This window comes from Psychrobacillus soli (genome assembly GCF_006861775.1).
Lineage (GTDB): Bacteria > Bacillota > Bacilli > Bacillales_A > Planococcaceae > Psychrobacillus > Psychrobacillus soli.
Genome location: NZ_VDGG01000014.1, coordinates 57,672 through 115,342 on the forward strand (window position 1 = coordinate 57,672; position 57,671 = coordinate 115,342).

Sequence of the window (57,671 nt, forward strand, 5' to 3'; positions counted from 1 at the left end):
TTTTATTAGCTTTCACCACATTTTTTGGAACGGTTGGGTTTATACTTGGATTTTTAGGAATACTCATGTTTTTGATCAATAAAGAAAGTTTTGGAGAACCTTATTTAAAAATGTATTGGAAAAGTAGAAGGAGTGAAAAAGGGGTGAAAAGCGAATGAGTCGCTTTCTTTATTATTTTATTTTTCTTACAATGGTTTCCAATATCATTGCCTCCGTCCCTAAAATTCTTTTGTTTGAAAGCAAAACTGGGGCAATTCCTTCTATGATTGCTGCTGTTATTATTGGAACTATATTCATATATATACTCGTTAAACTATTCAATTCTTTCCCTGGTAAAAATTTACCGGAAATGTTGAAAGCACATACTCCCAAATGGTTTGCTTACCCGGTGCTTTTTTATCTTTTTTTATGTTGGTTTTGTGCCGGGCTTATTACCCTTATTACGTATGTATTTTTATTTATTACTTTTTTCTCGCCAGAAACATCCATTGTAATTACGACGTTTGCGTTCGTCCTTGTTATATCTTTTGGAATTTTGATGAAATCTAGAAGTATGTTATACATGGCAGAAATTGTAATCGTTTTATTTGTTCCAATAATTTTCTTTCTATTGATAAAATTTTATGCGAATCCGAAACTAGACTGGGATTTTATAAAAATTTCTATGATGCATATAAACCACGTTCCTTCCTATTGGGCCTTTGGTGCTTCTCTTTATTTATTTGTAGGGATTGCCGATTTGGTCATTTTTAATAAACTTTTTACTAAAAAGCATAAAATGGGATGGAAACAAGTCTTAATTATTGGGTTAACGGGCACCGCCGTTTTGTTTACGACATTTTTTGTGCCGATTGGTTATAACGGGGTGGAACAGATTGCGGATCTAACTTTCCCATGGGTGTCCACCAGTGATTCAATACGTATGAAATATGGTTTAATCGAACGGGTTATTTTTATTTTTATCCTAGCATTTTTAGGGATCGCATTTGTTAGTTTATTATTACATTGGCATGTTGCTTTAAAAATTTTGGAGAGCATTTTCGAATTTAAGCGCTTGAAATGGAAGGGAAAGTTGTTGGCTCCTTATATTTTCGTTATTTTATTCGGGATAATCTCTTTAGTTTTAACAAGAAAATTGACACAGTACCAACTATTTTCCTTATCTAACTATTTCTATGGATCTTTGCCTATTTTTTTTACTGTATTAATTATTTCCTTAGTAGTAGTGAAAAGGAGAGCTAAATTATGAAGCATCGATTCAAAAATTATAAAGTAATCGTGGTTGCGGCAATGTATTTTTCATGTGTTTTTGTATTGGCGGGTTGTGGATTTAAAGATATTGATAAGCGGGTTTTCGTAACGGGTATTGGAATAGACCCGGCGGAAAAAGAAGAGGGAGGGTATAAGGTGACATTAAAATTATCATTACCTGTTGCTTCTATTAAATCTTCCACTGGACCTAATTATGAATATCTAGTTTATGAAGGGGAAACGCTTGCTGAAGCAATTCGTATTTTAGAAACACATACCGATAAAATACTAGAATTTGGACATACCAAAATTATCGTTATTAACGAAGAACTCTTACAAGAAAATATGAAGGACTTTATGGATTACTTTGTCAGACGTAGTGATATTCAGTTAATAGCCTGGGTAGCAGCTGCTAAAACTTCTGCTGAATCTATTTTACGAGTAGAACCGTCTGCAGAGTCTGCAGTATCATCTACGCTTGTAAACTTTTTTGGTAGTAATGGTACGGAAAGTCCTTTTATCACCTCTACTTTCCTTTATGAATTTAGAAGAGATATGTTATCGGATGGGGTTGATGCAGTATTGCCACTTGTTGAGGCAACAGAAGATAAGAAGGAGTTAATCGTCAATAAATCATTAGTTGTGAAAGAAAAATCAAAACCATTCGAATTAACCGCAGAGCAATCCAAATATTATAATACCCTTCTAAATGGAATGAGCGGGTTCAGCTATAAAGCAGAGAAAGAGGATTTAACCTTTGTCATCAACATGGAAAAAACTACTGTCCATTATAAAGTTATAATGGATGATGGAAAGCCTACTTCCATAAAGATGAATGTAAAAATGATTGGCGTAATTGGTCAATCGAATAAAAACCTAGCATTAAATAATCTAAAGGAGTATGACAAAATAGCCGCAGAGGCAGTGAAAAAAAAGATTACAGATTTTCTCACTACAGTTCAAGAAAAAAATCTTGATCCCATAGGTTTTGGATTAAGATATAGAACGATGATGCTCTACGATAAAAACACGATTTCCGAATGGCAAAAAGCATATCCTGATTTACCGTTTGACGTGAGCGTCGATGTAGCTCTTAAAGGTACGGGAGCAATTGAATAAAGAATGAAAAATCCTCTTTCGATTAGGAAAGGGGCTTTTTCGTTTCATCACACTTTCAAAGGAAGTTTCCCTTTCTAATGTATTCATTGTCCGTTAATATATAATTAAGATAATTTTATTTGCAAAGGGGGAAGCGAGAGCGTTCATATGACAATAGATAAAATGAAACAAACGACGTTTAATAAAGCAACACTCGGTGAATGGGAACAAGTAGCACTTAAATCACTAAAAGGGAAAACACTAGACTCTCTTTCTACAAAAACACTAGAGGATATCATTTTGAAACCGCTTTATTCATTAGCCGACGTGGCATATATACCAACTTCACAAACGGATATTGTACGAAAAGCAAAAAGTTCTTCGGAATGGGCCATCGCACAACTAGCAGAAGGTGCTACAAGCGAAGAAGTTTTAGTGGATATTAAAGAATCGCTTGGAAAAGGGAATAATGTCATTCATTACAAAGTAGAAAAAGATCATCTATGGAATGCAGCACAAATAGAAGAATGGAAAGTACTTTTAGCAGAACATCCTACTATTTTGGATGTAATGAATAATCGGTCTTTTTTAAATCATTTTACTGATCTTAAGGGATTGGTGAAAGGAGCAACGGATGCAGATCTTCCGAATGCTCGAACGTATTTCTTAGATGGATCTAACATCCATCAAGCAGGAGGAGACGCTGTTAGTGAACTAGCAAGCGTTCTTGTACAAGCTGATGCACTTGCTCGTCAAACAAGCATAGGGGAGCTTGTTTCAAAAGCATTTGTTCAGTTTTCAGTAGATACACATTTCTTTATGGAAATAGCGAAAATCCGCGCTTTCCGTATACTTTGGCAAGCTTTCGGCGAAGGATTTGGACATCAGAATATAGAAGCTATTCCTGTACACGCGGAAACTTCCTTACGATCTTTTTCTGTATTAGATGCTCATGTTAATATTCTTCGTGCAGGAAATAGTGCGCTTGCTGCAGTACTTGGTGGAGCGGATAGCGTGACGACTTATCCACATGATTATTTAACAGGAGTTACACCAACTTCGAATCGAATTGCGCGTAATATGCAGCTCGTATTAAAAGAAGAAACACATATTCAGCGTGTGATTGATGCGGCCGGTGGTTCTTATTATGTGGAGAGTTTAACGAAAGAACTGGTCGAAAAAGCATGGACGTATTTTTTAGAGCTTATGCAGGAAGAAACGATAGAAGATAGAGAAGCAAAACTTTTAGCTCGAGCAAATGAAAAATGGGAGCAACAACTTAAATTACTAGCTACCCGTAAAAAATCGCTAATCGGTACAAATACTTACGCAAATCCAGCTGATGTATTACCAAATGCCATTAAACAGACGGATTATAAGCGTCTTGCGGAGCCATTCGAGAAGCTGCGAAAGGCATTTCACAAAAGTCCTTTGAATACTGCTATTATTCCTTATGGTCTATTAAAAGAATACAAGGGACGTATGGATTTTGTTAGTAGTTATTTAATCGCGTTAGGAATTTCTCCAGTAGTAGCACCGGAAAACTTAAAACCGTTCGATTTACAAAAGTGGATAGATGAACAGCGTATTCACTATGTAGTATTTGTCGGAAATGATGAGCAAACAGCAGGGTTAGTTCCTGCATTATTGAATGAGCAACTGTCTGTTCCAATGGATGTAGCAGGGAAATTCGAGGAGTATGAAGACTGGTTAGACGCTGGACTTTCTGGACGTATTTATGCTGGACAATCACTACTTGAAAAAGGACAACAATTGCTAGCTCTTGCCAAAAAGGAGGATTCCAATGTCAACGCCTAATTATTCAGCCGTTTCTATTGAAAATCTAGTAGAAAAATCAATGAATAGTCAACTACAAGCCGGTTTCTTTTTAACAAATGAAGGGATCGAGCTCAAAAAAGTATATGAAGAATCTGACCGAAGCAAGGTACAACATTTAAACGATTTACCAGGAATCGCACCAAATACACGCGGACCATATCCAACGATGTATGTGGCAAAACCATGGACAGTACGTCAATATGCAGGATTTTCAACAGCAGAAGAAAGTAATGCTTTCTATAGAAGAAACTTAGCAATGGGACAAAAAGGTTTATCGGTAGCATTCGACTTACCTACTCACCGTGGTTACGATTCTGATCATGAACGAGTAACAGGGGACGTTGGAAAAGCGGGAGTTGCCATCGATTCTGTAGAAGATATGAAAATTCTATTTAGTGGTATTCCACTCGATCAAATGTCTGTTTCGATGACGATGAATGGTGCCGTTTTACCGATTTTAGCCTTTTATATTGTCACTGCAGAAGAGCAAGGGGTAACTCCAGAGCAGCTTGCCGGGACAATTCAAAATGATATTTTAAAAGAATATATGGTTCGAAACACGTATATTTATACGCCAGATATGTCGATGAAAATAATTGCGGATATTTTTGCATACACTGCAAAGTATATGCCGAAGTTCAATTCGATTTCGATTTCTGGGTATCATATGCAAGAAGCGGGAGCTACGGCGGATATTGAGCTTGCGTATACATTAGCGGACGGCCTGGAGTATGTACGAACAGGGTTGAAAGCAGGTATAGAAATTGATTCATTCGCACCGAGACTATCATTCTTCTGGGCAATCGGTATGAACTATTTTATGGAAGTAGCGAAAATGCGTGCTGCACGTAGAATATGGGCACAAATGATGGCTAGCTTTGACCCAAAAAATCCAAAAACATTAGCGCTACGTACACATTCTCAAACATCTGGTTGGAGTTTAACGGAACAAGATCCATTTAATAACGTAACAAGAACTTTAGTAGAAGCAAATGCCGCTGCAATGGGTCATACACAATCACTTCATACGAATGCACTGGATGAAGCAATCGCACTTCCGACGGACTTTTCTGCTCGAATTGCACGTAATACGCAGTTGTTCTTGCAAGAAGAAACGAATATGACAAAAGTAATTGATCCATGGGGCGGTTCGTATTACGTGGAAACACTGACGAACGAATTGATGGAAAAAGCTTGGGGGCTAATCGAGGAAATTGAAGAACTTGGTGGCATGGCAAAAGCAATCGAAACAGGACTTCCGAAGATGAAAATCGAAGAAGCAGCTGCGAAAAAACAAGCCCAAATTGACTCTTCGAAAGAAATTATTATCGGTGTCAATAAATACCGTTTAGAACAAGAAGATGCAATTGATATTTTGAATATCGATAATACAGTAGTGCGTCAAAAACAAATGGAACGCTTAGCAGAAGTAAAAGCTAATCGCGACGAAGAAGCAGTACAAATAGCACTTAGGGCATTAACAGAAGCAGCTAAAACAGGAGAAGTAAATCTACTAGCTGCGGCTGTGGATGCAGCTAGAAAACGTGCGACGATCGGAGAAATTTCCGATGCAATTGAATACGTTGCAGGAAGGCATAAGGCGGTGATTCGTTCGGTGAGCGGGGTATATAGCGCAAACTTTAGTGACGCTGAAGAAATAGAAGCAGTCAAAAAAATGGCAGAAGATTTCCGTGACAACGAAGGAAGACGCCCACGTATTCTCATTGCCAAAATGGGACAAGATGGGCATGACCGAGGTGCCAAAGTCATTGCGACAGCATTTGCAGACTTAGGATTCGACGTCGATATTAGTCCATTATTTCAAACACCAGCTGAAACGGCGCAACAAGCAGTGGAAAATGATGTCCATGTAGTCGGGGTAAGTTCATTAGCGGCCGGTCATATGACGCTCGTTCCGGCGTTAAGAGAAGAGCTAGCAAAACTAGGGCGTGAAGACATTTTAATCGTTGTTGGTGGAGTAATCCCTGCACAAGATTACGCGTTTTTACGTGAAAACGGAGCTTCTGCTATTTTCGGACCAGGTACAGTTATTCCAGTTGCTGCCCAAAAAGTCATTGAAGAAGTATATAAACGATTGGGTTATGAGGAAGTAGAAGGCTAATGGCTGAATCGAGAAAAAATAACGAAACTTCGATGCATGTCATGAGTGGTATTAAATCGCAGCATGATGGTATGGGGAAAGCTATTGTAAAAAAATTCACGAAAAAGAAAAAGCTTCTTATTGACGAGGAGGAGTATATTCGTGAAATACGTAGTGGCTCGAGGCTACATTTAGCAAAAGCGATTACGTTTATCGAAAGTACAGTAAGCGATCAGCAAGTAATTGGTCAGCGGTTATTAAAACAACTTCTCCCTTACACTGGAAACAGTATCCGAATTGGAATTACTGGTGTCCCGGGAGCTGGTAAAAGTACATTTATCGAAGCTTTTGGAAAAATGCTTTGTGACCAAGGCTATAAAGTTGCGGTGCTTGCGATTGACCCTAGTTCGTCTTTGACTGGTGGCAGTATTCTTGGAGATAAAACGCGGATGGAAGAGCTAGCAAAGAATCCTCGTGCTTTTATTAGGCCATCGCCTTCTGCCGGAACATTAGGTGGCGTGCATAAAAAATCTCGCGAAACGATGCTTTTATGCGAAGCAGCTGGATATGATGTCATTTTAGTGGAGACGGTCGGTGTAGGACAAAGTGAAACGATTGTTCGGGGAATGGTTGATTTCTTCTTACTTCTAGCACTAACTGGCGCTGGGGACGAACTACAAGGAATGAAAAAAGGGATAATGGAGCTCGCGGATGCTATTGTGGTGAATAAAGCAGATGGGGCGAATGAAAAGCTTGCGAAAAAAACAGTAGCAGAATATAAACAAATACTTCACTTTTTAGCACCATCTACACCAAATTGGACAACACCAGCACTCGCTGTTTCATCCCTATATAAAAAGGGACTAGATGTCGTGTGGAACACAATCTTGTCTTTCCAAAAAAGCATGCTGGAAAATAGCGTTTGGGAAAATAGAAGAAAAGAACAAACGGTTGACTGGTATAAAACGATGATCATCGACCGGTTGTATGATGACTTTTTCTCTTCTATTGAAAAGAAACAATCGATGAAGGAATTAGAGCAACTAGTAAGAGGGGAACAGATGACTGTTTCGCAGGCAGTAGATGAGTTATTTTCCTCGAACTCTAAACAATAATCTGATAAGATAAAAATAGTTTAACTTTATTCAGCAAGGTCAAAAACCTAGCAGAATAAAGTTAAGCCTCCGGCGGATGTCATAGATTTTGAATTGAGCTAGCTCATTTCAAAATCTAGACGCAAATACGCAGAGGCGCATTTGATAGGAGGAGTGTTGAACAATGAATATGGATTTTAATTTATTGATGAATGATATGGTTATGCAGGCTCGTGGAGAAATGGAAACTAGTGGTTATGAGCAATTAACAACACCAGAAGAAGTAGACGCTGCTTTTGCTCGTACAGGCACAACGCTTGTAATGATAAACTCTGTTTGTGGGTGTGCAGGTGGTATCGCTCGTCCAGCAGCAGCTAACGCAGTGCATTACGATAAACGCCCAGACCATCTTGTAACAGTATTTGCCGGACAAGATAAATATGCAACGCAACAAGCGCGTAATCTTTTTGGAGACGACCACTTACCATCATCTCCATCATTTGTATTATTGAAAGACGGTCAACCTGTTGCAGAAATCGGTCGTCACGAAATCGAAGGACACGCTCCAACATCGGTTATCACTCATCTTCAAGGATTATTTGAAGAACATTGTGAAGAAGTTTAATACTATTACAAAACAGTGAAGGCATGTAAATGCTTTCGCTGTTTTTTTGAGCATTCTAATTTAGAAGGTGAGGAGAGCAAAAATGAGAAAGAAAACCTTAGCATACTTGCTGTCAACAAAGGTGAATTTGATTTTGCCGTTCAAAAATTTATAAAACGATATTAGGCTTAACTTTTCCAGTTTTAATTGATAATAATAAAAGTGTAATAGAGATAAGCGAAAACGACTGAAAATCGAGTAAATAAGAAGGAATAGATGAAGTAAAAATTGTTTTTAACGAGTTGAGCTTATTATACTAATGGAGCAAAATTGTTCTGTATGTAGGGTCATACTATGAATTGATTTTTGTAGGACCTATAAAAAGGTTATTCAGAAACCATTCGTAATAAAAGTTTGTGAAACATTACACTTAAATCAACGCAGAAGTTTAGTTGAAGAAGGAACTTAACAATAATCGAAAAACTAAATATCTAATGACAGATAGGCGTTAGATAAGAAGATAAAAGGTTACGAAGGAATATTTTGGAGAACTAAGAATCTTGATGGGACTGTGATTAAACCTCAATTAGGAAATGAGACTATCTTTTCTTTCTTTTCCGAGAATGTCAGCTATTTTCAAAGAGAACAAGAAGTGAACTTAAATTTCCAAGTACAAAATATAAACGAGACTATTTAGCATCTTGAATCTATTGGTGTACCTCTTGTAAAGAAAAAAGAGGTTAGTTAATTTGGAAAGTTTATTTGAATTAAAGATTCTGAAGGCTTTTGGAGAAATAGCGAGTTGCATTTGCTTGCTGAATGGTTAATTCTTTAAAACAGTAAATACACAACAATTGCATTCTGAAAAGTAAAAGTGCGAAGTCATTCCAATCAATATATAGTTCACTTTCATTAGTATTATTAAGTTGTCTATTATTCATCATTACATAGACACCTTTACAATTTAATTAAAAAAAGATTGACTGGTCAATAAATGTGGAATACAATTATAATTGAATATTCTAATTATTTATTTTAATGTTTTTTGAGTGGATATTCAGAATTTTATTTGTTGATATTAGAAAAGGGGAAATTGAGCTTATACAAAAAAGGATTAGCAAAGCGAATACACACAAAATGGCTTATAAGAAGGATTTGTAGTAAATGAAAAAAGTATTTTACAGAAGGCAGTGGGGATACTATGAAAAATAATCGAATTTGTCAGATGCTAGATATTAAATACCCGATTATTGAAGGGGGAATGGCATATGTAGGAAACGGATCTTTAGCAGCAGCTGTTTCGAATGGTGGTGGGTTTGGTCAAATTGGATCAGCAGGTAGAACACCTGGAAATTTTGAAGAAGAGATTTTGATAGCAGTTAATCAAACAGAATTCCCCTTTGGTGTTAACCTACCGATAAGTGAACATAGCGACAATACACCCTATATAAATATTATTGAAAAGCATAAAGAAAAAATAAAAGCGATAAGTATTAGTTCAGGTAACCCTCTTCCATTTATACCGATTTTCCGAGAAATGGGCATTATTACAATGATTCTAACTTCGACAGTAAAGCATGCTGAAAAAGCCGAAAAGGCTGGTGGGGATATTATCATATGCGAAGGATATGAAGCGGGCGGATATAACGGTGGGGCAGAATTAACAACTTTTGCTTTGGTTCCACAAATCACGCAAAAAGTTAACATCCCCGTTATAGCTGCAGGCGGTATTTCGAATGGAGAAGGAATGATTGCTGCTATGAGTTTGGGTGCGGACGGTGTTCAAATGGGAACACGATTTGTTGCTACAACAGAGTGCGTGGCTCATGAAAATTATAAGCAACTTCTTATCCAATCCAGGGACGATGATACGACGATTTTAACTAGAAGTATGGGTGGAGTTATGCGTGTGATTAAATCTGATTACGTTACAAAAATTCAGGAGACACTCCAAAATGATTCCACACCTGAAACAGTGTTGCCTTATATAAGTGGGGCTATTAATAAAAAGGCAGCAATTGAAGGAGACCTCTTAAATGGTTGGGTGAATGCTGGTCAGGGAGTAGGATTAATTAAGACGATTGAAAGTGCGGAACAAATAGTAGGAAATATTATTAATGAAGCTAACAATGCAATTGAAAAATTAAATTTAATTAAATTTGCATAGCCATTTATTATTTAAGAGATTAATTGGTAAATCTATAAATTTTATTAACAACACAATTTATATTGACTGGTCAAAATACTAGGTGTATTATAAAGTTGTATATTAATAGAATAATCTAATAATAATTAATTTTTAAAAATTTGTATACTCATGACCAAAAATAAAAAATTGAGGTGTAAAAATGAGAGAGCAGAATCTTCAAATGTTAGTGAAACCGGTTCAAACCATTGCTATTGTCGGCGCAAATTATCGCTTTGCGACGAGTGTTATGTTGGATAATTTAAACAAAATGGGATTTAAAGGACGCATATATCTGGTAAACCCAAGATATGAAACTATTGATGGCATCCAATGTTATCAATCCCTTTTGGAAATTGAAGATCAGATTGATGTCGTTGTCGGACTTGTCAATCCTCATCTAATGGTGGAGGTTGCTAGAGATGCAAGTAAAATCAATGCGAAACTTCTTGTAATTCCTGGCGGGGGATACGGAGAAAGTGGACTGGATGGTGAAGAAATACAAAAAAACATTCTTGAAAGCGCTTCAAAGTCAGGAATGAGAATAATAGGACCGAATTGTATGGGGTATTTTGATATGCATCATAATTTTACTCCGTACATTGGCACTTTGCATAGACCATTACGACCTATTAAAAAAGGGTCTGTTTCTATTATCTCACAAAGTGGTTCAGTCAATGATGCTTTTGTTGCATCTAGGCTTGGTATAAACAAAATTTATTCGACAGGTAATGAAGCGGATATTAAAATGGCTGATTATATCAATTTATTAGCGAACGACTCTGAAACATCCGTTATTATTTTATACATTGAAGCTGTACGGAATCATGATAGTTTTTTGAAAGCGCTTGATTTGTGTAGTGCTAATAAGAAACCAGTCATTGCAATGAAAGTCGGCAGAACAAAAAAATCAGCAGCTGTTGCCAATGCGCATTCAGGAGCACTTGCTGGAGATTACAAGATTGAAAAACTGGTTCTTGAAGAGCATGGACTAATTTTTGTAGATGATATTGATGAGGCAGTTGCGGTAGCTCAATTATTATCACAACCATTCCTCCCATCTAAAAATACAGTTTCCGCTTTGACAGTGTCAGGAGGACAAGCGGGTATACTTCTTGATCTAGCCGAAGATTATGGTGTGGAGTTCCCTGATTTTTCTGAGGAAACTAAACGGAAGTTAGGTAACGAAATCCCTGAATTAGGAACATTGTCAAACCCTCTTGATGTATGGGGAAAAAGCAGTAAAGAATTCTCCGAGGTATCAAATACTTGTTTAAGCGCTTTAGCGAATGATTCTAATATAGGAATTGTATCTGTTGCAATTGATGCACCAATTGGGCAAGGAAATCATGAATTTGATTTTACTGGCACACCTGCAAAAGATCTAGCAGAGTTACGAAAAAATTCAGATAAACCATTTTTGTATTTTAGTCATATTCAAACGGAGTTTGATCCTCGTGTTTTGTCTATTTTAGATGATGCTGGTATTCCTGTAATACAAGGTAGTCGCAATGCTTTAATTGCATGCCGGGCACTATTCCAGTACAAAGAATTCTTGGACAGAACTGATCAAACACCAATTTATTCGGTAAATAATACTGTGTTACAGGAAGAACCAACCTTGCTTCATGACGACGAAGGACGAGAACTCTTGGAGGAGAATGGTTTTCCTTCACCAAGGGAAAAAGTAGTGACCTCATTGCAAGAGGCGATTAATTACTCGGACGCTATTGGGTATCCGGTTGTATTAAAAGCACAGGGATTAGCACATAAGACGGACGTCGGTGGTGTTGCACTTAATCTAAAAAATGCGGATGAGCTGAAAACAGCATGGAAAGGAATGGAACATCTCCATTCACCATTTTATTTAATTCAGGAAATGGTTACAGATGGCTTTGAAACAATTCTTGCATATAAAACGGATATCCATTACGGACCGATTGTTGTATTTGGAATTGGCGGAATCTTCACCGAGCTCTTTAAGGAAGTCGTTCTGGCCGTTCCCCCGATTTCAAATGAAAAAGCGGAACAGATGATTAGAAGCATACCGATGCTCTGGAAAAATGTCCAAGGATATCGTGGAAACCCACCACTGGATTTAGACGCACTTATACGTTCGATTGTGCAAATGGGCAAGACCGCTACAGAGAAATATGAAGAAATCGTTGAATTTGAAATTAATCCATTAGCGGTTCGTGAAAAAGGTGTGGTTGCTTTAGATGTGCTCGCATCGGTGAAAAATCAAGCATTGAAAAGTGTGGTGAGTTAATAAAGTAGTAGATTATCACATGAAATAAATTAATCTATTTAAGGGATTGTATCAGAGATGTAAGGAAAGTAATTCACATTTAACCCAAGGGGGTCATTTTGTTGGGAAAAAATAAAATTGATTGGTTCATCTTCATCTCTACGTTTGTTTTAATAGTTGCTATTTGCCTACCATTAGTTTTATTTCCGGAAAAGGGAAGTGAATTAGTTAATGTGGCGAATGGATTTGTGACAAAGAATTTTGGAATGGTCTTTTTGTGGGCAGGAACCGGAGGATTTTGTTTTCTAATCTACTTATTTTTTAGTAAGTATGGAAAAATTAAATTTGGAAAAAAAGAAGAAAAACCAGAGTTTTCAAATTTTAGTTGGGGAGCTATGGTATTCTGTGCAGGTGTTGCGTCTGGATTAGTCTACTGGGGTACCATTGAATGGGCATACTATTATATGGCACCCCCATACGGAATTGAAGCCCGATCGGTTGATGCGGCTGAGATAGCAGCTGCTTATGGTATTTTCCATTGGGGACCATCGGCTTGGGCATTTTTTGTCTTACCCGCTATACCAATTGCATATTCATACCACATTTTAAAAGTGCCTATTTTAAGATTAAGTGAAATTTGTCGAATTGTAATAGGAAAACATGCAGATGGACTACTGGGTAAGATAATCGACATTATTTTCATGTTCGGAATTCTAGGGGCTGCGGGTACTTCTCTAGGATTAGGCACGCCATTAGTGGCTGCGGGAATAAGTAAGTTGACAGGTATAGAAGCTTCACTACCAATGAATGTGTTTGTACTCATATTATGTACAGCTTTATTCACATGGAGCGCTTATTCAGGTTTAAAACGAGGATTAAAAGTATTGAGTGATATAGCAATCGTTTCTTCCATCTTACTTTTGGGTTTCATCCTAGTAGTGGGACCAACCGAATTCATCTTAAAAATGGGAACAAATAGTATAGGATTATTGTTCAATAATTTTGTTCGTTGGAATACGTTTACAGATCCAGTAGGTAATACAGGGTTTGTAGAAGGTTGGACTGTTTTTTATTGGGCTTGGTGGATTGTATATACACCATTTATGGGCTTATTCATCGCCAAGATTTCTAGGGGAAGAACAATTAGTCAAGTGATTTTAGGAGGTTTAGCATGGGGTTCGTTAGGATGCACCGCCTATTTTACTGTATTAGGTAATTATGCAATGCATTTAGAATTGAAAAACTTATTACCAGTCACGGGTTTATTAGAACAGATAGGTGCACCTGCTACTATCATTCAAGTAATTAGCACACTTCCTTTCGGTACATTGATAGTGTTAGTATTCACTTTTGTTGCATTAATCTTTTTAGCAACTACTTTTGACTCAGCAGCCTATATGATGGCTTCAGCAACTACACCAAGACTTAAGATTAATGAAGAACCAGCAAAATGGAATCGCTTGTTTTGGGCACTTACACTGTTTATATTACCAGGGACACTGATGATACTTGGAGGAAATCTACAAACGCTACAAACGGCTTCAATTTTGACGGCGCTTCCATTTATATTCGTGATTCTACTATTGGTTTATTCCTTTATGAAAATGTTAAAAACAGGAGCTCACCTGAATCAGAATGCACAATCAGAAATTGAAATCCAAGATGTAGTCGTTGTGAGTTTGCATAAGGAAAACCAAGAGTTAGGTACTTCTGAAATTAATGAAAAAATCCCTATTGGATAATTTTCAATATTAATGGTGCAAGCAATTGAACTTGCAAATGACAGTGATTACGGTTTAGCTGGAGCTGTTTGGACAAAGGATGTAGGGAAAGCTCATCGGGTAGTAAAACAACTACGAATGGGTACTGTGTGGATAAACGATTATCATCCAACGCTAACGCAAGCTCCTTGGGGTGGTTATAAACAGTCGGGGATTGGAAGGGAGCTTGATCATGAAGGAATAGCGGAATTTACAGAGGTAAAACATATCTATACGAATACTAATCCTAAACCGTATAACTGGTTTTAAAAAATATTTTAGTATATTATGCTAAAGATTCACAAAGCCTTATCGGTTTTGAAACATGATAGCCACATTTAATAATAAATTCTAACGTTATCAAAACAGTAAAATAAAACCCTGAAAGGAAGATAAATATGAAAGAATATCAAACAGTTTTGTATGAGGTTGCAAAAAATGTTGCAACACTTACGTTGAATCGCCCTACTAAATTAAATGCTGTAACAGAGCAAATGACGAAAGATGTGTGGGAAGCACTAGATCAAGCTGAAAGGGACTCAAATGTTAAAGTGGTTATCTTGACGGGAGCGGGAGGGAATTTCTCCGCTGGTGCAGATTTGAAGGAATCCATGGACTTACCTTCTCCTATTGGCGATGAACCATCTGAAGTGTATCGAGCGCAACTAGAAACCTTTTTGCGTGTTGGGTTGAAATTATGGGATCTTAAAAAGCCCGTTATTGCGGCGGTAGATGGATATGCCTATGGTGTATCTGCTGATTGGGTGTTCTCGGCGGACCTTGCGATTGCATCAGATAAGGCAGTTATTGGGGAACCTGAAATCCGTTTTGGTGCAGCTCCGGCCACATTGATGATGCCATGGATTGTGGGTATGAGAAAGGCAAAAGAACTGCTTTACACGGGTGATTCCGTGGATGCAGAAGAAGGCCATCGTCTAGGTATTTTCAATCGTGTAGTTCCCCAAGAACAGTTAATGGAAGAAGCCATGAAGATGGCAGAAAAAATGGTGGCAATACCGCCGTCTGCGCTAAAAATAACGAAAATGACGATTAATAAGACCTATGAAATGATGAATTTGAAGCAAGCACTTGACTATAACCTAGAAACCGCCATTTCCATGTTCTTTTTAAGTCAGGAACAGGAATTTGCGGAAGCAAGTCGAATTATTCGTGAGGAAGGTTTGGGTGCTTTCTTAAAGGGGACACAGAAAGTCTAGTAACCAAACGTTAATAAACAACGAACAAGTAGTGTCGGGTTATAAAACAACGACACAGCTAAATGATAGGAATGAAACCTGCTATGAGAATTGACTTCGTAGCGGGTTCTTGTTAATGCTAAAACGTCATGTCATAGGTTTTTGCAAAACTATTTGAATGAGCATTTATAAAACATAAAAACCTCGTAAATGGAGGATTGAAAGAAATGCAGTCTCCATTTATGAGGTGGCAATTGAAAAACAGTCATTAATTTCTTGAAGAGCATTGTACGTTATAATTTCAGTACAGTTCTTCCCTTCACATTCCCCTCTAAAATTAGTGGCAATGTAATAGCTAACTCATCTAACGTTACTTCAGTTGTAATTTTTTCTAATTTATCAGGTTTCATATCATTCGCCATTCTTTCCCATAACGCACTACGGGTTGACATTGGACAATAAACTGAATCGATCCCAAGTAAATTCACACCCCTTAAAATAAAGGGGAAGACGGTTGTAGAAACATTGGATCCACCTGTTAATCCACTTACAGCAACAGAACCACCGTATTTCATTGTGCTTAATATATAAGCAAGAGTATTCCCGCCAACAGGGTCAATTGCTGCAGCCCAGCGTTGTTTATCGATAGGTCGTACTTTTTCAGGTTGTAATTCTTGACGAGAAATAATCTCTTTGGCTCCTATATCATATAAAAAGTCATGTTCGGATTCTTTCCCAGTACTCGCAACTACATGATATCCTAATTTTGCGAGCATAGATACTGCGGAACTACCAACACCGCCAGTGGCTCCGGATACAAGAACAGGACCATTATCAGGTGTTACACCATTTTCTTCTAATCGCTGAATTGATAGTGCAGCAGTAAAGCCAGCCGTTCCATATATCATTGCTTGTTTCATGGACAAACCTTTTGGTAAAGGCACAATCCAGTCAGCTGGAATTCTAGCATACTCGCTAAATCCTCCGAAACGTGAAACACCGATTTCATAACTTGTTGCTATTACTTCATCACCAACATTATAACGGACGTCTTGAGAGGAAACTACAGTGCCTACCATATCAATACCAGGTACATGCGGGTATACGTTCACAATTTTCCCATTTGGTGTTGCAGCAAGGCCATCTTTAAAATTAATGCTGGAATATGCAACTTTAATGATTACATTACCTTCTGGTAAGTCACTTACTTTCAGGTTAGTGACTTTTATAGTAAATGCTTGTTCATCTTTGTTTACTAATAAAGCGCGGAAACTTATGTCTTTCATCGGTATACCCCTCCATTTTTAGATACTAACTGAAATAATATTGACCAGGCAGACTTTTATTAGAGAAAAAATTTTGGCTCCCTTGGTTTAAACGGAAGCATTTTTAACTTAAATAGGGAGCAATGTTGCCGAATAATAATCGGCAAAATTGATTGAATTTCCCATATATTCAGTCTTTTGTTTTGAGTATTCTAACTATTATACAACGGATAAGTGACTGGTCAATCTTTTTTTAGGACAACGAAACATTCATTTCAGGAATCCTTATAGTTTAAATAGGTGATAATCGCATCATAACAATTGTCACGGTAATAACTGTGCAACATTTCGTCGTCCCTCATTAACCATTGAAGAAGACAACCATCGATTAATGCACGAATCATATGACTACCACTTTCTACCTCTATATTTGTAAAAATACCTTCTGATTTACCTTTTTGAATAATTTCACTTCCAATAAACCAACAATTCTTGTAAAAGTTGCTATTTACTTCGCGAAATCGTTCGTTTTGATTCACTTGGGCCAAGAACTCAAGGTATACACTGTAAAATATCCGGTTATCTTCAGGACTCTTAAAAGCTGCATTTACGTATGCACGCATTTTATCGATTGCCTTACTTTCTTTTTGTATAGCTGCATACTCATTTTGAAAGATGCGATCTGTCATCCACTCAAGTAAGTGGTAAAAAACATCTTCTTTATTTTCAAAATAATAACTGATAACGCCTTTACTAACGTCGGCATAGTCAGCAATATCTTGAAGAGTAACTACGCTAAAACCTTTTTCACTAATTGCTTTAAGTGTTGCGCGTAATACTTGCTTTCTTCGTTCTTCTGCTCGCTTATTCATTGTCTTCACCTACCAAATTTTATAACTTCAGTTGAATATCTTAAAATTATAGATATTTCGGAAGAATATCACAGTAAACTGTCATAGGAATGCCTAACACTCCCATTACCTTATCCTTCAGAATAACTTACCTTCCTTAAAATCATATCACGAAATTATCATTATTACCAAGGTTCATTTGTAATTGTATAACAGTGTCGGAAAATCCACTTCATTATTATACGAGGATTTCCTTGCCTTCAAGTAAAAAGAAATACAATTCAAAATGAGTTTTATTCTGTCTGGTCAAATTTTTATTGACGTCAAGAGACAACCATATTAAACTAATAACATAAAGATTTCTGTAAATTCAAAGAAGTTAAAAAATTATTATTGTTAAATGGAGGTGGGGAAATTTAGAAGCAATTTTTGTATAAAACAGATAAAAGAGACTTGGATACATCGTGTAGGTAGTATCAGTGAAGCTTAAATTTACTAGATGAGTTTTACAAAGAAATTTACTATATTGAAATGGAGTGATCAGAATGATGGAAATGGTGAAAGCTATGGAGTTTACAAATATTCAGTTGAAGGTGGAAAATGGCGTAGGGTACGTGTCAATTAATTGTCCACCTGCAAATACATTAGGTACAAAAACGATTAGCGGTTTGTCTGAGTGTATTGATCACATTGAAACAAATCAAAGTATAAAGGCAGTTGTAATAACGGGTGAGGGGAAAATGTTTGTTGCTGGTGCCGATATTAAAGAATTCACCAATGCTTTTCATGATGAAGAAAAAGGGAAGGCACTATCTGTTGATGCGCAAACCGTGTTAAATAAAATTGAAAATTTAACAAAGCCGGTCATTGCAGCAATTAATGGTGCTTGTCTAGGTGGGGGATTAGAACTTGCTATGAGTTGTCACCTTCGAATTGTTGCAAATGAAGCAAAACTAGGGCAACCGGAGCTAAACTTAGGTCTAATCCCCGGATTTGGAGGTACTCAACGATTACCTCGATTAACGAATAAGGCAAAAGCGCTTGAAATAATATTGACTGGTCGGTTAATAAATGGTGAGGAAGCGGAAAAAATTGGTCTGGTTAATAAGTCCGTGCCACTCTCAGAGTTGATGGACGAGGCGAAGAAACTTGCTGAATCCATTGTTAATAAAAGCTCACAATCCATTAAAGCAACAATTACAGCTGTTAATGAGGGGTTGGAAACAACACTTGTTGAAGGATTGGAAATTGAAGCAGTCCAGTGGGCACAGTTATTCTCTACAGAGGATATGGTAGAAGGTGTGAATGCTTTTATTGAAAAACGTAAACCTGTATTTAAAGGTTGAAGTGTTTTTAGGATTGAAGAAGGTAATAACAGCTAAAAGGGGTGGAATTAATGAAAGGTATTTATGAGTTACTCATGCCAAGTACAATCCTTTATGGGGTTGGATCCGTAAAAAAAGTAGGAAAACAAGCGAATAAGTTAGGTAAGAAGGCATTAATTATTAGTGATTCTATAATGAATAAACTAGGGTATGTTGAAGAATGTCAGCAACAGCTTAATGAAAGTGGATTATCATATGAAACTTATCTGAATGTAGATTCAGAACCAACCAATATTCACGTAAAAGAAGCGATGGCTATTTGTTCAGAAGGACTGTGTGACCATATTGTTGCAATTGGTGGAGGAAGTTGTATTGATACCGCGAAAGCCGTTTCAGTCCTTATGACGAATGGTGGCACCATGACGGACTACTTTGGAACGGGTAAAAAAATCACTCAAAAACCTCTACCGGTGATAGCAATTCCTACGACTGCAGGGACTGGATCCGAAGTGACAAAGGTAACCGTTATTACAGATACTGAAACAAATGTAAAAATGATGTTAGCGGATGCTAGTCTACTGCCGGCGGTTGCCATTGTTGACCCGAATCTGACAGTATCGTGCCCAAAAAGTGTAACTGCTGCGACTGGAGTTGATGCATTATGCCATGCAATTGAAGCATATATCTCTAGAAAAGCGCATCCGGTGACTGATGCATTGGCATTAACGGCAATCGATCATATTATGAGAAGCATTCGTATCGCTTATGAAGATGGGACAAATATGGACGCAAGAGGAGAAATGGCGTTGGGTTCAATGCTTGCTGGAGCAGCTTTCTCTAATTCATCTGTAACGCTAGTTCATGGGATGTCTCGCCCGATTGGTGCCTTGTTTCATGCGCCACATGGGATTTCTAATGCTATGCTACTTCCGGCGGTGCTAGAATTCACAATGGAAGCTTCAATAGAGAGGCTTGCACAAATTGGAAGAAAAGTAATCGCGGATGCAGGAAACTATTCGAATGAAGAACTAGCGATAGGATTAATTAATGAAGTGAAGCAACTTTGTTTTGATCTTAACATTCCGAATATGAAAATGTACGGTATAGAAGAGGAGCTATTTACGCAATCTCTCTCAAAGATGGCTGCTGATGCAATTGAAAGTGGTAGCCCGGCTAACACGCCGAAAATACCTACGTTGGAAGAGATTAAAGCATTGTACGAACGGTGTTATAATTACGATTTTAGTGTGAAAATGCAATTGGCCTAGTATTCAAACTAAGGAGGGATTAATAAATGGTAGTTAAAACGAATGTTGAAAAAGTAAAAAACTTTATAAATGGTGAATGGGTTGAAGCGGATACTGATCAATACGAAGAGGTGCCCAATCCAGCTACGGGTGAAATTATTGCAACTGTACCGATTTCATCACAAAAAGATGTAAATCAAGCGGTGGCAATCGCAAAAGAAACGTTCAAAACATGGAGCAAGACGGCCGTTCCGCAAAGGTCCCGTATTTTATTTCGTTATCAACAACTTTTGGTAGAAAACTGGGATGAGCTAGCAAAAACTATTACGATTGAAAACGGAAAAAGCTACGCGGAAGCATACGGGGAAGTGCAACGTGGGATTGAGTGCGTTGAATTTGCTGCCGGTGCACCAACGCTTATGATGGGTGAACAATTACCAGACATCGCTACAGGGGTAGAGTCAGGTATGTATCGCTATCCATTAGGGGTTGTTGGAGGAATCACGCCATTTAATTTTCCAATGATGGTTCCTTGTTGGATGTTCCCATTAGCCATTGCGGTAGGAAATACTTTTGTATTAAAACCATCCGAACGCACACCACTTCTTGCTAATCGTTTGGCTGAGTTATTTAAAGAAGCGGGTCTTCCGGATGGCGTATTGAATATTGTGCATGGTGCACATGATGTAGTAAATGCTTTAATGGAGAGTGAAGAGGTTAAAGCAATTTCATTCGTCGGATCACAACCGGTTGCGGAGTACGTCTATCGGACCTCGGCTGCAAATAATAAGCGTGTGCAAGCATTAGCGGGTGCGAAGAATCATTCTATCGTAATGCCGGATGCCGATCTTGATAACGCTGTCAAGAACATTATTGGAGCTGCGTTTGGATCGGCAGGAGAGCGTTGTATGGCATGTTCTGTCGTTGTAGCAGTTGGTGATGTTGCTGATGAATTGGTTGATAGACTTGTAACTGCTTCAAATGAATTAATAATTGGTAATGGCCTAGATGAAAATGTCTTTTTGGGTCCGGTCATTCGCGACTCTCATAAGGAACGAACAGAGAGCTACATCCGTATTGGCGAAGAAGAAGGGGCAAGCCTTATCCGTGATGGTCGTAAAGATCATGTGAAAGAAAGTGGCTATTTTGTTGGACCAACTATTTTCGATCATGTTAATTCAGTGATGAAGATATGGAAAGAAGAAATCTTTGCGCCTGTGTTATCAATTGTTCGAGTAAACAGTTTAGATGAGGCAATCGCACTTTCCAACGAATCAGACTTTGCAAACGGTGCATGCCTTTATACAGATAGTGCCAAGGCAGTGAGACAATTCAGAGAAGAAATGGATGCAGGCATGCTAGGAGTAAACCTAGGTGTACCAGCACCAATGGCTTTCTTTCCATTCTCGGGACATAAAAACTCATTTTACGGAGATCTTCATGCTAACGGAAAAGATGGTGTCAATTTCTATACACGAAGAAAAATGCTGACGGCAAAATATTAAAAGGACAAACCAAAAGGTCTGTATTAGGCTTTTTAGATGTTTAATGCAAACTTTCGGATTTAAGCAAAATTATGAAGGTGGTGTGGCACATGGTTGTTGTGACAGAGGTGAAAAATGGAATTGGTTGGATAAAATTAAACCGTCCTCAAGTATTAAATTCTATCAATCTTGAAGTTGTTGAGTTAATAACAAAAGCTTTGGAAAAATGGAGAAATGACGACGATGTAATTTTTATTTGTTTATACGGTGAGGGGGAGAAAGGTTTTTGTGCAGGAGGGGATATGCGAAAATTTTACGATTTAAAAAATAACGACGTTGTATCCTATGCAGAGAATTTTTTCACTTCGGAATATCAATTAGATGCATTAATTCATCAATATACAAAGCCCATTGTGGCTTATATGAGCGGTATTGTTATGGGTGGTGGAGTCGGTCTAGCTATTGGAGCGACACATCGGATTGTAACGGAGAAGACGAAATGGGCGATGCCTGAGATGAACATTGGATTTTTCCCGGATGTTGGGGCAAGCCATTTTCTGAATCAATTACCTGGCTACACAGGACGTTACCTTGCATTAACTGCAAAGGTTGTTCAGGCAAGTGATACTATTTATATGGGAGCTGCCGATTATTACATGGAAAGTGGTAACTGGGAGACGTTTCAAATGGAAATGCAAGAAAAGCACTGGTCATCTGAATCCATCCAGCAGGAACTAAATGAATTTATCCAATCACATTGTTCAAACTCGCCAAGTATTTCACAGTTATCAATTGAGCAAGAAGATATAGATTGCCATTTTCAATATGAAACAGTAGAAGAAATAGTGAAATCCCTCCAAAGCGAGGCTTCTGTAGGAAATGAGTGGGCAGCACTCACGGTTCACACACTTCTCTCAAAATCGCCTACTTCATTAAAAGTGACATTACAACAATTAATTAACGGAAAAGGCCGGTCACTAAACGAATGTCTAGAAATGGAAAAGAACATGGCCATTCATTTTATGAAAACGGCTGACTTTTATGAAGGGATTCGGGCAGTGCTAGTGGACAAAGATCGTTCTCCAAAATGGCAACCAGATTCACTAGAAGCTGTGTCTACTAGCGATGTAGAAGCGTACTTTACTCTTGTTAGAACGTGACGTTCTTTAGTGCCAGTCACTCGAAATAGGATGAGTGACTGGCACTGTTTTTTACAGGGCTTCATCGATTTTTCAAAATAACTGTCAAAGGATTCCGCAGGGCAAGTGAATTAAGAAATCAATTGATGAACACTAAATCCACGGATGAAGTAAGTACATTGCTTGATACTTTTGAAGCAAACAAGTGATGCCGGACAGTAGTATGAAAAAGTTTAATGAGCAAAAGAAAAGTGACTCTACTACATCTAATATTGCCCACGATCTACATTCACCACATCGTGAAGCTATCGCGTGGTTGGAATTTGTATTGTAAAGAAAAAACACAAAATTGCTACATGAAATAATGTTGTGCAAACCGTGTGGATAAGGATTAGAGAAAAGGGGATATCCCTAACTCTCCATCCTTTGTCCACTTTTTTTGTAAGTAAGCACAGATTGAGAAGAAGAAGACGAAAAATATCTAATGCATCATGAGATGAAATAAGTGAAAAGGTTCGAATTGCCCAAGACTCTGAGAGGGGATCCTTAGAGAAGAAAAGCAGGAGTTTTTTTGCTCTCTTTTTTAGTGCTGTAAATAAAAATGTAATTGAGATGCCATTTCGTTTTCTTTTGTATATTCAATATTTGCCTTTTCAGAGTAAGCTGCGTCCCCAATTACTGTATCAATTTCCATACCTGTCTGTGTACTTTTTTTCAATCAATTCTTGAAGATATTTCCCTCGCTTTTTTTCCTGTTGTCACAATCACAGCGGTAATAATTCGTTCGTCGCTCATGGCGGTATGTGTTTTTGGGATTTCTCTTGTAAAAATTCTTTCGGTGATTTTTGATTATAACGTGCCTTTGTATGCGTGGCATCTACAATAATGGATTTACTTTTGATGATTTTCTTTTCAAGTGCGATTTCAACTGTTTTCCCAATAAGCAAGTCTAATAAGCTTTCGTCTTTGAGACGAAGCCTGCGGAATTTTGTAAGTGAACTTGGATCGATAACTGGATTCTTCCGGTGCCATATATAAGAAATATTCTTGTAGGAAAAGGATATTCTCCTGAAAAGGCATATGAGACAGTGGAAGAATGGGAACGCTCAGGGGAATCTAAACTTCTTCAACAAAGCAAAAATATGTAGAATAAAATGTTATATATATTATATGAAGGGCATTTGTTTCCTTTCTTATAGCAGTAGTTCTATTTGTAACGCATGGATTACCTCTTATTACATGGCGTTTTCTTGTCAGGAGGAAACAGTAGAAAAAAATAAGCCTTCCATTTAGTGGTGTGGTATGAAATAAGTGAAATGATTGATCAACTACGATATGGTGATATGCCTATAGCGTTTAATGAAGACGAAGTAATATCGAGGATTAAAAATGAGGCAGACAAATATTTTTTTAGGGTTAAATGAATAGTATTTCTTCTTCTACTAAACCAGCCAATAGTTTGTCAATATTAATTAATGAGAACTAAAAATAGTTCATGTTATACTAAATTTGTCCATGCCAAATAACCTTTCAAATTTCTTTGTTTGGAAAGGTTTAGCTCTTTGGTTATATATTAGAACTAGGCCAGATCTTGGAAATCTGATTTACTTTTTAAAAGTGCATAAATCTAATGTAAAAGTTTATTTGCACATGCTATCACAGCTACCTTAAAGGGCTTTCCTTCTTCACGTTTCTTATCATAAAACTCTCGTAACATCTTATTTCGAGGAATGAGTTCATCTGTCGTTTTCTTCTTGCGACAATCACGAATGGCACTTTTAAAGCCCATATATAAGGCATGTCGTAGTCTACTAGAACCTCTTTTGGTAATCCGATTCAAAGTACCTTTGAATGTACCAGATTCAAAAACACTTGGATCAATTCCTGCAAAGGCAACTAGCTTTTTAGGGTGATTAAACCGATCAATTTCCCCAATCTCAGAAATAATCGTTGCCGCGATTTTCTCGCCGATACCGGGGATGGATTGGAGAATCTTATATTCTTCCATGCTTTTCGCTAAAGCATCTATCTCTTTTTCAAGATCGGATAGATGTTTTTTGTATTCCAGAAGCATTTTAATATACATATTCATGCTTAAGATAAGACTATTGTATAAGGTTTTCTGGAATGGGTTGCGATCTGCGGCAGCCTTTAATTTTTCTGACTGACTGTTTGCCCATTGTTGAGAACGGTTTTTACATAATTCTTTTATTTTTTTGGCGATTGATTCATCACAAGTTGCCAATACTTCCTCTGAAGTAGGAAATGCTTGTAATGAAAGTAAGGAAACGTCTGAATACAAATCTCCAAAGACCCCACAGTATTCAGGAAATACTTGATCTAAAACGGATTGGAATTGTAGTTTAGTTTGTACTTACATACCTGTAATATTTTCATGTTGTCTTGTAAGATTACGTAGGTTTAAGAGCTGGATTACTCGTTGTTTATAAGGCTCTAGATCCTCTTTATAGAACATCTCGCAGAGATGCCGAGCGTCAATGATATCCGTCTTTACCTTACGTAAACTGGAACTCTTTGCTCGATATGAAATGAGTGGATTTACCATTATCAATAAGTATCCTTTGTCCTCGAAAAATTGGACAACTGGTGTATGGTAATGTCCAGTGGATTCCAACACAATAGGGGGCCTTTCTCCGGAAACCTCTTCTATTTCTCTAATAAACTCTAAAAAAATTGTCAGCCCTTCAAGTGTATGTGCTACTTTGAAGCTCTTTTTGTACGGTTGCTTTTTATCCAAGAATGCTTGAACCTGACTTTCACCTTTTGCCACATCCAGACCAATTACTGGATTCATCATTATTTTCCTCCTTGTCATACAATTAACCGGTAACCCCTATACCTCCATGTAGTATCATAGCTTCGCTTGTTATACGAGATCTTTGTCCCAACCAGCCTCAATCATGTTTCTACAAGTAGGGGGCGAACTGTTTAATTGACGGGATCATTAGCCCCACGGGTGCTTACGTTCTACCCCGGCTAACGCTATCATATATCGTTATAAAAAATGGTCAACCAGAAATATCTGGCTGACCTAATAATACGAACGGGTGCTTTACTTCAAGAAGGAGTAAAGCTTTTTTTCTTATTGAACTAAAGGGGCAATTTAGTTGAAGAAGGTTTTTTTCGATTCTGTTGAATAAGTTAATATATATAAATTGTTGAACAAAGGGATGCTTTACCTCAAGTTTGGGGGTGGCACTATTTTCATCAACTAACACAGTAGGTTAGTTGATGAAAAAGGTATTTTTGAAAGGATGTCGAAAGTAAGCCGTTAAGGAGGGGTAGCTATTCCTAAGAATAATAAGAGGTTTTTACCGTTATTTATTTATATTTCTTTGATAACAATACTTCTTTTAACACTGCAGACCAACTTCAATTTGACTGGTTATAATTATTACTTGGATGAAGAAACGATGATGTTAACGATTGAAGAGGGGTTCGTAAAAAAAGAAACGTACAATGTGCAGGATTCTCCAATTCAAGCAATAAAAGTAATGTTATCAATTAACAAAGCAAATGATATGTGGGGACTTACTATCTTTATACTCTCGCTTTTTATTTCAGTCATTTTTTTATTATTTTTTAAACCTTCGATACCAAGAAAAAATGTTAAATTGTATGTTGCAGTATATTTTTTATTCCTTTCCATCTTTATTATTTGGAATCTTTACGTACACAAAGAAATTATTAAGGAAATATCAAATGCTCTAAATAGTTTATAAAGATAGAATGACCTTTATTTTTCAAGGTGTTCCTTATATTTTTAACAAACGGGTGCTTTCTCGTATTATAAGGTTAACCAGTTTTTACTGGTTGACCTTATTTTTATAGGATTTAATATATCAGTAGCCAGGGTAGGACGTACCGGTGCGTGGGACAGTGACCCCGTGAACTAAACTGTCCACCCTCTATTTGTAGAAACATGTTTGAGGCTGGTTGGGACATAGATCTCGTATAACAAGCGAAGCTATGATACTGCATGGAGGATAGGGGTACTGGTGAGTGAGACAGAGCAGGAAGCTTTGCAGGAGTGTATCCTAGTGTACACTCATCAGGAAAGTTTACTGCGACAACCAATCATATTACTAAACGAGGTTCAAGTAGATTAAGCATGCTTTAAATCTTGCCGTATTGTGCGGTATCAGAAGTTCAAGAAACAAAAAGCTGAAAGAATTCTATGACAAGAAGAAATCAGAAGGAAAGCCTGCAAAAGTGGCAATAGTAGCCTGTATTAACAAACTGCTTCATTGGGTTTATGNCAGAAGGTTTTTGGAAGGCTATTTGTCATGCACAAAATAGTATAACATAAGATTAATAGTAATTTTAAAGAAAAATATTGACATCCTATTAGCTGGTTTAGTTGAATAAGAATTCTACGAAATCAACACACGTGCCCATATAAATTAAATGTAAGAAGTAGAACATGCCGAATAATTTGTCTGTCCTACTTCTTTATATTTTCCCTCTAACATTTTATAGATATTTGATTCACATAAGTTCCAATATTTACATCGCCCTCTATTATAAAGAAAACTCCATTCCTTCCTCTGCGATATGAAAGCCCTTAAGCTCAATCTCATTTCTAATAGTATTATCAGCATCGATAGCGGGATTCGAGTGATTAAGATGAATGAAATAAATTTCAGTTCGTTCAACTAAATTTTGTAATCGATCCATTGTTTCTGTCATAAGCGGGTGAGGGATCTCCCGATAATCACGGCCAATCTTTTCAAGGTCTTTAGCGGAATGGAATGTGCCATCAAGTAAGCAAATGTCAGCTTCTTCGCACGCTCTGTAAATATCCATGTCCCATTGTTCCCATCGATCGATATCCGGGATGTAAAGAACTTTCCTTTTCGTTCCTTCAATCCAATAAGCAAATGTCTCTGAAAATTCATTTCTATGAGGGACATTAACAGGTGTAACTGTGGCATGAGGCGAAACCGCAATTGCTTGTCCATCACTAATTTCTTGCACGTCAATATTGCGAAGTTTTGTTAGTTGGCTCCAAGGTGCTTGTTCTTCTAACATTTTCTTCATTTTCGTGCCTGCCATGACAGGCACCTTGTTTGCACCAATTGCTTCTCTTCCTAAAAACAATAATCCGGGGTAATGGCCTAAATGAGCATGAGTCAAAAATATGCTAGCCATTAGTTGACCTTGCATCTTGTGTTTGATTTGTACTCTTGCCATCTGCTCTTTTAAATCTGGTGTTGCGTCAATCAAATGCCAAGTCTTCTCTTGGGGTAGTACAATTGCTAAAGAAGCCGCAGAGCGTCTAAACTCCGGATTGCTGATTGCCTCAGCACAGTTTTTACAAAAACAATTCGGATGCGGAAGGCCTGCGTCTTGTGCTGTTCCTAACACATGTAAAATTATTTCGTTCATAATGATATTTCTCCTTTAGTATTTATTTCATTTTTATCATTATATTTTTTCTTGGTAATAGTCCAGCCAGTGAAACCGAAAATGATATTGATGAGCGGGACGAGAAATGCTAAGAAAGCAAATGGGATGAATTCACCTGGGCTGACACTAAGAATATCTGCTGCAAAAATGACCGGGACACTCCATGGAACTAAGTTAATTCCTACTGTGCCCGCTGCTTCAACGCATCTCGAAAGATTTTTTGTGTCAATCCCCATCTCTTTATACGTTTTAACAAATGTCCTTGCTGGTAAAATAATCGCTAAAAATTGGGCGCCACTTGCAAATGCAACGACAAAAGTAGAAAAGATTGTCGAGCTTATCAATGTTCCACTTGAGCGTACATTCTCCATCATTCTTCTCGTTAACACTTCAAAAGAGCCAGTTTCTTCTAAAATTCCCCCAAGGGATGTCGCGAGGATTAACAGTCCAATTGTGGCTAGCATGGACATGAGACCACCACGATTAAGCAGTGAATCCACTGAAGCCACACCCGAGTCCACTGAAAATCCACTCGTCATTACTTGAACAATCGAGGAAACTGTAACCCCTTGAACAAGCACTGCAAGTACCGCACCTAAAAACCCTACAATTGCTAACGCTGGAATAGCAGGTACACGTTTCATCATTAATAAGATCGTGAAAACTGGCATGAGTAACAGCAGTGGGTGCATTACAAAGACGCTTTCCAGTCCTTTGATAATCAAATCAATTTCACTCGTATCAGCAGTATTGAGTGATAGGACAGAATTACCTAGAAACCAATACAGAATAATTGAAATGACAAATGCAGGAATCGTGTCCCAGAGCATATGCTTAATATGACTAAACAAATCTGTTTCTGCCATGGCAGGAGCGATGTTTGTCGTATCAGACAAAGGTGATAATTTATCACCAAAATAGGCCCCTGAAATGACGGCACCTGCAACAAGCCCTGGAGAAAAACCAAGTCCTTCCCCAATCGCCATAAAAGCAAGCCCAACAGTCGCAATTGAAGTGAACGAACTTCCTAATGTAATTGATACAATTCCAGTTATTAGAGCAACAAGCGGCACAAACAGTGACGGTTTTATAATCGATAGACCATAGTAAATCATCGTTGGGATAACGCCACTTGCAATCCAAGTTCCAACAATGATTCCGATAATCAGTAAAATAAAAACGGCGGGCAATGCACGGGATACCCCATTGACCATCATTTTTTCTACTTCACGCCAACTCCAACCAGAAATCATAGCAATGACAGCGGCAACGATGACTCCAATCATTAAGGGAATATGCATTCCAGCCTTCCAAAATAATATCGATGAAGCGGCCGAGATGATTAATGTAAGTATGGGGATAATTGACATTACAAAAGATAGTTCCTTTTTCATTTATTGTATCTCCTTAAAGTTGGATTTGTCCTAATTCAAATATGGGTGGTGTGATTTGCACATCATTGTTAGTAGTTGGTTACATTCTTTCAACAATCTTACTTAAGTGACTGGTGAATAAGGTTAGGTAAAAATGAATACAAAAAAACCCCTACCATCCCTTGTAAAGGGACGAAGGAGTTCTCCGCGTTACCACCCTAATTGATGATCCGTTTTTGGACGGGTCATCCACTTCATTAGTAGTTTGAGAATAACTGAAGGCGTACTTCATACATATTGCTGCCTGAATTTTCACCACGCATTCAGTCTCTTTTTGCTGCTCACAATATGATTACTAGACCATCTCTCAAATATATTTAATTTTTTTACTATTATCTTTTGCGCAAAAGTTAGTGGTTTGAATTATATCATGTTCAGATTTGAAGTCAAGTGTTAGAATTGAAAAAATGGGTCATTTAAGTGTTTAAAACCATTAATATGATTAATAGATAAAGGTTTTTATGGATGTGAAATAATAAGGCTCGTGTTGATATCGATTAATTTTTTCAATTAACGAGTGCGTTATTGAAAGATCGTTGAGCTTCTATATGGCTCTTTTTACTTGTTAAACTAAGGCAGTAGGTTGATTGTAGAAGAATTGATTCCAGAAGATCGCCATAAGAGTCGATCTTTTTTTGTCACTGTTTCAAATAAAAGAGTTACTATTTGAAGCACGTTGGAACCTAATTTAATGTGATAATATTTTATGAATTGGAAAAGCAGAAAAAAACATTACCGTGAAACCAATAAAAAGTGGTACATATGATCTGATATATTGGTACCATTTACAGGAAGGAATGGTTGGAAAAGTAACAGTTAAATAACAAGCAGGGCCAATCGGGCCTTGCTTTTTTAATAGGCAAAGGTAACTTATGTATTATTACCCAGACATCATCATAACAGCTAACTTTCTTCCACAAACGAATGTTCCCTTAAAAAGGGAAATGCTCACTTTTTGTAAAGTAAAGAGGTAGGTGAGAAAAAAATTTTTTTCCATATTCACTAGTGTTAATAGTACTAAAGAAATGAAGTGAATAGGTAGATGGAATCGATGTTGGAGAAATCATAATAGTCCTATGTTTTTGAGGAACAATAAATTGAAAAGTAATAAAAATGAAATGAGGAGTTTTATGAAAAAGGTTGCAATGTTTTTCCTATGTCTTCTTATATTAATTCTTCCATCACAAGTTTTTGCGCAACGTAAAGTACCTATTTTAATATATCATTCGATAGACGAATTTGAAGAGCATGGTTCTAAGGAGTTATATGTAACACCGAAGAATTTCGAGAAACAAATGATTTATCTAAGAGACCATGGCTACACATTATTAACTTTTGATCGATGGCAAGACATTTATAAAGTAAACAAACCCATTTTCATTACCTTTGATGATGGGTACAAAAACAATCTGAATGCATTTGATATCTTTCAAAAACTGAAAAACGACCGTTTTAAACCTACTGGTACTATTTTTGTTATTTCTGACTTTATCGGTCGCTCCAACCGATTATCGGAATCGGATTTAAAAATGATGGTTGAGTCGGGGATCATCTCAATTCAGTCTCATACTGCTACACATCCTGATTTGACGAAAATAAATAATTTTGAATATGAACTGAAAGGGTCTAAAGATAAAATTCAAAAAATAACGGGCAAACCAGTTAATGCTCTTGCGTATCCATACGGAAATTTTAGTAACAAGGTCGTTGCAGAAACGAAGAAATACTATTTGTTTGGACTTACGACAACTCCTGAACTATTTTCTGAGAAGGGAATAAAAGATGAATTCTATCTTTTACCACGGATCTATATCAAGTATTCAACTACTCTTGATGACTTTGCAAAGATTGTTGACGGAGAATGAAGGCGATTACTATACCAGTTAATTGTTTTTTTCTTTTGGAGCCAAGGGAAATTGGTTATTAGTGTTTGTAAGAACATGGGGTTGCCATAGGTAACTCTTTTTCTTATTGAACTAACGCAGCAAAGTTTTTGAAGGATAGGAAACAATTGTTAAAAATGGTACTCTCTTGCTAGGAATAATGAGATAAGGTCGTAATTGTTTAAAAATTTGATAGTGACTTTTAGTTTTAGTAGCATCCTTGTGTATATCGCTACCAACAAAATACCTGATGTACAGGCAATAAGAATCAAATGTAGAAAACTGCTGTTGCCCATAGAAGGCAACAGTTCCAAGCGATAAGAAAAGATATTGATGAGAATGAGACCAAACCAAAATGTTGGGAAAGAAGTACCAACAAACTCCAAAAATCGGCTCGAATGATCCGGAATCCGATTGCAGAAAAAAGCGGCAAGCATCCAATCTACGATACGCTTCTCATCTTATTCAAGGGTCGTATGTACTGACAAAGTAGCTGAATTTTTCATATTTCTAACAATTAGCGATATTTCAGCTAATTGATTGATATCTCCGTAATAGCATACGATTCAATCGTAGAGGTAAAATCAGTCATATATCTACCTTTCATAAGTTCTGAAATAATTCTGCGAAGCTATAAAATAATATTAAGAATATTCGTAAAATTTGTATTGACATGTAATAACCTCGTAATTATAATTACATTAAATAAAGCGTTTACATTTTAAAAATTGAATATAACAAATAGAGGTGCGTTAAAAGGGTAGTCCGTGAGGATGAAGGTTTTTATCGCCGATAGTTGGATTCCAACTAGGTGGATGTGAGTAGAGTTACATTCACTGTCATATTTTATATATGGAGAGCTATTTATTTCATTTAGGTTTTGCCTAGATTTGAAATATAGCCTCCTTTTTTGTTCTTGGGAGTTGTTAGAACCTTTAACAACATTTGCTGTATTTAATCTATGCAAAGTCTTTTTGGCGCGCAATGGAGTTTGCATAGAATAGATAAAATTAGGTTCAGGGGGTAATTTATGTTAACTGCAGTAGATCTCTCAAGAAAGCGTAAGTTTTTAATTCTCATCATCTTAATGATGGCAGGAGCATCAATCTATTCATTACCTTATTTTAGATTTTCTTATTACACACCATTGCAAGAGGCATTGGGATTAGTAGGAAATAATCTTGCTTATGGAAATCTAGCATCTGTTTACGGGATTGTAAATTTAATTTGTTATTTACCAGGTGGATGGATTGCTGATAAGTTTTCTACCAGAAAATTATTGACCTTCTCCATGGTATCTACTGGTATATTGGGACTTATTTTTGCAACCTTTCCGCCATATCCTGTCACTTTAGCAATACATGCTTTATGGGGGCTCACAACCGTTTTAACTTTCTGGTCGGTTTATATTAAAGCGGTCAACGTAATGAGTACTTCAGAAGAACAAGGGGAAATGTTTGGTTGGTTAGAAGGTGGTAGAGGGGTTATAGGAATCATCTTTACTATTGGTGGTTTGTGGTTGTATCAATTATTAGGTGCTGCATCAAGTGATTTAGCACTTGTTATACAAATTATTAGTGCTTTTTGTATTTTGACTGGTGTATTAATGTTCTTTATGTTACCAGATATAGCTTCCGAAGATAATGATGTCGGAAAAGTTACAGCGATGCAAATTATTACCGTATTAAAAGTACCAACAACATGGATATTGGCTGGTATCATCTTCACAACTTATATTTTCGCAGCAGGTACAAGTTATCTAACTCCATATCTAGAGTTTGCATTTGGTCTTACCGCTGCAATGGCTGGAACTGTTTCCGCGATTCGAGGGGAGGCTGCGAAAATCATATCAGGCCCTCTTTTTGGGAGTATTTCCAAAAAACAAGGAAAATCGACTGGAATTATGAAAGTTGCTTTTGTTTCTTTAGTGCTACTTTCCATTCTCTTAATGATCATTCCTAGTAATCCAACTTTCTTATTCTTAATGATTTTTATCGTTATAGCATTAGGATTCTTTGCTTTCGGATTACGAGGTGTGTACTGGGCAGTAGTAGACGAACTGGAGACACCAAAATATATGGTCGGTACAGTTGTGGGAGTGGCTTCTATTATTGGTTTCATACCAGATGCATTTATCTATACGTTGTTTGGAGGAATTATGGATGCAAACCCGGGATTACCAGGTTTTCGAATGATATTTATAATTTTCATAGGCGTTGCTGTCGCTGGAGCAATAATAGCCTTTATTGCGGATAGAATGATTGTGAAAATTCAAAAGAAAGATAAAACAGAAACCAATAATGTGGCATCTATGGATGTTACTAATATCCAAAACCAAATAGTAGGAGGTCAAATTAATGAATAATGATGTTATTATCACATGCGCTTTAACAGGATCAGGTGATTCTGCTCATAAGAGTGAATTCGTACCTGTTACACCACAGCAAATTGCTGATTCTGCTGTGAAGGCGGCAAAAGCAGGAGCTGCAATAGTTCATGTTCACGTAAGAGATCCAAAAACCAAGAACTATAGTAAAGAATTAAGTTTATATGAAGAAACAGCAAGATTAATTCGTGATAGTGGTGTAGATATGATTCTTAACATCACTGCAGGTATGGGAGCTGACTTTGTACCAGACCCAGAGAACCCATCTGTAGGTGGACCTGGTACCGATATGATTACGCCAGCAGAAAGAATTGCACATATTGTAAAAATAAAACCTGAAATTACAACATTAGATTGTGGGTCAATGAACTACGCTACAACATCGTATATTGCGACGATGGATATGTTACGTGAAACTGCTAGAGGGTTATTAGAAGCACAGGTGAAACCAGAAATTGAAGTATTTGAGTTAGGACATATTTGGCAAGCAAAACAACTTATGAAAGAAGGTCTTATTGAGGATTACCCTACCTTCCAATTATGCATGGGCGTGCCATATGGTGCAGAAGCGACACAACAAAATATGATTGCTATGTTACATGCATTACCACCAAACGTAAATTGGAGTTCCTTTTCAATAGGACGTAATCAAATGCCTTGGGTGGCCCAATCTGTACTAATGGGTGGGAATGTTCGTGTGGGCTTAGAAGATAATATTTATCTAGGAAAAGGCCATCTTGCTACAAATGAGGAACTTGTAGAAAATGCGAAAGAAATCGTTGAACGTATGGGTGCACGTATCCTTTCACCGAAAGAAGCAAGAGAAAAATTAAAAATACAAGCTAAACAATATATTTGATAAAGGAGATAATACGTCATGAAAGCTGAAGAAATCAAAAATGTCGCAATTATTGGTGCAGGAGTAATTGGTGCAGGTTGGGCCGCAAGATGCTTACATCGAGGATTTAATGTTTATGTTTCAGATCCAGCACCGAATGCGAAAGAAGTTTTAGATGAAGTAATTACAAATGCTGAATCTGCCCTACAAAAAATTATTTCTGTCCCTGAACATAAAAAAGGGAAACTATATTTCATGAATAGTATTAAAGAAGCAGTTGAAAATGCGGATTATATACAAGAAAGTGCACCTGAAGTTGAAAAAATTAAAATTAGTATTTTAAATGAAATTGATAAATATAGTAAGCCAGATGCAATTATTGGAACAAGTACTTCTGGTCTATTACCAACCCGTTTACAATCAGAAATGATGTATCCAGAACGTTTAGTAGTAGCTCATCCATTTAATCCTGTGTATATTTTGCCGTTAGTTGAAATTTGTGGTGGTGAAAAAACAGCAGAAGAAACTAAAGAAGAAGCTGAAAAATTCTATCGCTTAATTGGAATGCATCCTTTACTTGTTCGTAAAGAAATAGATGGCTTTATTGCGGATAGATTATTGGAAGCACTTTGGCGTGAAATTCTTCATCTTATCAATGATGGAATCGCAACTACGGGTGAAATTGACGATGCTATTTCCTACGGAGCTGGGTTGCGTTGGGCAATAATGGGGACAAACATGACATATTATTTAGCCGGCGGTAAACGAGGTATGAGACACTTTATGGAGCAATTCGGACCAACATTAAAACTACCATGGGCTCATATTGAAGCTCCTGAATTAACCAATAAATTAATCGACGAAATGGTGGAAGGAACAGCTGAACAAGCAGAAGGAAAAGATTTACGTGAATGGGAAGCTTTACGAGATAACTGCTTAGTCGACATCATGGAAGCGTTAGCCAAAAATGATCATGGTGCCGGTAAAGTCTTAAAAGAAGACCGTGAGACTCAAGCAGAAAGATTAACTTTAGAATATAAATAAGATAGTTGGAGGTTACTATGGACCTACAGTCGTTACTAAATCCGCAAAGTGTTGCGTTGATTGGTGCTTCAAATAAGCCTGGATCTTTAGGTTTTGAAATGATGGAAATGATAGCGGAAGGTACTTTTACTGGTAAAGTATATCCTATAAATCCTAAATATGATGAAATATTAGGGATGAAATGCTTTCCAGATTTAGAATCAATTGGCCACCAAGTTGATTTGGTTGTACTAAGTGTTGCAGCCAAGCGAGTCTTAGCTCAAGTGGAAAATATCATTGAAAATAAAGCAAAATCAATAGTTATCTTCGCGAACTGTGTATTAGAAGAAGATTTAGAATTAGAAGAGAAAGTTGTCAAAAAATGTAGGGAAGCAAATATACCTGTAATGGGTCATAATGCGATGGGTTTTTATAATAATGACATTGGTTTACGGATTTGTGGTTTTAGAGCACCTGACGCGAACATTAAAGGAAATATTGCTTTGATTTCACAATCCGGATCTGTGTTCAGTACAATCGGTCATAATGAACCACAGTTAAAGTTCAATCTGCAAGTTGCAACCGGGACTGGTCATATTACGAGCTTAGAAGATTATATGAAGTATGCATTAGAACAATCTTCTACAAAAGTAATAGCAGTCTATATGGAATCTGTTAGAAAACCGGAAGAGTTTATCGAAGCATTAATAATGTCGGTAACTAAAAAAATTCCCGTTGTAATAATGAAAGTTGGAAAATCAGAATTAGGAGCAGAATTTGCTAAATCCCATACTGGTGGATTAGCTGGTAATGATGATGTCTTTCAAGCAGTTTTTGATCACTATGGCGTCATTCGTGTAGATAGTTTACAAGAATTTGCGAATACATTAAGTCTCTTTAGCTATTTTCCTGAAATTCCAGCTGGGGGGCTGGTAGCCGTTGTGGATTCGGGTGGGGAACGAAACTTATTAGCCGATGATGCAGAATACGCTGAATTAGACTTTGCCACGTTATCTGATAACACTATGTCAGAATTGTCTCAAATTCAAGAATATGGACAACTTGCTGCAAACCCATTAGATCCTTGGGGAACGGGTATCGATTTCGAGCGTATTTTTACTGACTCATTAACGATTATGTTAATGGATGATAATGCAGCAATTGGTATTATTTCACAAGATTTGCGTGATGGTTATTATCTTTCGAATGGTTGTATAGATGCTCTTCGTAAAAGTCATGAAAACACCAAAAAACCTGTAGCCTTTTTAACAAATTTCAGTGGAACAAGAAGAGGTGAAGCGACTAAGCTAGTCAATAATATTCCTGCGCCGCTTTTAGTAGGAACGAAAGAAGGATTGTTAGCAATCAAACATTATCTTTATTATCGTGATTTCACCTTCTCTGAAGGAAATATTCAAGAGATGGATGACAAGTCAAATGAGATAATTGTAAAAGGAACATTAAGTGAAATCGATTCACTTTTTCTTCTGGAAAAATTCGGATTAGTTATTAATAAACCATACGCAGTAGAAAGCCTAGCAGACATTGAGGTAATACAACATGAGTTAGATTATCCAGTTGTATTAAAGACAGCCGAAGATGGAATATTGCACAAGTCAAATGTAGGGGGAGTTGTGCTAAATTTACAAAATAATGAGGAATTAAAAGATGCTTATGAAAAACTGTCAAATAAATTAGGTTGTAGAGCTATTATTGCACCTATGGTTACTTTTGAGTCTGAATTCATATTAGGAATGAAACAAGATGCGAACTTTGGACCAATGGTTGTTGTCGGGGCAGGAGGTATATTAACTGAACTAATTAATGATAAATTCGTTATTCTACCAAATGCGAGTAGGACAGAGATTGAAAGAAATATTAAAGCTTTAAAAAGTTATCCACTCCTTACCGGTTTTAGAGGTAAAGAACTTGTTCCAATCGATACTTTTATCGATACTATCCAAAAATTTTGCCACATGGTTGAAACACTTTCAGCACAATTAGGTGAAGTGGATATTAATCCTGTTGGAGTAAAAGGTGATAAGATTATAGCTTTAGATGCACTAATTATCGGCAATGAGTAATATATGAGAGTTAAAAGGTTAATCGTTTCCTTCGATCAACCTTTTAACTAATAACTATTATTCTTTCAAAATACTTTATTTCTGAACATATAGATATTTAATTAGGAGATGATAATGATGGACAGCAAGAGTAGCGTTAAAAAACAGAAGATTTTCACTCCTATTTTTCTTCTTTCCGCTTTAATTACAGGTGTCTTTTCTGTTTTTTCATTAATTAGCCCCGATACATTGTCCAATAATATGACTTTTATTCAGTCACTTTTTGCAACGCAGTATGGATGGGTAGCCATGATAATTCCAGTATTTTGTATGATGCTATTAGTTGTTTTAGGTATATCTAGATATGGGAATATCGTCATTGGCGGTGAAAATGCAAAGGCTGAATATAGCATATTTTCATGGATATCTATGTTATTTACAGCTTCAATTGGAATTGGAATCATCTATTTTGGTGTAAATGAACCTATCTATGCGTATATTTTATCACCTGCTAGTACACAAGCTCCGAGTGTTATGGAAGCTGCCAGAGAAGCAATGGGAACAGCGCTTTATCATTGGGGGGTATCTGTGTGGGCTATTTTTAGTGTTGCGGGTTTAGTAATGGCCTATTTTGTTTCGAAACATAAAATTCGCTATTTACCAGGGGATGTAATTGAAAAAAGTTTTGGTAAAAGAAAATGGGTACCTATTACGAAGAGTTTCATGAATATTCTAGCCGTTGTATGTTCAGCTATGACAATTGCAGCTACACTTGGTTTAGGTAGTGTACAAATAACAACTGGAATGAATCAAGTGATTAATATTGATAATTCTTATAGCACAATTCTTCCGTATCTTGTACTAATCCTCTTACTTATTGTATGTTTATTTGCTTCAACAACAAAGACAGTGGGAAAGGGGATGGATATAATTGGAAGGTGGAACGTTTATCTTGCAATATTTATGTTAGCCTTTGCAATGTTCTTTGGACCTACACGTTATATCCTGAACCAAGTTGTACAATTACTAGGAACATTTATAGATCAATTGATTCCTAGAAATTTTGATATGTTTTTATTTAGTTTAGATCCTACTTATTCAACAACATGGGATGTCGCTAATAACATGTGGTGGATTTCTTGGACACCTTTTATGGGTGTATTCATTGCATCTATTTCAAAAGGAAGAACTATCCGTCAATTTGCTTTCACGACTATGACAATACCAGTCATATTTATGCTGTTATGGCATGCAGCATTTGGAGGAGTAGCACTTTTGGATAAAGTTTTGGGAACTGGAAAAATTGCTCAATTCGCTTTAGAAAATCCAGATATGACCTTCTTTGCTATTTTACAGACAATGCCCTGGCCTAAGTTAACTGCCATTGCAACGATTATATTGTTAATTATGTTTATTTCAACTACAGTGACAAGTGCAGCTTTATCTTTAGCGAGAATGACAGATATAGAAGGAAAAGAAGCAGCTCCTGTTAGAAGTGCAGTGTGGGTTATACTCATGACCGTTATCGCTTTAACTGGTATTTTTGCTACTACATTAGGTGGTAATGAAGCGTTAAATTCGATAAAATCTTTAGCTACGACGCTATCATATCCGTATCTATTTTTCTTCATATTAATGATAACCGGATTTATTAAACAATTAATGAAAGATAAACCACCAGTGTAATTGTCACGGTGTTCACCGTAAGGAAGGAATGATAATAGATGGATATGTATTATTTGACTGGTTGGGAACTTATTACTGAAAAAGTCCTTCAAATTGGAATGTTAGTATTTCTTATCTGGAACGTAAAGTTACTTTTTTTAGAAAAAAAAGATTATGTAGATGGAGATGATGACCATGGAAATGAACAAATTTGATGCTTTAAAAATGATGACTCCTGAAATGATTGCAACTTTAAAAAAGCAAAATGAACTTGTCGAAGACGCATTTTCAACAAATGTAACCTATGAAAAAATGCGTGAAAACTATAATAATGAAAGAAAATTTTGGAATGAAGGTGGTCCAGAACCTAAAAAAAGCGTTGATTTAGAGTTAGAAGGACCTTATGGAACTATTGGTATTCGTATACATTATCCACAAAAAAGAACCGGAAAAGGTTCAATTGTATATATACATGGTGGAGGGTTTGTAGTAGGAAATCTTGATACCCATAGTAGGATTATGCGCATCTTAATGGAAGAAACAGAGTCGGTTGTAATTGGAATTGACTATCATTTAGCACCCGAATATAAATACCCTACACAAGTAGAAGAATGTGCCTTTTTAGTTGAATGGTTACGGAGTAATGCGGAAGAATATGATCTTGATAAGAATGATATTTCTCTTGCAGGTGATTCAGGTGGAGCCAATTTATCTTTAGCAACTGCTTTGTATTTAAGGGATAAAAAAGATGATGTTACGTATTTACGTAGTTTACTTCTATATTATGGAGCTTTTGGATTAACTGATTCAAGATCAAGGCGCATATTTGGTGGTGATTATGATGGATTGGGTCGTGAAGATTTAAAGGCCTATTCAAAAATGTATATAGAAGATGATAATGTAGATTTACGTTATTTTGATTGCTTTTCAAATGATTTAACTAAAGGGGTACCTCCTTGCTATATTGCTTATGGAGATTTAGATCCACTTCAAGATGATAGTATATTATTATATGACATATTGACATATAATAATGGAAAAGCAGAATTAGAAGAATTTAAAGGTGTTATTCATGCTTTCTTACATCATTCTCGTATTCTTCCTGAAGCAAAAGAGGCAATTAAAAATGGTGCAAATTTCTACAAGTCATTAATACATGTAGGGAAATTTTAGAATCAAGTCTTCTTCTAGACTTTTCTTTCTAATACCGGTATAGAGGCATTTCTATGATATATTGAAAAGGTTTTTCATTAGTGGATAGGTCTCAACATTAGTTGATTAATTTTTGCTAACTACTTTGATTAATAATGGTGGTAAGGGTTTATACCTTATCACCGTTTTTATGTTAATTTTTGTATATTTTACATTGTAGGGAAGCTGCATAATATTAGTAAATCAAGAGGGCTGATGCCTAAAGCGCAGCAGAAAGCTCCAATTTTATCCATCGTTAAAGGCAAGAAGGATAAAACCTATCTGGAGTCAGAGACCTTGGCACGTCACACATGGATATGATACGGCAACTCGGGAGACTCTACCGGTCTTTTCTTATAGAATAGCATGGTGTACAAATGATAATAAGCAAGGAAACCAAATGCCGTTGTGGGTAGTCGGATAGCAGAATGAGCGAAATCTGATCGAAAGAGATTAGCTATATTTTGTTAATGATAACTAGGAGGAGCCGTATACGTGAATAGCGTAAGCCCGGTTCTGCGTTGAAAAAATGACGTTGAAACTTACGGGAATTGGTATTTTTAAAACGATTACTTCCAAGTTTTAGTTAGATTAAAGTATAGACTCGGGACATATCAGAGTGATAACCTCATTTTGATGCGTTAAGATGAACTGTATGATAAATAATTGTCAAGGCTATTTTGTACCAAGGTTTATAATTCGTTCTTCAGTAAACGGGTGCTTTACCTCAAGAAGGCTAAAGTAACTTAATCAAACTGGTTTAAATCAGTAAATTAAGTATGATAAAGCGCGCTTTATTAGGGCTTTGATCATTTAAGACAAGATGGATACTCTGAAGATCGTCTTAGTGCGTATACTGGGAATCACGTTATTAAAATTTACGAAAAGATGGGCTTTAACATAAGAACAGTTTCTATGAGCTTGCAATTATAAGCTTGGTTTTTTTCACGAATGATTTGTTGGCCCAAGAAGGATTGATGCTCTTTTTGTTGAAGTTATTGTACTAAAGGTAAAAGTGTCATACTTCAAAGGATATTGGAATAATACATTACTAGAATACATTATAAAAACAGGAAGAAAAGAGGTGATAGTACGTTAGAAAAACTTAGAAAAATTACTTTAAAAACTGCTGTCTATATGGGGATTATTTTTTACTCTTTGACTATCTTAATCCATCTTCTTATTATTATCGAAATTATTCCATTCACATGGGTTAATGGTGGACGGTCTGAATCCTTCGCTATTCAGTTACCAATATCTATTATCAATACTGTTATTTCTATTATTGGAGGAGTTTTTACGCTGTTTGTCAGCAAAAATATACTAAATAAATACCAAAGAGGAATAACCAGAATATGTTGGTTTTTTGTTATACTTTGGTCAGTTGGGTTTATACAACAATTGCTTGGCACACCTTTTGAAAAAATGGTTTGTTCGTTTATATTGTTCCTTGGAGTCATCTCGAACTTACGTATGGCCATTGAAAAAAAACGAGTAACGATTAAATTAACAAGTTAGTGAAAAAATGAACTTAAAGCAAAGTGTGCTTTAGTTAAACAAGACCATCATATCGATGGTTTATTTTTTTATCCGAAACATCAAGTAAATCTCAGAACTCCATTGTGAATTGTTTGGTTGTGTATCAAAAAAATGGAATTTTTGGACCCAGTTGATAGTAAAAAATATAAAGATGTCATTTACTGATTAATAAGATTAAAACAATTTCTAGCTAACAATAAAAAAACTATTTACTGACTAGATAAATAGTTTTTTGTTATGGTGTCTAAGTTTAAATCCAATTTATGTATTTGAGACCATAAACAGAGCCAACTGTCATAAGAATTGACCAAATGACTAAACTGATTCCCATCCAAGTGATTACTCTAGTTCTAGATGAACCAAGCAAAAGGGCAGTTAAAGCAGCTAAATCTGTTCCAAGTAACGAGGGTGAAAGCAAAGAAAACACTGGAAGACCATACTTTTCCCAAAAATGTCTCGCTCTAGTTTCTCTTTTTGAAGGCCCTGATTTTCCCTTTTTGTCTCTTCTTTTGTTACGCCATTCAGAAATTTGTCTAAAAAATATTGCAAAGACTAAAACCATAATAAAATTTCCTGAAAAAGCAATAATCCCAACGGCTACAGGTGACATCTCCAACACAACACCTACTGGAATAATATAAAAAACATCCAGTAGTGGTAATAATGATATTAAAAATAAAGCGATGTATTGCCAAATTCCATCTGCTTGTTGAACCCATTCAACCATCTGAACACCCCCTTGTAAAATAACAAAAACTTCTCTCTCTTTACCTATTATACAATAGTAATCAAAAACCGTTTAATTTTCTTATATTATTCAAAAAAACAAAGTTAAAGTCGATGAGAGTATCAAAATATATGAGCATTGGAACAGTTTCTTGTTCAACTAACCGGTAGAAAACATGAATTCAAAAATCACTTTTTCCATTTCTGAATGACAGGATTCACGAAGGTGTTCGATCTCCCGTTCTGTTGGAATGATCCAGAGATATATACTAAAACATCACCAATGACATATATTAAATCAGCGTGTACTCCTATAAATCCATTGTGAAACTGAATGTATAATAGATATGTCCACACATCTATAATAAATCCACACGAATAGTTATAATCTATATTAAATCTATATTAATAATGGGCAAGTTTGTGAAATATTTCACTTAAACTAATGGGGCAAGTTAGTTCAATTAGAATAAAGGAAAAATCAATGTGTAAGGATTGTGAAAATTGAAAATCGCATTTTTTGATAGAGATGGCACTATAATTGAAGATTATTAAGACCATGAATGGACTAGAATAGAGCATCCAGTATTTATAGATGGATCAATTAGCACATTAAAAGAAGTCATAAAGAAAGGTTATAAAATTATAATTATTACCAACCAATACATTATTAATGAAGGTTACATTACGGTTGAACAGTACCAGGATATAAATAATCAAATGAAAAAAGAGTTAACTCGTCAAGGTGTTGAACTTCTTGATGTCTTTTATTGTCCGCATAGTAAAGACGAGGGGTGTACTTGTATGAAGCCTAAAATTGGAATGATTAAGCAGGTAATTCATAAATATCCTGAAATTAATTTGGAAGAGTCCTTTATGATTGGTGACTCAGCAGTTGATGTAGAATTAGCAATAAATATAGGCATTAAAGGTTTTGGAATCAGAGTAGGTTCTAATTACAAGGAAGAAAATATATATCAATTGAACAGTGTAATAGATTTACCACTTTATATTTAATATTGGTTTATAGCTCTTTTGTTATAAGAATTTTCAGTCAGTTACCTATTCTTCTTCAACTAATAGGTGCTGAAGTTAAACAAGTGGCTGCCTGTAAGGGAAGCCCTTTCTTATTGAATTAACGCGGAGTGTTAGTTGAAGAATCATTTCCAAAACAATCAATCTCTTTTGAATATTACAATAGTATCCCTTGGGCAATATAGTATGATTAATTTATCAACTATTTTTTTGAGAGGTGGACTAGAAATGAAACATAAAAATATTTGGGTATTTGGTTCAATTTTGTTGTTTGGTTTCATTGGTGCGTTCGGTTTTATGCCAAAGATATCTGGTATTAGTAACGTTGTAAGCTACACAATGACAGGACTTGCACATTGGGGTCAAGTAGATTCTTCTCTTTTTAAGGTAGATAACGATAACTATGATTTAAGAGTTAGTGGTAAATTATTTATGTATGGAATTACCTTTTCAGAAATTTTAAGTGTTTATTATACATTTAATAAAAAAGGATTTATTCAATAATTTAATTGTAAGTTTTGCAAAGGGAGCAGGAAAAATATGACTCGACTAATATTGTTCTTATTAGGTGTTTCTTTGGTAATAACAGGTTGTACTCCAGATAATTCAGTTTCTGAACAAGAGGGTGTTTTAATAAAAGCCGAAGAAAATAACCAAGCCACACCGATTATAGATAGGCAATATGATTTTACATACCTTGAAGAATTACCAAGTGACAAATTGGATAGCTATAACGATTATCTACTTAATGGAAGTATCAATAGTTTGAGCGATTTTACTCCCGAAGAAATGATTTTAATTTATATGAATTTAATTTTGGAACACAAAATCGATAGACTTTATGCTCTAACTTATAATGGCGGTCAACTTCCTTCTGTTGAATTATTCAATGACGAATATATGAAATACTTGTCTTCTAATTTGGAAGAAGCTTATTTGATGTATAGATTTTATGATGCAATCTCAATAAATGAACAATCAAGTACGGAAGATGTAATCATTGTTCAGTTAGAGATCATTTTCGGTAGCAAGAGATATATTAAAACATATCCTTTAAAACAGGAAGATGGCATTTGGAAGGTAGCCATTTATCAGTCATTAAAACAGTAGTTGCGCAACAGTATTTGGCGTCTTATTCAGCTCCCATGAGTGCTACTCGTAAAGAGTGCGACAGTCTGTGACGCACCGTGGTCGTAAGAGTCAGACTAACGGTTTAGCTTAGTCAAAATAGGGATACCAAAATTGAGGTGGGGGAATGAGAAGAACAAAGAGGATTATTAAAATTACTCTATTGGTTATTCTTATTGGGTTAGTAATTGTACCGTTAGTATCAGTACAAGTAAATAAATATATCTACAAAAATAGGGTAACTACTTACCTGATTGAAGATAAGGGCTATAAAGAAGAGGATATTGAATCTATTGAGGGCAAATGGGGATTTAAGCTTCCAGCATACTATACAGTTGTAACCTTCAAAAATGAACCACATGTTGAGTATACCTATTTTGCTCATGACAAGGATGTATTTCAATTTAATTACAACATCATTGACGAGGGAAAGAAAGAAGGCATTAAAGAAGAAGACCTAAAGAATTTTAATCCACGTTATTAAACAAACCCAGCCAATAGTTTGTCAATAGAAATTAATGAAAACTATAAAAAGTTCATGCTATACTAAATTTATGCATGCCAAATAACTTTCAAATTACTTTGTTTGGAAAGGTTCATGCTCTTTGTATATATTTTGAACTTGGCCAGATATTGGAAATCTGATTTGCTTTTTAAAAGTGCATAAATCCAACTTTATAGGTAAGTATGAAAAGGAGAGATATATATAATGGAGAAGTTAGCATCATTTTTAATGTTTCAAAATGACAATGCAGAAGAAGCGATGAATTATTACACATCCCTCATTGAAGATTCTCAAATTACAAGTATTGTTCGATACGGACCTAATGAATCTGGGAAAGAAGGGACTGTAATGCAGGCTACTTTTACTTTAAAAGGGCAAGAATTTATGTGTATTGACAGTCATGTGAATCATCAATTTTCTTTCACTCCTTCATTCTCCATCTTTGTGACTTGTGAAAGTGAAGAGGAACTTGACAATCTTTATCATAAACTCAACGAAGGTGGACAAGCACTCATGCCTTTAGGTGATTATGGTTTCAGTAAAAAGTTCGGTTGGCTAAATGACCGCTTCGGAGTTTCGTGGCAACTAAATCTTCCAAAATAATATGAAGAACTTAGTATTGTTTTCCTAATCACAAAATAAAAATTTAATTTCTACAACTAACCAGCCAATAGTTTGTCCATATTTGTTGCTGCGACTTTCTCGCCGATACCGTGCATTGATTGGGGAATCTTATATTTTTCTATACTTTTCGCTAAAGCATCTATTCTTCTTCAAGGTTGGATAGATGTTTTTTATATTCAAGAAGCATTTTAATATAAGTTACGCAATAGGAGGCAAAAAATGAGGTTTACTGAATACCAAAGTCTAATGAATGATACAAAATGGGAAGAAATTTGGTTAGCCATGACTTATATACCAGAACTTATCTGTTGGCGAACAAAGGATATGGAGACAAATTATACTTGTGATTGGGATGCAGAATGGTTCAATCATTTCAAAATAGACGGAGATAAGGATAGCTATAAAACAATTGAATGGTTGGAATTTAAATTTGAAAATGAAGAAGTAAAAAATAGATTGTTAAAAATCCTAAAAGAGATACACGTTCCAGGTGAGGTATTAGTTAATACTATCAAGATTTATGGTTATGTAAAGAAAGGGACTTCCATTGATTATATTTAAAGAATCTTCTTCAACTAACAGCGCAGTTTAGTTTAATAAGAGGAAAACCGCAGTTCCATATTTAACCTCGAAGTTTCAGATGAACAACGGCGCTTCATGTTATGTCCTTGCAACCTATGGGGGTCATCCATTTCCGTTTGCCATTTCTGCGGATGAGCAGCCAGTAACGTGGGGGAGATTTTAACAAGTGAACGGGGGAAATATTGATATGGAATCCAAAAAAACAGTAGCGATAATAGCTATCGTTATATTATCTATTGTTGTTTTAATAAACCTATTAAAGAAAGATTTATGGGATGTTAACTCAGAATTATTGAAAGAAGAAGTTTTATCCATTGGACAATCCGTTCAAACTGTAAATTTATCAAATGTAACCCCGTTTAAATGGGATGTAGCATACTCCTTTGACCCATATACATTAAAAGATACAATATATGAAACAGTTGGTTATAAATGGGGTGATATTAGAGAGACGGTTAATGAAGGAATGTATCAAGTAGTTTTTTTAAAGGATGGAAAAGTAGTTTGTTATTTGTATGGATACCCTGAAAATAATGGATACGGAATATCTTTCACAAGTGAAAATAATAAGGAAGTAACCTCAGCTTCTGTCCTTAGTGTCGAGAATGATTTATCCTTTGAAGTAATAAGAAGTGATGAAATCATTTATTTAAGGAATCATTAAGTTAATACATCTTCAACTAGCGGGTGCTTTAGTTAAACATGATCATCATTTCGATGGTCTTTTTTTCTGTCCATCGGCAATCCATTGTGAAATGTTACACTTAAACTAACGGTGCAGGTTAGTTTAAAAAGAAATGATAGAATATGTATTTAAATTTTACGTTTGGCGTGATTAAAATGGATAGTAAGCTACATAAGAAAAACGCTGAACGGTTTTGTTCAGCGCAATTTTCACCCCGTATGAACTTGGTCATTTGGAAATTTATATTTTTCCTTTTTCGGTTTAAGAAGTAAAAAGAATAAAGTTAATGGACCAATACGTCCAATGAACATTACGATGCACAGGACTACTTTCCCGACATTGCTCAAATCGGCTGTAATTCCGGTTGAGAGCCCGACAGTACCAAATGAGGAAACGACTTCAAAGGCAAGAGGCAATAGCGGGATATTTTCTGTTATTGTAAGCATGGAAATAAAAAAGAAGTTAATGAACATACTGACAGTTACTATGGCAAGCGACCGGATGATGATTTCTGTTTTAATAGACCTATTAAAGAGGTGTGGCTCCTGTATTCCTCGTATAAAAGAGATGGTCGATAGCAGTACGACCATAAATGTCGTAAGTTTAATACCAGATGCAGTGGAAGCACTTCCGCCACCGATGAACATTAACAACATTGTGAACAATAAGGATGTGTCTTCCATTTCCCCAGTGGCAATGGTATTAAATCCAGCTGTACGTGGTGCAACGGCTTGGAAATATGAAGCTAGAAATTTATCAAATAGCGAAAAGTTCCCTATTGTACTTGGGTTATTATATTCCAATACAAAGATGATGATAGTCGCGATACTATTTAGCAAAACGGTTCCTACTATCATCATTTTTGTATGAAGCGACCACTTATTGAAAGAATTCTTTTGGAGAATTTCCATAACTACAACAAACCCAAGTCCACCGATAATGAACAATAACGATAAGATAATATTAACGATTGGGTCTCCTGCAAATTGAATTAGGTTATCCGGGAATAAAGCGAATCCTGCGTTGTTGAAAGCCGATACGACATGGAAGATGCTATAGTAGATTCCCTTAGCCCAGCCGAAATCAGGTATCCAGTGCATGGACATTATGACTATGGCTACACCCTCTATCGAAAAAACAAAAATACAAATCCGTTGTACTAGCTTCACCATACCTCCTATGGACGACTGACTGAAGGATTCCTGTATATAAATCCGATTCTTCAATCCGATTTTTCTCCCCAGTAATACAAGAATGACAACAGCGAAAGTCATCAATCCAATCCCACCACATTGGATAAGTACCAACATGACGATTTCTCCAAATAAGGTCAGGGTGGATTCTACATCAAAGACGCTTAACCCCGTAACCGTTGTCCCTGATGTTGCACTAAAAAAGGCGTCAATCCACGAAATTGGTTTTTCTGTTGCAATCGGGAGCTTTAGTAATAAAGTACCGAGGATAATTAAGAACAGAAAACTTCCAGAAATGACTGCCAAAGGTGATAGATTGCGAAATCTAGGCTTTATTGTGTGCATAATACTCACTTCCTCATATGAAAGCTACCTACAGCGCCTTCTCTTCAAATCGCTTTAAATCTATATTGTGTCCCATTGCCACTAATATATCGCCTTCGTAAATCATATCAGTTGGTAATGGTGAAACATTTATTTTATCATTTCTCTTGATTGCTAAAATGGTGATGCCGAATTTTGCGCGAATATCCAAATCGAGTAATGTCTGATTGTGGATTCGCTGTGTGGCACTCAATTCCACTACACTGTACTCCTCGGATAAATTAATATAATCCAACAATCTATCAGACGACATGGTTTGGGCAATCCGAATACCCATTTCCAGTTCCGGGTGAACGACACGGTCGGCTCCGATTTTCTCTAATACCTTTTGATGATACATATTTTGAGCTTTCACCCACACTTTATTAATACCTAATTCCTTTAAATTGAGCGTGGTTAGCACACTATCTTGTATATTCTCACCGATTGCGACAATGACATGGTCAAAATTCCGTATACCGATTGATTTTAGGAATGTTTCTTCGGTAGAGTTCCCTTGAATGGCATGGGTTGAGTATTGAATGAAGTTCTCCACCCTATTCATATCAATATCGATTGCTAATACTTCATGACCAAGAGTAAACAATTCCCGACAGACGCTCCCACCAAACCGACCTAATCCAATGACTGCAAATTGCTTATTTTGTTTTGTCATTCTATTCACTCCTACCAATCTGACAACCATTTAATTCCCTATTAACAGAACGACAAAAAGCCCATCAGGAATAGGGTAACCTTTGGACACCATTTTAAACATATGTTGATTTAACCTCCCTCTCTCTTAACGCTTACGGGGTTAGCTGTCGGATTCGGGCTAAAAGAGTAGCCCTACCTACAATATAGGATTCACCCCTTGTGATTTTAACAACCACGGATAATGGTTTCCCCACTCCAAAAGGATTCAGCGATTTTCGAAATATAAAATACAGAATTATACTACTCTCGTTCCTCGAATATGTAAATAGTATATTATAGAGGTAATATCAAAAATAACTCCAAATTAAGCCTTACAATGACGTAGTATTTATTAAGAATGTGAAAATCTTCACTTAAACTAACGGGTGCTTTACTTCAAGAAGGGGTAAAGCATTTTCGAGTCAAAAAAATCATTTTATTTAAAATGTCTTTTCTATTAAAGTTTCATGTAGCAGATTATCTATAGAGGAGCGAATTAGCTAGTGAAAAAATACAATGAACTCTCTTATAAAGAAAAGAATTTTAGAACCATAGTAGCAGCAATACTACTTTCATTTACTATATTTATACCCAACTACCCCCTTTGGTTTTATATACCATTGATGTGTATTATGGTATTAGATATAGTTTATAACTATTTAAAACATAGGAGTAGTCAATAAAATGAGGGTATTTGGAAATCGTTTAAGAAAAGTTAGATTATCTAAAGGTTATACACCACTTACTGTCCGTTTATTTTAAACTTTAATGATTTGTATGGGAATAGTTGCCTACATCGAGATTCTCCAATCATCAATTTGTCACTTTATATGTTACCTTGGGTATTATTCCTTTTATATCGTTTATTGCGAATAATAAATAATACACTGGTCAATATTGGTTCTGGAATATTTAAGTAAAGTAGTAACGTAAAATGTTTCTTCTTCAACTAACGGGTGCTTTAGTTAAACAAGACCATCAATTCGATGGTCTATTTTTGTGTCCAAATCATCATGTAGATTTCAGCGATCCATTATGAAAAGTTACACTTAAACTAATGCAGCAATTTAGTAGAACAAGCACAGATAAGCTAAAGTAATTAATTCAGGGAAAAATCTTTAGAAAACAACTCCTTGATAAAAATGCATAAAATTGTTGGCTAACCGATAGATTTTTTATCTTTCGGTTATTTTAATTTACTTTGATAGGTTTGTTAATTTACATACGTATTAATGGATAGGTACCGAATAACAAATAAAGGAGGGTTTGAATTGAGGGTTACTGGTGAAAATGTTGTACGACAAATTAAATTGAAAAATGAAGAAGCTTTGCCCTTTCTTATTAAAACGTACAGTGGTCTGCTCAATGCCATTATTAGAAAATATCTGAATGGGAATCACCAAGATATGGAGGAATGTTTAGCAGATGTGCTAGTTTCTATCTGGTTCCATATAGACTCATATGATTCTTCCAAAAATGAATTTAAGCAATGGATTGCCGCGATCACCAAATATCGTGCAATTGATTATATTCGTAAATCTGAAAAGTTAAAGGAGCATGTTAGTAATGTTGACTTTGATGAACGTATGTCTAGTCAAGTGAGTTCAAAACAAAACGTGCTTGATTTATCTAGTTTGTTTAATGAACTTAATGATACCGAACGAAAAATATTTGAGAAATATTATGTTGAAGGGGTTCCATCTAAAGAAATTGCATCTGAGTTTCAAGCAAAGGATTCTTGGGTGCATAACAAACTTTCTATGGGTAGAAAAAAATTGAAAACCATTTTATTGAAAGATGAGGTGTAATGGATATGTCATTATTTAAGGACTTAAATGATGTGAAGTTAGATTTAAGTGAATTTGATGAACTGCCACTTTCAGAGTATGAACAAAAACGTATATTAAAGGATGTCCGTAACAAAATTCATCCAAAAAAACAAATGAAAAAAAGATTAGGGTTAAGTGTTGCAATAATTGCGGCATTTATGCTTAGTTAACATTGACAATTGATAAAGGAATAATTGCAAACATGCCATTTGTTGGGGAACCTATTGAGAAATATATAAATCAAAATGAAAATCTCAATTATTCATCTTATAAGACAGAGATTGGTGAAACAGCAGAAAATTCACTTGGAAAATTAACATTAAATGAAGTTATGTTAGACGACCAAAGAATCATATTAAGCTCTACGTTTGAGCCAACAGATGGTGTAAAGTTTGATTATCAAACCTTTGTTAAACCAACTGTCAAAGTTAATGGACAAGAGTATACGGTAACGACTGGTGGTCAATCCATTGAATTAAACGACTCGATGTTTACGATTTATAACGATGTTGATTTAAGTGAAGTGGTTACAACAGAAGAAGTAAATATTGAAATTAGTTACGATAGATGGAGGTATCATCTCAATGATGAAGAGGTTATTCAACAACCATGGACATTCGATGTGCAGGTGTCGCAAGCAAAGTTACTTGAAGATAAAAAGGTTTTCGAGATGAATGAAACCATCACTTTAAATAATGGAGAAATAGTTACCATTGAAAAAGTAGTGACAACACCTATGTCCACAACGGTTTATTACGATTTATCACAAAGTAAAAGTGAAAGTATCTACTTTGATATTCGATCGGAAGACGGAGTCCAAAGTGAGTATAAGTACCCTGTGACGGCATTTGTTTCTAATGATTTAGGAGATGTATCGGTTATACGCTATGACGGATTAACTCTTGGGGATTCAAACCATTTCTTGGAAGCTCGTAATGCCAATCATGAATTATTGAGTAGCCCAATTCCAATTAATTAGTATGATGAACAAACAGGTGGATTTTGATGAAGCTTTAATAATGGAACGTAACGGTTGCTTTAATTAAACAAGTGGTTGCCTGTAAAGGTAGCTTTTTCTTATTGAACTAACGCGGCAGGATAGTTAAAGGACATTTAGGGTACGTTACTTTTAAAAAGGAGGTAACCTAAATGAAAAATCCATTCTTAATTAGTTTGTATACGTTTATATTTTTGTTCAGTCTTTCCATGTTTTTAGGAAATCCTGTTTATTCACAAACTACACTTTCAGATAAAATGGAATATTTATATCCTGCAAATAAGGAAAAAAATTTTGATGAAACTGTAGATGAATTTTACCAGGCATTGAGAGACGTAAAGTATCCTGGCCATCAGGAGCTTTATCAAAGATATATGCAGAAGCCAAAGTCACAACAAAGACATTTGGATACTGTTCTTTATAAAGAAATGCCTGATGCATCTATAAACATTAGGGAAAAGTTACTGTTTAATGAGATAGAAGGATTAAATTATATAATTTCTGATGGAAATATTCTTCGTCCCTACCCTGATATAGATATTAACTACCATCAGACTGTTAGCCCTGATAGACAAGTTTACTTTTTTTATTCCTTTAAAGACACAGAAAAAGAATTTAGAGGTAGATATGCAATTTATGATATTAAAACAAAAGAAATGGTAGCGGGTGGAGGTACTTATATGCCAAAGTCTCCAACTCACTAGGAACACTTACGATAAAGAAGGATAAATTTGGGGGAAATAGCAAAAAGGTATTGTTCGTCTTGTTCAATTAACGGGTGCTTTACTTCAAGAATGAAAATAATGCAATTCAAACCAATGCACAGTTTGTAGAGGTTCAATCGATTAAAAATGACCTATATCATGACTTAACGGTACGATTCATCAGTCTTTACGTTCATGAAGCCGTCAATAGCCACTATCAAACAGCAGATTCTTTAATACAAAATTTAAATACTGCACCATCATTAATGCGTATTGGGGAAGTAAAAAGGGCTGGTGAATTACGAGAATTAGACCTTGAAGTAGGACTTCGTTCAGCTTTAACTTTTTATCAGCTTTTTCTTATTGAATGAACGCAGCAAGTTAGCTGAACAAATTTAATGATTTAAAGTTATAGAGCATTTCTTTGAATGAGGAATGCTTTTTATTTTTGCTTAAAACAAAATATACAATAAAAATGTTATTCAAATTAATAAAAATTTATTGTAAAACGATAACATGTGTATTAAAATCAAAATAGGAATAATTAAGTGAGGTGTTTTTTTATGGAAAAAGTAACAACATTGTTTTTAAAAATAGCTGTTATTCTTTTAGGAGTACCAATTCTTGCTCTGTGCATTTTTTTGGTGCCTGAGATGGGGGAACTTGCAGCAAAATTGCTTCCAGAGTTTACTTTTATTAAATATCTTGTTTTCATCGCTTTTGATGCATCAGCGATACCTTTTTACTTTGCTTTGTATCAGGCTTTCAAACTCTTACGCTATATTGACAAAAATAAAGCTTTTTCTGATTTATCTGTAAAAGCTTTAAAGAAAATCAAATACTGTGCCATCACAATCAGTATTTTGCATGTGCTAGTTTGGCCGCTCTTCTATATCTTTGCGGAAGTAGACGACGCACCAGGAGTGATCTTTGTCGGATTGGTTGTTCCTTTTGCTTCGATGGTTATCGCAGTCTTTGCGGCTGTTCTCCAAAAACTTTTACAAGAAGCAATTAATATTAAATCAGAAAATGATTTAACGGTCTGAGGTGAATAACAATGGCAATTATAATCAATATTGATGTGATGTTAGCAAAAAGGAAAATGAGCGTTACAGAACTTTCGGAAAAGGTTGGAATAACAATGGCGAACCTTTCTATATTGAAAAATGGAAAGGCAAAAGCGATTCGATTATCCACTTTAGAGGCAATATGTAAGGCTTTAGAATGTCAGCCTGGAGATATTTTAGAATATAAAAGTGACGAAGACAGTTAAACATTTTGGAGGAAACTTAATATAACAATTATTAGGGGAGGTATAACTATGGACATTAACAATTTGATTATTGAAAATATTGATCATCCTCAAGAGTTGGAGAGAATGTATAGAAAAGACCCGAAAGCTTTTAAAAAGTCATTCTCATACGCATGGGAACAAAATCCTGATTCTCAGGTTCTTGGTGTTTGGTATGAAAGATTGCATTTCAAGGAGACGGCAAATACAGAAAAATCTTCCTTGCTTCAAAAAGGTTTCTTGTTCATGGGTATCTTAGCCATTCTGGCCGGGATAAGCACCAGGATCATTTTCCATTTTGTCGAACAGGAAGTAATTGCGCCAATTAACCTGGCTTTTGGTATAATTCCCTTTATTGCTGCCTATTTTGTTTACAATAATACTCCGAAAAAAAGTGTTATTTATTCTCTTGCAGCTTTGTTTCTAATTTCCGGAATTTATCTTAATATGCTGCCATTAAATTATAAAGACAGTATTATCCTTGCTTATTTACACCTTCCCATATTTTTATGGATATTGGTAGGGCTTGCATTTACAGGAAATGAATATTCAAAAGGCAGTACAAGATTAGCCTATATTAAATTTAATTTGGAATATTGTATTCTCTACGCCAGCATGGCGGTTAGCGGAATGGTACTAGCAGCATTAACTATGCAGTTATTTAGCTTTGTTGGCTTGGATATAGAAGACTTCTACTTTAGTAATGTCGTTTTATTTGGTGCTGCCGCTCTCGCTATTGTGGCTGCATACCTGGTATCAATGAATCTTAAACTTGCTAAGAATATTACACCATATATAGCTAAAATCTTTAGTCCTCTTGTCCTAGTCACATTGTTGGTCTATCTTATAACGGTTATATGGGTCGGAAAAAATCCGTTCTTGGACCGCAATTTCCTGATAGCCTTCAACGGAATCCTCCTTGGTGTATTGGCCGTTACCATATTTTCCATTATCGAGAGCGACTCAGACGAGAAAAAGAACATTTCAGATTATATAAATTTTGCCTTAATTGTTCTTGCGCTTATCATTGACAGTGTGGCTTTGTCAGCCATCGTGTTCAGACTTTCTTCTTATGGGATTACGCCTAATAGACTTGCTGTTTTAGGAGTAAACATACTTATCTGGGCAAATCTAATTTGGATTATGCTCTCCTATATTCGTTTTCTACAAAATAAGTCCGGACCTTCAACTATCCAAGATGCAGTTACTAAGTATTTGCCGGTCTACGGACTTTGGGCAGCTTTCGTTATATTTACTTTTCCTCTAATTTTTAATTAGAAAGGCTCTGTTAAAGTAACGAAAAGCTAATCGTCTTAGCGTATAAAATCCTTAGAGCCGATATTATGCAGCTTTTTATACAGAGTTGCATAGTTTTGGCTTATTTTCAGTATTAAAGATAAAAAAGTATATTCAAAAAAGCCTGACGATTATGTTGAACTTGTTATATTTGTTACAAATTTTCAAATTGGAGGTATTCTAAAATATTTCCGAAGGGGTCTCTAAGACTAATAAATTTACCTGGAGGATAATTAGTTGGTTCATCTATAATAAAATTCACTTCTTTCTCTTTTAGGTATTTGACTTTTTCATAAATATCTTCAGTTCGCAATCCTAATACAACTCCTGAAAGATCTTGATTATAAGTTGCATTATCGTTCTCCTCTAAAACAAGTGGTAACTCTCCGTGTACAAGTGATACAATTTTTGGACCATAGTGTTTGTTTAATTCAAAACCTAAAGTATTAGTATAAAACTCGATTGCTTTGTTTAAATTTGGCACGTAAATACTAATAACACAGACTTGATTTATCATATTAATCCTCCTGTTTTAGGTATTATTACATATATTCTACACTCTTTAACAATTATCCTTTTTTACTTTAGTTCAATAAGAAGTGATATTTTTGGCTTTTAAGAGACAGCCTCTATTGTTTGTAATTCCATTTAATTTAATTGAATTCGCAGTATTCTCAAATAATTTAAAAATTTTTGAACGAAATGAAAAATTGCCACGTCTAATGAAGGAAGGAGGCGAAAAGGATGGAATTTGAAATCGAACAGCGTGCTATTCGTGGGGATCATCAAGCGATACTTTCACTTATTGAAAAGGATGAAGATATTTTATATCGCATGGCTTTTACATATATGAAAAATGAGCAAGACGCTTTAGACGTGATGCAGGAGCTGATTTACAAGGCACTTAAAAAAATGCATACCGTTCAACAGCATGAATATGCCAGAACATGGCTCGTGCGCGTCTTAATCAATTGTTGTAAAGACTATTTACGGAAACGCCAACCAACTGTTCCAATTGAGGAACATCACCTATTTGAATGGGTCATCTATTCAGATATGGAGAGATTATTGGAGAATTTAACCTTGTCGGAGCAGCAACTCGTCTATATGAAATATTTTCAGCAACTAAAAAACAAAGAAATTGCTGAGCTAAATCAAATTCCGGAGGGTACTGTTAAGTCTAAGCTTCATTACATATTAAAGAAGCTTAGAAACTTCGCTAGAGCAAAGGAGGACTGGCTATGAGTAAACTACCTATTGACGTGCCAAAGAAGAAACTTCAACAAGTTCGAATGGATATGTATCGTAAAGTTCAGCGAGAAAAAAGAACAAAGAAGCGCATTGTTTCGGTTGCAATCGTCTCTTTGTTTTGTCTAAGCCTTTTATTTTCCATTCGCGTTTCTCCTACGATTGCTAGCCATGTTGCAAAAATACCTGGCTTTGAAGCACTTGTAACAGCGGTTTCCATCGATAAAGGAATACAAGATATTGTGGACAATGAATACTATGAAGAGATCAATGCGATGCAGTCTAAAAATGGTCTTTCGATTACATTGCAAGGCGTGATTGCAGATCATACGGGATTTGTACTCTTCTATGACGCCGATTCCTCCTTTGATATTTCGAAATTATACTTGGAGGATGTTCAATTGTTTCAAGGGGACGATGAAATGGAATGCGGCTGTACATTTCTCGCGAATGCAGATCATCAAACACATATCTCATCTTTAGTAGAATATAATTTTTCAGAGCCAATAGCTTATACTTCGAAGGATTTTAAAGCTGTTTTTCATTTTAATGATAAAGATAAGGGAAACATTGAATTTACAATACCGTTTACACTACAAAAAGAAATTGCACAGGAAAAAATTATTACGGC

Annotated in this window: 50 protein-coding genes, 10 pseudogenes and 2 riboswitches (2 of these 62 cut by a window edge); of the genes and pseudogenes, 49 read left to right on the top strand and 11 right to left on the bottom strand. The window is 35.9% G+C overall.

Going from position 1 to position 57,671, the window contains the following annotated elements; translation table 11 throughout:
• From FG383_RS08190 to FG383_RS08250, 13 genes and pseudogenes are all read left to right on the top strand, one after another.
• A protein-coding gene (locus FG383_RS08190) for a spore germination protein (RefSeq protein WP_142606764.1) crosses the window boundary here: on the top strand, positions 1 to 158 show its 3' end. 1,207 nt of this gene lie to the left of the window's left edge; the window shows 158 of its 1,365 coding nt (coding positions 1,208-1,365); the start codon falls outside the window, past its left edge; its stop codon occupies positions 156 to 158.
• Complete coding sequence (locus FG383_RS08195; protein ID WP_142606767.1) at positions 155 to 1,249, top strand: GerAB/ArcD/ProY family transporter; 1,095 nt, start codon at positions 155 to 157, stop codon at positions 1,247 to 1,249. The genes FG383_RS08190 and FG383_RS08195 overlap by 4 nt, the downstream gene beginning before the upstream one ends.
• Positions 1,246 to 2,370, top strand: a complete 1,125-nt coding sequence (locus tag FG383_RS08200) for a Ger(x)C family spore germination protein (RefSeq protein WP_142606769.1) — start codon at positions 1,246 to 1,248, stop codon at positions 2,368 to 2,370. The genes FG383_RS08195 and FG383_RS08200 overlap by 4 nt, the downstream gene beginning before the upstream one ends.
• Before the next feature lie 147 nt (positions 2,371 to 2,517).
• Positions 2,518 to 4,167 (top strand): methylmalonyl-CoA mutase family protein, encoded by a 1,650-nt coding sequence (locus FG383_RS08205; protein WP_142606771.1) that lies wholly within the window; start codon positions 2,518 to 2,520, stop codon positions 4,165 to 4,167.
• Positions 4,154 to 6,310 carry a methylmalonyl-CoA mutase gene (scpA, locus tag FG383_RS08210; protein ID WP_142606774.1) on the top strand — a complete coding sequence of 719 codons (2,157 nt, stop codon included), beginning with the start codon at positions 4,154 to 4,156 and terminating at the stop codon, positions 6,308 to 6,310. Before FG383_RS08205 ends, scpA begins: the two co-directional genes overlap by 14 nt.
• A complete protein-coding gene (meaB, locus tag FG383_RS08215; protein WP_142606776.1) occupies positions 6,310 to 7,404 on the top strand; it encodes a methylmalonyl Co-A mutase-associated GTPase MeaB in 1,095 nt (364 codons plus the stop codon). Before scpA ends, meaB begins: the two co-directional genes overlap by 1 nt.
• Before the next feature lie 163 nt (positions 7,405 to 7,567).
• Positions 7,568 to 8,008, top strand: coding sequence for a BrxA/BrxB family bacilliredoxin (locus FG383_RS08220; RefSeq protein ID WP_142606778.1), 441 nt, complete (start codon positions 7,568 to 7,570; stop codon positions 8,006 to 8,008).
• 499 nt (positions 8,009 to 8,507) lie between these two features.
• A pseudogene (locus FG383_RS08225) lies at positions 8,508 to 8,735 on the top strand (hypothetical protein).
• Between the two features lie 453 nt (positions 8,736 to 9,188).
• Complete coding sequence (locus FG383_RS08230) at positions 9,189 to 10,154, top strand: NAD(P)H-dependent flavin oxidoreductase (protein ID WP_142606780.1); 966 nt, start codon at positions 9,189 to 9,191, stop codon at positions 10,152 to 10,154.
• 181 nt (positions 10,155 to 10,335) lie between these two features.
• Positions 10,336 to 12,441, top strand: coding sequence for an acetate--CoA ligase family protein (locus FG383_RS08235; protein WP_142606782.1), 2,106 nt, complete (start codon positions 10,336 to 10,338; stop codon positions 12,439 to 12,441).
• A 101-nt stretch (positions 12,442 to 12,542) separates the two neighbouring features.
• On the top strand, positions 12,543 to 14,162 hold the full coding sequence (locus FG383_RS08240; RefSeq protein ID WP_185907881.1) for a BCCT family transporter: 1,620 nt from the start codon (positions 12,543 to 12,545) through the stop codon (positions 14,160 to 14,162).
• An 18-nt stretch (positions 14,163 to 14,180) separates the two neighbouring features.
• Positions 14,181 to 14,450: pseudogene (locus FG383_RS08245) on the top strand (aldehyde dehydrogenase family protein); the annotation flags it as partial.
• A gap of 128 nt (positions 14,451 to 14,578) precedes the next feature.
• The gene (locus tag FG383_RS08250; RefSeq protein ID WP_142606788.1) at positions 14,579 to 15,397 is read left to right on the top strand and encodes an enoyl-CoA hydratase/isomerase family protein; all 819 of its coding nucleotides are present in this window, start codon (positions 14,579 to 14,581) and stop codon (positions 15,395 to 15,397) included.
• A gap of 272 nt (positions 15,398 to 15,669) precedes the next feature.
• Here FG383_RS08250 and FG383_RS08255 read toward each other — a convergent pair whose 3' ends face one another.
• Together FG383_RS08255 and FG383_RS08260 are read right to left on the bottom strand one after the other, a co-directional pair.
• Positions 15,670 to 16,662, bottom strand: a complete 993-nt coding sequence (locus tag FG383_RS08255; protein ID WP_142606791.1) for an NADPH:quinone oxidoreductase family protein — start codon at positions 16,660 to 16,662, stop codon at positions 15,670 to 15,672.
• A 254-nt stretch (positions 16,663 to 16,916) separates the two neighbouring features.
• Complete coding sequence (locus FG383_RS08260) at positions 16,917 to 17,513, bottom strand: TetR/AcrR family transcriptional regulator (protein ID WP_142606793.1); 597 nt, start codon at positions 17,511 to 17,513, stop codon at positions 16,917 to 16,919.
• Between the two features lie 524 nt (positions 17,514 to 18,037).
• Between FG383_RS08260 and FG383_RS08265 the strand changes: the two genes are divergently transcribed.
• The 5 genes and pseudogenes from FG383_RS08265 to FG383_RS21265 all read left to right on the top strand — a co-directional run.
• Positions 18,038 to 18,838: an enoyl-CoA hydratase gene (locus tag FG383_RS08265; RefSeq protein ID WP_281285295.1), complete on the top strand. Its 801-nt coding sequence runs from the start codon at positions 18,038 to 18,040 to the stop codon at positions 18,836 to 18,838.
• A 50-nt stretch (positions 18,839 to 18,888) separates the two neighbouring features.
• Positions 18,889 to 20,085 (top strand): iron-containing alcohol dehydrogenase, encoded by a 1,197-nt coding sequence (locus FG383_RS08270; RefSeq protein ID WP_142606795.1) that lies wholly within the window; start codon positions 18,889 to 18,891, stop codon positions 20,083 to 20,085.
• A 26-nt stretch (positions 20,086 to 20,111) separates the two neighbouring features.
• A complete protein-coding gene (locus FG383_RS08275) occupies positions 20,112 to 21,569 on the top strand; it encodes a CoA-acylating methylmalonate-semialdehyde dehydrogenase (RefSeq protein ID WP_142606797.1) in 1,458 nt (485 codons plus the stop codon).
• 89 nt (positions 21,570 to 21,658) lie between these two features.
• Positions 21,659 to 22,708 carry an enoyl-CoA hydratase/isomerase family protein gene (locus tag FG383_RS08280; RefSeq protein ID WP_246096912.1) on the top strand — a complete coding sequence of 350 codons (1,050 nt, stop codon included), beginning with the start codon at positions 21,659 to 21,661 and terminating at the stop codon, positions 22,706 to 22,708.
• 53 nt (positions 22,709 to 22,761) lie between these two features.
• A pseudogene (locus tag FG383_RS21265) lies at positions 22,762 to 22,896 on the top strand (tRNA-dihydrouridine synthase); the annotation flags it as partial.
• A gap of 407 nt (positions 22,897 to 23,303) precedes the next feature.
• Here FG383_RS21265 and FG383_RS21270 read toward each other — a convergent pair.
• A pseudogene (locus FG383_RS21270) lies at positions 23,304 to 23,734 on the bottom strand (transposase); the annotation flags it as partial.
• Between FG383_RS21270 and FG383_RS21275 the strand changes: the two are divergent.
• Positions 23,722 to 23,835: pseudogene (locus FG383_RS21275) on the top strand (cupin domain-containing protein); the annotation flags it as partial. The pseudogenes FG383_RS21270 and FG383_RS21275 overlap by 13 nt on opposite strands.
• Before the next feature lie 479 nt (positions 23,836 to 24,314).
• Here the strand turns inward: FG383_RS21275 and FG383_RS08300 are convergent.
• Positions 24,315 to 25,502: pseudogene (locus FG383_RS08300) on the bottom strand (IS110 family RNA-guided transposase).
• Positions 25,503 to 26,121: 619 nt separating this feature from the next.
• Between FG383_RS08300 and FG383_RS08305 the strand changes: the two are divergent.
• Entirely contained in the window at positions 26,122 to 26,430 is a 309-nt protein-coding gene (locus tag FG383_RS08305; protein WP_142606799.1) for a hypothetical protein, read from the top strand.
• 296 nt (positions 26,431 to 26,726) lie between these two features.
• Positions 26,727 to 27,007: pseudogene (locus FG383_RS08310) on the top strand (transposase); the annotation flags it as partial.
• Positions 27,008 to 27,229: 222 nt separating this feature from the next.
• On the opposite strand, the gene FG383_RS08315 reads toward FG383_RS08310, so the two are convergent.
• Together FG383_RS08315 and nhaC are read right to left on the bottom strand one after the other, a co-directional pair.
• A complete protein-coding gene (locus FG383_RS08315; RefSeq protein WP_142606801.1) occupies positions 27,230 to 28,096 on the bottom strand; it encodes an MBL fold metallo-hydrolase in 867 nt (288 codons plus the stop codon).
• Positions 28,093 to 29,511, bottom strand: coding sequence for a Na+/H+ antiporter NhaC (nhaC, locus tag FG383_RS08320; RefSeq protein ID WP_142606803.1), 1,419 nt, complete (start codon positions 29,509 to 29,511; stop codon positions 28,093 to 28,095). Before nhaC ends, FG383_RS08315 begins: the two co-directional genes overlap by 4 nt.
• A gap of 761 nt (positions 29,512 to 30,272) precedes the next feature.
• Between nhaC and FG383_RS21625 the strand changes: the two are divergent.
• The 10 genes and pseudogenes from FG383_RS21625 to FG383_RS08370 form a co-directional block, all read left to right on the top strand.
• Positions 30,273 to 30,374, top strand: a pseudogene (locus FG383_RS21625) (cupredoxin domain-containing protein); the annotation flags it as partial.
• Between the two features lie 306 nt (positions 30,375 to 30,680).
• Complete coding sequence (locus FG383_RS08330; RefSeq protein ID WP_142606805.1) at positions 30,681 to 31,415, top strand: polysaccharide deacetylase family protein; 735 nt, start codon at positions 30,681 to 30,683, stop codon at positions 31,413 to 31,415.
• A gap of 752 nt (positions 31,416 to 32,167) precedes the next feature.
• Positions 32,168 to 32,304, top strand: a riboswitch (Lysine riboswitch).
• A gap of 159 nt (positions 32,305 to 32,463) precedes the next feature.
• The gene (locus tag FG383_RS08335; RefSeq protein WP_142606807.1) at positions 32,464 to 33,798 is read left to right on the top strand and encodes an MFS transporter; all 1,335 of its coding nucleotides are present in this window, start codon (positions 32,464 to 32,466) and stop codon (positions 33,796 to 33,798) included.
• Positions 33,791 to 34,678: a beta-keto acid cleavage family enzyme gene (locus FG383_RS08340; RefSeq protein WP_142606809.1), complete on the top strand. Its 888-nt coding sequence runs from the start codon at positions 33,791 to 33,793 to the stop codon at positions 34,676 to 34,678. The genes FG383_RS08335 and FG383_RS08340 overlap by 8 nt, the downstream gene beginning before the upstream one ends.
• Before the next feature lie 18 nt (positions 34,679 to 34,696).
• Complete coding sequence (locus tag FG383_RS08345; RefSeq protein ID WP_142606811.1) at positions 34,697 to 35,701, top strand: L-carnitine dehydrogenase; 1,005 nt, start codon at positions 34,697 to 34,699, stop codon at positions 35,699 to 35,701.
• Between the two features lie 17 nt (positions 35,702 to 35,718).
• Entirely contained in the window at positions 35,719 to 37,764 is a 2,046-nt protein-coding gene (locus FG383_RS08350) for an acetate--CoA ligase family protein (RefSeq protein ID WP_142606813.1), read from the top strand.
• Positions 37,765 to 37,881: 117 nt separating this feature from the next.
• Positions 37,882 to 39,429, top strand: coding sequence for a BCCT family transporter (locus tag FG383_RS08355; RefSeq protein ID WP_185907882.1), 1,548 nt, complete (start codon positions 37,882 to 37,884; stop codon positions 39,427 to 39,429).
• A gap of 38 nt (positions 39,430 to 39,467) precedes the next feature.
• Positions 39,468 to 39,623, top strand: a complete 156-nt coding sequence (locus tag FG383_RS20855; protein WP_185907883.1) for a hypothetical protein — start codon at positions 39,468 to 39,470, stop codon at positions 39,621 to 39,623.
• Positions 39,604 to 40,581, top strand: coding sequence for an acetyl esterase (gene aes / locus FG383_RS08360; protein ID WP_142606817.1), 978 nt, complete (start codon positions 39,604 to 39,606; stop codon positions 40,579 to 40,581). Before FG383_RS20855 ends, aes begins: the two co-directional genes overlap by 20 nt.
• A gap of 1,176 nt (positions 40,582 to 41,757) precedes the next feature.
• Positions 41,758 to 42,117 (top strand): hypothetical protein, encoded by a 360-nt coding sequence (locus FG383_RS08370; protein WP_142606819.1) that lies wholly within the window; start codon positions 41,758 to 41,760, stop codon positions 42,115 to 42,117.
• Between the two features lie 271 nt (positions 42,118 to 42,388).
• On the opposite strand, the gene FG383_RS08375 is transcribed toward FG383_RS08370, so the two are convergent.
• Positions 42,389 to 42,865, bottom strand: a complete 477-nt coding sequence (locus tag FG383_RS08375; RefSeq protein WP_142606821.1) for a small multi-drug export protein — start codon at positions 42,863 to 42,865, stop codon at positions 42,389 to 42,391.
• Between the two features lie 590 nt (positions 42,866 to 43,455).
• Here FG383_RS08375 and FG383_RS08385 point away from each other — a divergent pair.
• The 5 genes from FG383_RS08385 to FG383_RS08405 all read left to right on the top strand — a co-directional run bounded on the left by FG383_RS08385 (position 43,456) and on the right by FG383_RS08405 (position 46,135).
• Positions 43,456 to 43,881, top strand: a complete 426-nt coding sequence (locus FG383_RS08385; protein ID WP_281285297.1) for an HAD-IIIA family hydrolase — start codon at positions 43,456 to 43,458, stop codon at positions 43,879 to 43,881.
• A gap of 246 nt (positions 43,882 to 44,127) precedes the next feature.
• On the top strand, positions 44,128 to 44,403 hold the full coding sequence (locus FG383_RS08390) for a hypothetical protein (RefSeq protein WP_142606823.1): 276 nt from the start codon (positions 44,128 to 44,130) through the stop codon (positions 44,401 to 44,403).
• Between the two features lie 36 nt (positions 44,404 to 44,439).
• A complete protein-coding gene (locus FG383_RS08395) occupies positions 44,440 to 45,009 on the top strand; it encodes a hypothetical protein (protein ID WP_142606825.1) in 570 nt (189 codons plus the stop codon).
• Positions 45,010 to 45,154: 145 nt separating this feature from the next.
• Positions 45,155 to 45,511 carry a DUF3139 domain-containing protein gene (locus FG383_RS08400; protein WP_142606827.1) on the top strand — a complete coding sequence of 119 codons (357 nt, stop codon included), beginning with the start codon at positions 45,155 to 45,157 and terminating at the stop codon, positions 45,509 to 45,511.
• Positions 45,512 to 45,736: 225 nt separating this feature from the next.
• Complete coding sequence (locus FG383_RS08405) at positions 45,737 to 46,135, top strand: VOC family protein (RefSeq protein ID WP_142606829.1); 399 nt, start codon at positions 45,737 to 45,739, stop codon at positions 46,133 to 46,135.
• 68 nt (positions 46,136 to 46,203) lie between these two features.
• Here the strand turns inward: FG383_RS08405 and FG383_RS21285 are convergent.
• Positions 46,204 to 46,352: pseudogene (locus FG383_RS21285) on the bottom strand (IS110 family transposase); the annotation flags it as partial.
• Positions 46,353 to 46,375: 23 nt separating this feature from the next.
• Here FG383_RS21285 and FG383_RS08410 point away from each other — a divergent pair.
• The 3 genes and pseudogenes from FG383_RS08410 to FG383_RS08420 all read left to right on the top strand — a co-directional run bounded on the left by FG383_RS08410 (position 46,376) and on the right by FG383_RS08420 (position 47,402).
• Positions 46,376 to 46,717 carry a DUF6678 family protein gene (locus FG383_RS08410; protein WP_142606831.1) on the top strand — a complete coding sequence of 114 codons (342 nt, stop codon included), beginning with the start codon at positions 46,376 to 46,378 and terminating at the stop codon, positions 46,715 to 46,717.
• A gap of 57 nt (positions 46,718 to 46,774) precedes the next feature.
• Positions 46,775 to 46,883: pseudogene (locus FG383_RS21290) on the top strand (GNAT family N-acetyltransferase); the annotation flags it as partial.
• A gap of 21 nt (positions 46,884 to 46,904) precedes the next feature.
• On the top strand, positions 46,905 to 47,402 hold the full coding sequence (locus FG383_RS08420) for a hypothetical protein (protein WP_246096914.1): 498 nt from the start codon (positions 46,905 to 46,907) through the stop codon (positions 47,400 to 47,402).
• Positions 47,403 to 47,632: 230 nt separating this feature from the next.
• Here FG383_RS08420 and FG383_RS08425 read toward each other — a convergent pair whose 3' ends face one another.
• Both FG383_RS08425 and FG383_RS08430 read right to left on the bottom strand, forming a co-directional pair.
• Complete coding sequence (locus tag FG383_RS08425; RefSeq protein ID WP_142606833.1) at positions 47,633 to 48,961, bottom strand: TrkH family potassium uptake protein; 1,329 nt, start codon at positions 48,959 to 48,961, stop codon at positions 47,633 to 47,635.
• A 28-nt stretch (positions 48,962 to 48,989) separates the two neighbouring features.
• Positions 48,990 to 49,655 (bottom strand): potassium channel family protein, encoded by a 666-nt coding sequence (locus tag FG383_RS08430; protein ID WP_142606835.1) that lies wholly within the window; start codon positions 49,653 to 49,655, stop codon positions 48,990 to 48,992.
• Positions 49,656 to 49,769: 114 nt separating this feature from the next.
• A riboswitch (cyclic di-AMP (ydaO/yuaA leader) is annotated at positions 49,770 to 49,917 on the bottom strand.
• Between the two features lie 1,029 nt (positions 49,918 to 50,946).
• Between FG383_RS08430 and FG383_RS08435 the strand changes: the two genes are divergently transcribed.
• The 8 genes from FG383_RS08435 to FG383_RS08465 all read left to right on the top strand — a co-directional run bounded on the left by FG383_RS08435 (position 50,947) and on the right by FG383_RS08465 (position 55,774).
• A complete protein-coding gene (locus FG383_RS08435; protein ID WP_142606837.1) occupies positions 50,947 to 51,483 on the top strand; it encodes a sigma-70 family RNA polymerase sigma factor in 537 nt (178 codons plus the stop codon).
• A gap of 5 nt (positions 51,484 to 51,488) precedes the next feature.
• On the top strand, positions 51,489 to 51,674 hold the full coding sequence (locus FG383_RS21295; protein ID WP_246096915.1) for a hypothetical protein: 186 nt from the start codon (positions 51,489 to 51,491) through the stop codon (positions 51,672 to 51,674).
• 32 nt (positions 51,675 to 51,706) lie between these two features.
• Positions 51,707 to 52,483 carry a DUF4179 domain-containing protein gene (locus tag FG383_RS08440; protein ID WP_246096916.1) on the top strand — a complete coding sequence of 259 codons (777 nt, stop codon included), beginning with the start codon at positions 51,707 to 51,709 and terminating at the stop codon, positions 52,481 to 52,483.
• A gap of 170 nt (positions 52,484 to 52,653) precedes the next feature.
• Positions 52,654 to 53,205, top strand: a complete 552-nt coding sequence (locus tag FG383_RS08445; RefSeq protein ID WP_142606839.1) for a hypothetical protein — start codon at positions 52,654 to 52,656, stop codon at positions 53,203 to 53,205.
• Between the two features lie 74 nt (positions 53,206 to 53,279).
• Positions 53,280 to 53,576 (top strand): hypothetical protein, encoded by a 297-nt coding sequence (locus FG383_RS08450; protein ID WP_142606841.1) that lies wholly within the window; start codon positions 53,280 to 53,282, stop codon positions 53,574 to 53,576.
• Between the two features lie 192 nt (positions 53,577 to 53,768).
• A complete protein-coding gene (locus tag FG383_RS08455) occupies positions 53,769 to 54,251 on the top strand; it encodes a DUF2975 domain-containing protein (protein ID WP_142606843.1) in 483 nt (160 codons plus the stop codon).
• An 11-nt stretch (positions 54,252 to 54,262) separates the two neighbouring features.
• On the top strand, positions 54,263 to 54,478 hold the full coding sequence (locus tag FG383_RS08460) for a helix-turn-helix domain-containing protein (RefSeq protein ID WP_017153334.1): 216 nt from the start codon (positions 54,263 to 54,265) through the stop codon (positions 54,476 to 54,478).
• Between the two features lie 48 nt (positions 54,479 to 54,526).
• Positions 54,527 to 55,774 carry a DUF4153 domain-containing protein gene (locus FG383_RS08465; protein WP_142606845.1) on the top strand — a complete coding sequence of 416 codons (1,248 nt, stop codon included), beginning with the start codon at positions 54,527 to 54,529 and terminating at the stop codon, positions 55,772 to 55,774.
• Positions 55,775 to 55,946: 172 nt separating this feature from the next.
• Here the strand turns inward: FG383_RS08465 and FG383_RS08470 are convergent, their stop codons facing one another.
• The gene (locus tag FG383_RS08470; RefSeq protein WP_246096918.1) at positions 55,947 to 56,309 is read right to left on the bottom strand and encodes a VOC family protein; all 363 of its coding nucleotides are present in this window, start codon (positions 56,307 to 56,309) and stop codon (positions 55,947 to 55,949) included.
• A 227-nt stretch (positions 56,310 to 56,536) separates the two neighbouring features.
• Between FG383_RS08470 and FG383_RS08475 the strand changes: the two genes are divergently transcribed.
• Entirely contained in the window at positions 56,537 to 57,037 is a 501-nt protein-coding gene (locus FG383_RS08475) for a sigma-70 family RNA polymerase sigma factor (RefSeq protein ID WP_142606847.1), read from the top strand.
• Positions 57,034 to 57,671, top strand: the 5' portion of a protein-coding gene (locus tag FG383_RS08480) for a DUF4179 domain-containing protein (protein ID WP_142606849.1). The gene runs 622 nt beyond the window's last position; 638 of the gene's 1,260 nt are visible here — the first part of the coding sequence; its start codon is at positions 57,034 to 57,036; its stop codon lies beyond the right edge, outside the window. Before FG383_RS08475 ends, FG383_RS08480 begins: the two co-directional genes overlap by 4 nt.

Coding starts and splice junctions, on each gene's coding strand:
- FG383_RS08195 (WP_142606767.1), top strand. CDS start 155: ATGAGTCGCTTTCTTTATTATTTTATTTTTCTTACAATGGTTTCCAAT.
- FG383_RS08200 (WP_142606769.1), top strand. CDS start 1,246: ATGAAGCATCGATTCAAAAATTATAAAGTAATCGTGGTTGCGGCAATG.
- FG383_RS08205 (WP_142606771.1), top strand. CDS start 2,518: ATGACAATAGATAAAATGAAACAAACGACGTTTAATAAAGCAACACTC.
- scpA (WP_142606774.1), top strand. CDS start 4,154: ATGTCAACGCCTAATTATTCAGCCGTTTCTATTGAAAATCTAGTAGAA.
- meaB (WP_142606776.1), top strand. CDS start 6,310: ATGGCTGAATCGAGAAAAAATAACGAAACTTCGATGCATGTCATGAGT.
- FG383_RS08220 (WP_142606778.1), top strand. CDS start 7,568: ATGAATATGGATTTTAATTTATTGATGAATGATATGGTTATGCAGGCT.
- FG383_RS08230 (WP_142606780.1), top strand. CDS start 9,189: ATGAAAAATAATCGAATTTGTCAGATGCTAGATATTAAATACCCGATT.
- FG383_RS08235 (WP_142606782.1), top strand. CDS start 10,336: ATGAGAGAGCAGAATCTTCAAATGTTAGTGAAACCGGTTCAAACCATT.
- FG383_RS08250 (WP_142606788.1), top strand. CDS start 14,579: ATGAAAGAATATCAAACAGTTTTGTATGAGGTTGCAAAAAATGTTGCA.
- FG383_RS08255 (WP_142606791.1), bottom strand. CDS start 16,662: ATGAAAGACATAAGTTTCCGCGCTTTATTAGTAAACAAAGATGAACAA.
- FG383_RS08260 (WP_142606793.1), bottom strand. CDS start 17,513: ATGAATAAGCGAGCAGAAGAACGAAGAAAGCAAGTATTACGCGCAACA.
- FG383_RS08265 (WP_281285295.1), top strand. CDS start 18,038: ATGATGGAAATGGTGAAAGCTATGGAGTTTACAAATATTCAGTTGAAG.
- FG383_RS08270 (WP_142606795.1), top strand. CDS start 18,889: ATGAAAGGTATTTATGAGTTACTCATGCCAAGTACAATCCTTTATGGG.
- FG383_RS08275 (WP_142606797.1), top strand. CDS start 20,112: ATGGTAGTTAAAACGAATGTTGAAAAAGTAAAAAACTTTATAAATGGT.
- FG383_RS08280 (WP_246096912.1), top strand. CDS start 21,659: ATGGTTGTTGTGACAGAGGTGAAAAATGGAATTGGTTGGATAAAATTA.
- FG383_RS08305 (WP_142606799.1), top strand. CDS start 26,122: ATGATGTTAACGATTGAAGAGGGGTTCGTAAAAAAAGAAACGTACAAT.
- FG383_RS08315 (WP_142606801.1), bottom strand. CDS start 28,096: ATGAACGAAATAATTTTACATGTGTTAGGAACAGCACAAGACGCAGGC.
- nhaC (WP_142606803.1), bottom strand. CDS start 29,511: ATGAAAAAGGAACTATCTTTTGTAATGTCAATTATCCCCATACTTACA.
- FG383_RS08330 (WP_142606805.1), top strand. CDS start 30,681: ATGAAAAAGGTTGCAATGTTTTTCCTATGTCTTCTTATATTAATTCTT.
- FG383_RS08335 (WP_142606807.1), top strand. CDS start 32,464: ATGTTAACTGCAGTAGATCTCTCAAGAAAGCGTAAGTTTTTAATTCTC.
- FG383_RS08340 (WP_142606809.1), top strand. CDS start 33,791: ATGAATAATGATGTTATTATCACATGCGCTTTAACAGGATCAGGTGAT.
- FG383_RS08345 (WP_142606811.1), top strand. CDS start 34,697: ATGAAAGCTGAAGAAATCAAAAATGTCGCAATTATTGGTGCAGGAGTA.
- FG383_RS08350 (WP_142606813.1), top strand. CDS start 35,719: ATGGACCTACAGTCGTTACTAAATCCGCAAAGTGTTGCGTTGATTGGT.
- FG383_RS08355 (WP_185907882.1), top strand. CDS start 37,882: ATGGACAGCAAGAGTAGCGTTAAAAAACAGAAGATTTTCACTCCTATT.
- FG383_RS20855 (WP_185907883.1), top strand. CDS start 39,468: ATGGATATGTATTATTTGACTGGTTGGGAACTTATTACTGAAAAAGTC.
- aes (WP_142606817.1), top strand. CDS start 39,604: ATGGAAATGAACAAATTTGATGCTTTAAAAATGATGACTCCTGAAATG.
- FG383_RS08375 (WP_142606821.1), bottom strand. CDS start 42,865: ATGGTTGAATGGGTTCAACAAGCAGATGGAATTTGGCAATACATCGCT.
- FG383_RS08390 (WP_142606823.1), top strand. CDS start 44,128: ATGAAACATAAAAATATTTGGGTATTTGGTTCAATTTTGTTGTTTGGT.
- FG383_RS08395 (WP_142606825.1), top strand. CDS start 44,440: ATGACTCGACTAATATTGTTCTTATTAGGTGTTTCTTTGGTAATAACA.
- FG383_RS08400 (WP_142606827.1), top strand. CDS start 45,155: ATGAGAAGAACAAAGAGGATTATTAAAATTACTCTATTGGTTATTCTT.
- FG383_RS08405 (WP_142606829.1), top strand. CDS start 45,737: ATGGAGAAGTTAGCATCATTTTTAATGTTTCAAAATGACAATGCAGAA.
- FG383_RS08410 (WP_142606831.1), top strand. CDS start 46,376: ATGAGGTTTACTGAATACCAAAGTCTAATGAATGATACAAAATGGGAA.
- FG383_RS08425 (WP_142606833.1), bottom strand. CDS start 48,961: ATGCACACAATAAAGCCTAGATTTCGCAATCTATCACCTTTGGCAGTC.
- FG383_RS08430 (WP_142606835.1), bottom strand. CDS start 49,655: ATGACAAAACAAAATAAGCAATTTGCAGTCATTGGATTAGGTCGGTTT.
- FG383_RS21295 (WP_246096915.1), top strand. CDS start 51,489: ATGTCATTATTTAAGGACTTAAATGATGTGAAGTTAGATTTAAGTGAA.
- FG383_RS08440 (WP_246096916.1), top strand. CDS start 51,707: ATGCCATTTGTTGGGGAACCTATTGAGAAATATATAAATCAAAATGAA.
- FG383_RS08445 (WP_142606839.1), top strand. CDS start 52,654: ATGAAAAATCCATTCTTAATTAGTTTGTATACGTTTATATTTTTGTTC.
- FG383_RS08455 (WP_142606843.1), top strand. CDS start 53,769: ATGGAAAAAGTAACAACATTGTTTTTAAAAATAGCTGTTATTCTTTTA.
- FG383_RS08460 (WP_017153334.1), top strand. CDS start 54,263: ATGGCAATTATAATCAATATTGATGTGATGTTAGCAAAAAGGAAAATG.
- FG383_RS08465 (WP_142606845.1), top strand. CDS start 54,527: ATGGACATTAACAATTTGATTATTGAAAATATTGATCATCCTCAAGAG.
- FG383_RS08470 (WP_246096918.1), bottom strand. CDS start 56,309: ATGATAAATCAAGTCTGTGTTATTAGTATTTACGTGCCAAATTTAAAC.
- FG383_RS08475 (WP_142606847.1), top strand. CDS start 56,537: ATGGAATTTGAAATCGAACAGCGTGCTATTCGTGGGGATCATCAAGCG.